Origin of the sequence: Weissella sagaensis (genome assembly GCF_005405285.1) — a bacterium.
Taxonomy (GTDB): Bacteria; Bacillota; Bacilli; order Lactobacillales; family Lactobacillaceae; genus Weissella; species Weissella sagaensis.
On the sequence record NZ_BJDT01000001.1, the window covers coordinates 322,472 to 380,142 of the forward strand.

At 37.5% G+C, this 57,671-nt stretch carries 60 protein-coding genes, 1 pseudogene and 3 other annotated features (2 of these 64 running past the window's edge); of the genes and pseudogenes, 55 read left to right on the top strand and 6 right to left on the bottom strand.

Annotated features, from left to right (window positions below; genetic code table 11):
- From rpsK to FFM55_RS01670, 6 genes are all read left to right on the top strand, one after another.
- A protein-coding gene (rpsK, locus tag FFM55_RS01645; protein WP_042491849.1) for a 30S ribosomal protein S11 crosses the window boundary here: on the top strand, nt 1–114 show its final stretch. 273 nt of this gene lie to the left of the window's left edge; 114 of the gene's 387 nt are visible here — the last part of the coding sequence; the start codon falls outside the window, past its left edge; the stop codon is at nt 112–114.
- A 51-nt stretch (nt 115–165) separates the two neighbouring features.
- On the top strand, nt 166–1,110 hold the full coding sequence (locus tag FFM55_RS01650) for a DNA-directed RNA polymerase subunit alpha (protein WP_042491847.1): 945 nt from the start codon (nt 166–168) through the stop codon (nt 1,108–1,110).
- Nucleotides 1,111–1,148: 38 nt separating this feature from the next.
- Nucleotides 1,149–1,535 (top strand): 50S ribosomal protein L17, encoded by a 387-nt coding sequence (gene rplQ / locus FFM55_RS01655; protein ID WP_042491846.1) that lies wholly within the window; start codon nt 1,149–1,151, stop codon nt 1,533–1,535.
- 306 nt (nt 1,536–1,841) lie between these two features.
- The gene (locus FFM55_RS01660) at nt 1,842–2,057 is read left to right on the top strand and encodes a hypothetical protein (protein ID WP_042491845.1); all 216 of its coding nucleotides are present in this window, start codon (nt 1,842–1,844) and stop codon (nt 2,055–2,057) included.
- On the top strand, nt 2,032–2,256 hold the full coding sequence (locus FFM55_RS01665; protein ID WP_042491844.1) for an NfeD family protein: 225 nt from the start codon (nt 2,032–2,034) through the stop codon (nt 2,254–2,256). The genes FFM55_RS01660 and FFM55_RS01665 overlap by 26 nt, the downstream gene beginning before the upstream one ends.
- The gene (locus FFM55_RS01670) at nt 2,243–3,115 is read left to right on the top strand and encodes an SPFH domain-containing protein (RefSeq protein WP_052348368.1); all 873 of its coding nucleotides are present in this window, start codon (nt 2,243–2,245) and stop codon (nt 3,113–3,115) included. Before FFM55_RS01665 ends, FFM55_RS01670 begins: the two co-directional genes overlap by 14 nt.
- Before the next feature lie 47 nt (nt 3,116–3,162).
- Here FFM55_RS01670 and FFM55_RS01675 read toward each other — a convergent pair whose 3' ends face one another.
- The 4 genes from FFM55_RS01675 to FFM55_RS01690 form a co-directional block, all read right to left on the bottom strand.
- The gene (locus FFM55_RS01675; protein WP_042491843.1) at nt 3,163–3,855 is read right to left on the bottom strand and encodes a methionine ABC transporter permease; all 693 of its coding nucleotides are present in this window, start codon (nt 3,853–3,855) and stop codon (nt 3,163–3,165) included.
- 2 nt (nt 3,856–3,857) lie between these two features.
- Nucleotides 3,858–4,904 carry a methionine ABC transporter ATP-binding protein gene (locus FFM55_RS01680; RefSeq protein ID WP_042491842.1) on the bottom strand — a complete coding sequence of 349 codons (1,047 nt, stop codon included), beginning with the start codon at nt 4,902–4,904 and terminating at the stop codon, nt 3,858–3,860.
- A 65-nt stretch (nt 4,905–4,969) separates the two neighbouring features.
- Nucleotides 4,970–5,803 carry a MetQ/NlpA family ABC transporter substrate-binding protein gene (locus tag FFM55_RS01685; protein ID WP_042491841.1) on the bottom strand — a complete coding sequence of 278 codons (834 nt, stop codon included), beginning with the start codon at nt 5,801–5,803 and terminating at the stop codon, nt 4,970–4,972.
- A gap of 98 nt (nt 5,804–5,901) precedes the next feature.
- Nucleotides 5,902–6,169 (bottom strand) — a binding site (T-box leader).
- Nucleotides 6,170–6,228: 59 nt separating this feature from the next.
- A complete protein-coding gene (locus tag FFM55_RS01690) occupies nt 6,229–6,891 on the bottom strand; it encodes a YoaK family protein (protein ID WP_137600399.1) in 663 nt (220 codons plus the stop codon).
- Between the two features lie 138 nt (nt 6,892–7,029).
- Here FFM55_RS01690 and FFM55_RS01695 point away from each other — a divergent pair, with 138 nt between their 5' ends.
- Together FFM55_RS01695 and nadE are read left to right on the top strand one after the other, a co-directional pair.
- Nucleotides 7,030–8,505 carry a nicotinate phosphoribosyltransferase gene (locus FFM55_RS01695; RefSeq protein WP_042491840.1) on the top strand — a complete coding sequence of 492 codons (1,476 nt, stop codon included), beginning with the start codon at nt 7,030–7,032 and terminating at the stop codon, nt 8,503–8,505.
- 27 nt (nt 8,506–8,532) lie between these two features.
- Nucleotides 8,533–9,357 carry an NAD(+) synthase gene (gene nadE / locus FFM55_RS01700; protein ID WP_042491838.1) on the top strand — a complete coding sequence of 275 codons (825 nt, stop codon included), beginning with the start codon at nt 8,533–8,535 and terminating at the stop codon, nt 9,355–9,357.
- Between the two features lie 84 nt (nt 9,358–9,441).
- Here the strand turns inward: nadE and FFM55_RS01705 are convergent, their stop codons facing one another.
- Nucleotides 9,442–10,458 carry an aldo/keto reductase gene (locus tag FFM55_RS01705; protein ID WP_042491836.1) on the bottom strand — a complete coding sequence of 339 codons (1,017 nt, stop codon included), beginning with the start codon at nt 10,456–10,458 and terminating at the stop codon, nt 9,442–9,444.
- A gap of 204 nt (nt 10,459–10,662) precedes the next feature.
- Here FFM55_RS01705 and cysS point away from each other — a divergent pair, with 204 nt between their 5' ends.
- The 26 genes and pseudogenes from cysS (at nt 10,663) to FFM55_RS01835 (ending at nt 35,483) form a co-directional block, all read left to right on the top strand.
- On the top strand, nt 10,663–12,075 hold the full coding sequence (cysS, locus tag FFM55_RS01710) for a cysteine--tRNA ligase (protein WP_042491834.1): 1,413 nt from the start codon (nt 10,663–10,665) through the stop codon (nt 12,073–12,075).
- 71 nt (nt 12,076–12,146) lie between these two features.
- Nucleotides 12,147–12,361 (top strand) — a binding site (T-box leader).
- A gap of 76 nt (nt 12,362–12,437) precedes the next feature.
- Nucleotides 12,438–12,917: an S-ribosylhomocysteine lyase gene (locus tag FFM55_RS01715; RefSeq protein ID WP_042491831.1), complete on the top strand. Its 480-nt coding sequence runs from the start codon at nt 12,438–12,440 to the stop codon at nt 12,915–12,917.
- Between the two features lie 200 nt (nt 12,918–13,117).
- Nucleotides 13,118–13,972 carry a 3-deoxy-8-phosphooctulonate synthase gene (gene kdsA / locus FFM55_RS01720; RefSeq protein WP_137600400.1) on the top strand — a complete coding sequence of 285 codons (855 nt, stop codon included), beginning with the start codon at nt 13,118–13,120 and terminating at the stop codon, nt 13,970–13,972.
- Entirely contained in the window at nt 13,956–14,909 is a 954-nt protein-coding gene (locus FFM55_RS01725; RefSeq protein WP_042491828.1) for a KpsF/GutQ family sugar-phosphate isomerase, read from the top strand. The genes kdsA and FFM55_RS01725 overlap by 17 nt, the downstream gene beginning before the upstream one ends.
- A 273-nt stretch (nt 14,910–15,182) precedes the next feature.
- On the top strand, nt 15,183–16,106 hold the full coding sequence (locus tag FFM55_RS01730) for an aspartate carbamoyltransferase catalytic subunit (RefSeq protein WP_137600401.1): 924 nt from the start codon (nt 15,183–15,185) through the stop codon (nt 16,104–16,106).
- Nucleotides 16,087–17,364, top strand: coding sequence for a dihydroorotase (gene pyrC / locus FFM55_RS01735; RefSeq protein WP_042491826.1), 1,278 nt, complete (start codon nt 16,087–16,089; stop codon nt 17,362–17,364). Before FFM55_RS01730 ends, pyrC begins: the two co-directional genes overlap by 20 nt.
- Before the next feature lie 9 nt (nt 17,365–17,373).
- Nucleotides 17,374–18,459 (top strand): carbamoyl phosphate synthase small subunit, encoded by a 1,086-nt coding sequence (locus tag FFM55_RS01740; RefSeq protein WP_042491825.1) that lies wholly within the window; start codon nt 17,374–17,376, stop codon nt 18,457–18,459.
- Nucleotides 18,452–21,628 (top strand): carbamoyl-phosphate synthase large subunit, encoded by a 3,177-nt coding sequence (carB, locus tag FFM55_RS01745; protein WP_042491823.1) that lies wholly within the window; start codon nt 18,452–18,454, stop codon nt 21,626–21,628. The genes FFM55_RS01740 and carB overlap by 8 nt, the downstream gene beginning before the upstream one ends.
- Nucleotides 21,629–21,648: 20 nt before the next feature.
- Nucleotides 21,649–22,614 (top strand): dihydroorotate dehydrogenase, encoded by a 966-nt coding sequence (locus FFM55_RS01750; RefSeq protein WP_137600402.1) that lies wholly within the window; start codon nt 21,649–21,651, stop codon nt 22,612–22,614.
- Nucleotides 22,615–22,633: 19 nt separating this feature from the next.
- Entirely contained in the window at nt 22,634–23,341 is a 708-nt protein-coding gene (gene pyrF / locus FFM55_RS01755; protein WP_137600403.1) for an orotidine-5'-phosphate decarboxylase, read from the top strand.
- Nucleotides 23,342–23,343: 2 nt separating this feature from the next.
- Nucleotides 23,344–23,964: an orotate phosphoribosyltransferase gene (gene pyrE, locus FFM55_RS01760; RefSeq protein ID WP_137600404.1), complete on the top strand. Its 621-nt coding sequence runs from the start codon at nt 23,344–23,346 to the stop codon at nt 23,962–23,964.
- Between the two features lie 57 nt (nt 23,965–24,021).
- On the top strand, nt 24,022–24,447 hold the full coding sequence (locus tag FFM55_RS01765) for a Mini-ribonuclease 3 (RefSeq protein WP_042491817.1): 426 nt from the start codon (nt 24,022–24,024) through the stop codon (nt 24,445–24,447).
- Nucleotides 24,431–25,264, top strand: coding sequence for a 23S rRNA (guanosine(2251)-2'-O)-methyltransferase RlmB (gene rlmB, locus FFM55_RS01770; protein WP_081839268.1), 834 nt, complete (start codon nt 24,431–24,433; stop codon nt 25,262–25,264). The genes FFM55_RS01765 and rlmB overlap by 17 nt, the downstream gene beginning before the upstream one ends.
- Nucleotides 25,265–25,380: 116 nt before the next feature.
- A complete protein-coding gene (locus FFM55_RS01775; protein WP_137600405.1) occupies nt 25,381–25,935 on the top strand; it encodes an RNA polymerase sigma factor in 555 nt (184 codons plus the stop codon).
- A 67-nt stretch (nt 25,936–26,002) separates the two neighbouring features.
- Nucleotides 26,003–26,152, top strand: a complete 150-nt coding sequence (rpmG, locus tag FFM55_RS01780; protein WP_074426820.1) for a 50S ribosomal protein L33 — start codon at nt 26,003–26,005, stop codon at nt 26,150–26,152.
- 21 nt (nt 26,153–26,173) lie between these two features.
- Nucleotides 26,174–26,344 carry a preprotein translocase subunit SecE gene (gene secE, locus FFM55_RS01785; protein WP_042491809.1) on the top strand — a complete coding sequence of 57 codons (171 nt, stop codon included), beginning with the start codon at nt 26,174–26,176 and terminating at the stop codon, nt 26,342–26,344.
- 103 nt (nt 26,345–26,447) lie between these two features.
- Nucleotides 26,448–27,005 (top strand): transcription termination/antitermination protein NusG, encoded by a 558-nt coding sequence (gene nusG, locus FFM55_RS01790; RefSeq protein WP_042491807.1) that lies wholly within the window; start codon nt 26,448–26,450, stop codon nt 27,003–27,005.
- 143 nt (nt 27,006–27,148) lie between these two features.
- Nucleotides 27,149–27,574 (top strand): 50S ribosomal protein L11, encoded by a 426-nt coding sequence (rplK, locus tag FFM55_RS01795; RefSeq protein ID WP_042491805.1) that lies wholly within the window; start codon nt 27,149–27,151, stop codon nt 27,572–27,574.
- Between the two features lie 94 nt (nt 27,575–27,668).
- Nucleotides 27,669–28,358 (top strand): 50S ribosomal protein L1, encoded by a 690-nt coding sequence (gene rplA / locus FFM55_RS01800; protein WP_042491803.1) that lies wholly within the window; start codon nt 27,669–27,671, stop codon nt 28,356–28,358.
- 64 nt (nt 28,359–28,422) lie between these two features.
- Nucleotides 28,423–28,549 (top strand) — a sequence feature (ribosomal protein L10 leader region).
- Between the two features lie 28 nt (nt 28,550–28,577).
- Nucleotides 28,578–29,081, top strand: coding sequence for a 50S ribosomal protein L10 (gene rplJ / locus FFM55_RS01805; RefSeq protein ID WP_042491802.1), 504 nt, complete (start codon nt 28,578–28,580; stop codon nt 29,079–29,081).
- Between the two features lie 87 nt (nt 29,082–29,168).
- Nucleotides 29,169–29,534, top strand: a complete 366-nt coding sequence (gene rplL, locus FFM55_RS01810) for a 50S ribosomal protein L7/L12 (protein WP_042491800.1) — start codon at nt 29,169–29,171, stop codon at nt 29,532–29,534.
- Nucleotides 29,535–29,968: 434 nt separating this feature from the next.
- Nucleotides 29,969–30,787: a serine hydrolase gene (locus FFM55_RS01815; RefSeq protein WP_170999640.1), complete on the top strand. Its 819-nt coding sequence runs from the start codon at nt 29,969–29,971 to the stop codon at nt 30,785–30,787.
- Between the two features lie 222 nt (nt 30,788–31,009).
- Nucleotides 31,010–31,743: pseudogene (locus FFM55_RS01820) on the top strand (metal ABC transporter ATP-binding protein).
- A 1-nt stretch (nt 31,744) separates the two neighbouring features.
- Nucleotides 31,745–32,605, top strand: a complete 861-nt coding sequence (locus tag FFM55_RS01825; RefSeq protein ID WP_042491797.1) for a metal ABC transporter permease — start codon at nt 31,745–31,747, stop codon at nt 32,603–32,605.
- Nucleotides 32,589–33,533: a metal ABC transporter solute-binding protein, Zn/Mn family gene (locus tag FFM55_RS01830; protein WP_042491796.1), complete on the top strand. Its 945-nt coding sequence runs from the start codon at nt 32,589–32,591 to the stop codon at nt 33,531–33,533. Before FFM55_RS01825 ends, FFM55_RS01830 begins: the two co-directional genes overlap by 17 nt.
- Nucleotides 33,534–33,803: 270 nt before the next feature.
- Nucleotides 33,804–35,483 (top strand): NAD(P)/FAD-dependent oxidoreductase, encoded by a 1,680-nt coding sequence (locus FFM55_RS01835; protein WP_042491795.1) that lies wholly within the window; start codon nt 33,804–33,806, stop codon nt 35,481–35,483.
- A 232-nt stretch (nt 35,484–35,715) separates the two neighbouring features.
- Here the strand turns inward: FFM55_RS01835 and FFM55_RS01840 are convergent, their stop codons facing one another.
- Nucleotides 35,716–36,318 (bottom strand): TrmH family RNA methyltransferase, encoded by a 603-nt coding sequence (locus FFM55_RS01840; RefSeq protein WP_042491794.1) that lies wholly within the window; start codon nt 36,316–36,318, stop codon nt 35,716–35,718.
- Between the two features lie 193 nt (nt 36,319–36,511).
- Between FFM55_RS01840 and FFM55_RS01845 the strand changes: the two genes are divergently transcribed.
- From FFM55_RS01845 to glpK, 21 genes are all read left to right on the top strand, one after another.
- Complete coding sequence (locus tag FFM55_RS01845; RefSeq protein ID WP_042491792.1) at nt 36,512–37,354, top strand: energy-coupling factor ABC transporter ATP-binding protein; 843 nt, start codon at nt 36,512–36,514, stop codon at nt 37,352–37,354.
- Entirely contained in the window at nt 37,330–38,196 is an 867-nt protein-coding gene (locus FFM55_RS01850) for an energy-coupling factor transporter ATPase (protein ID WP_042491790.1), read from the top strand. Before FFM55_RS01845 ends, FFM55_RS01850 begins: the two co-directional genes overlap by 25 nt.
- The gene (locus FFM55_RS01855) at nt 38,189–38,992 is read left to right on the top strand and encodes an energy-coupling factor transporter transmembrane component T family protein (protein WP_042491788.1); all 804 of its coding nucleotides are present in this window, start codon (nt 38,189–38,191) and stop codon (nt 38,990–38,992) included. The genes FFM55_RS01850 and FFM55_RS01855 overlap by 8 nt, the downstream gene beginning before the upstream one ends.
- Before the next feature lie 12 nt (nt 38,993–39,004).
- Nucleotides 39,005–39,754: a tRNA pseudouridine(38-40) synthase TruA gene (truA, locus tag FFM55_RS01860; RefSeq protein ID WP_042491787.1), complete on the top strand. Its 750-nt coding sequence runs from the start codon at nt 39,005–39,007 to the stop codon at nt 39,752–39,754.
- A 158-nt stretch (nt 39,755–39,912) separates the two neighbouring features.
- Nucleotides 39,913–40,356, top strand: coding sequence for a 50S ribosomal protein L13 (rplM, locus tag FFM55_RS01865; RefSeq protein ID WP_042491786.1), 444 nt, complete (start codon nt 39,913–39,915; stop codon nt 40,354–40,356).
- 26 nt (nt 40,357–40,382) lie between these two features.
- Entirely contained in the window at nt 40,383–40,775 is a 393-nt protein-coding gene (rpsI, locus tag FFM55_RS01870) for a 30S ribosomal protein S9 (RefSeq protein ID WP_042491785.1), read from the top strand.
- A gap of 162 nt (nt 40,776–40,937) precedes the next feature.
- Nucleotides 40,938–41,726, top strand: a complete 789-nt coding sequence (locus tag FFM55_RS01875) for a hypothetical protein (protein WP_042491783.1) — start codon at nt 40,938–40,940, stop codon at nt 41,724–41,726.
- Nucleotides 41,727–41,836: 110 nt separating this feature from the next.
- The gene (locus FFM55_RS01880) at nt 41,837–43,777 is read left to right on the top strand and encodes a DNA/RNA helicase domain-containing protein (RefSeq protein ID WP_137600406.1); all 1,941 of its coding nucleotides are present in this window, start codon (nt 41,837–41,839) and stop codon (nt 43,775–43,777) included.
- 200 nt (nt 43,778–43,977) lie between these two features.
- Nucleotides 43,978–44,802 (top strand): HNH endonuclease, encoded by an 825-nt coding sequence (locus tag FFM55_RS01885; RefSeq protein WP_137600407.1) that lies wholly within the window; start codon nt 43,978–43,980, stop codon nt 44,800–44,802.
- Between the two features lie 422 nt (nt 44,803–45,224).
- A complete protein-coding gene (locus FFM55_RS01890) occupies nt 45,225–46,376 on the top strand; it encodes an ArgE/DapE family deacylase (RefSeq protein ID WP_137600408.1) in 1,152 nt (383 codons plus the stop codon).
- Nucleotides 46,377–46,449: 73 nt separating this feature from the next.
- Complete coding sequence (locus tag FFM55_RS01895) at nt 46,450–47,091, top strand: hypothetical protein (protein ID WP_137600409.1); 642 nt, start codon at nt 46,450–46,452, stop codon at nt 47,089–47,091.
- A 53-nt stretch (nt 47,092–47,144) separates the two neighbouring features.
- The gene (locus FFM55_RS01900; RefSeq protein ID WP_042491776.1) at nt 47,145–47,513 is read left to right on the top strand and encodes a DUF2255 family protein; all 369 of its coding nucleotides are present in this window, start codon (nt 47,145–47,147) and stop codon (nt 47,511–47,513) included.
- 222 nt (nt 47,514–47,735) lie between these two features.
- The gene (locus FFM55_RS01905) at nt 47,736–49,373 is read left to right on the top strand and encodes a peptide ABC transporter substrate-binding protein (protein ID WP_137600410.1); all 1,638 of its coding nucleotides are present in this window, start codon (nt 47,736–47,738) and stop codon (nt 49,371–49,373) included.
- 24 nt (nt 49,374–49,397) lie between these two features.
- Nucleotides 49,398–50,477, top strand: coding sequence for a M42 family metallopeptidase (locus tag FFM55_RS01910; RefSeq protein WP_042491773.1), 1,080 nt, complete (start codon nt 49,398–49,400; stop codon nt 50,475–50,477).
- A 330-nt stretch (nt 50,478–50,807) separates the two neighbouring features.
- Nucleotides 50,808–51,422 carry a hypothetical protein gene (locus tag FFM55_RS01915; RefSeq protein ID WP_042491772.1) on the top strand — a complete coding sequence of 205 codons (615 nt, stop codon included), beginning with the start codon at nt 50,808–50,810 and terminating at the stop codon, nt 51,420–51,422.
- Nucleotides 51,423–51,959: 537 nt separating this feature from the next.
- Nucleotides 51,960–53,108, top strand: a complete 1,149-nt coding sequence (dgoD, locus tag FFM55_RS01920; protein WP_137600411.1) for a galactonate dehydratase — start codon at nt 51,960–51,962, stop codon at nt 53,106–53,108.
- Nucleotides 53,109–53,126: 18 nt separating this feature from the next.
- Entirely contained in the window at nt 53,127–54,116 is a 990-nt protein-coding gene (locus FFM55_RS01925) for a 2-dehydro-3-deoxygalactonokinase (protein WP_052348364.1), read from the top strand.
- A 17-nt stretch (nt 54,117–54,133) separates the two neighbouring features.
- On the top strand, nt 54,134–54,757 hold the full coding sequence (locus FFM55_RS01930; RefSeq protein ID WP_137600412.1) for a bifunctional 4-hydroxy-2-oxoglutarate aldolase/2-dehydro-3-deoxy-phosphogluconate aldolase: 624 nt from the start codon (nt 54,134–54,136) through the stop codon (nt 54,755–54,757).
- A gap of 43 nt (nt 54,758–54,800) precedes the next feature.
- A complete protein-coding gene (locus FFM55_RS01935; protein ID WP_042491766.1) occupies nt 54,801–56,135 on the top strand; it encodes a gluconate:H+ symporter in 1,335 nt (444 codons plus the stop codon).
- Nucleotides 56,136–56,235: 100 nt separating this feature from the next.
- A complete protein-coding gene (locus FFM55_RS01940; RefSeq protein ID WP_042491764.1) occupies nt 56,236–56,907 on the top strand; it encodes a FadR/GntR family transcriptional regulator in 672 nt (223 codons plus the stop codon).
- 513 nt (nt 56,908–57,420) lie between these two features.
- Nucleotides 57,421–57,671, top strand: the beginning of a protein-coding gene (glpK, locus tag FFM55_RS01945; RefSeq protein ID WP_170999646.1) for a glycerol kinase GlpK. The gene runs 1,264 nt beyond the window's last position; the window shows 251 of its 1,515 coding nt (coding positions 1–251); the start codon lies at nt 57,421–57,423; its stop codon lies off the right edge, out of view.

Below are 57,671 nucleotides of genomic sequence, written 5' to 3' on the forward strand. Positions count from 1 at the left end.
CGTGAGTCAGCTATCCGTTCGTTAGCCGCTGCAGGTTTGGATGTTTCATCTATTAAGGATGTTACACCAGTACCTCACAACGGTTCACGTCCACCAAAGCGTCGTCGTGTCTAATTGCCGGTTGCAAATAGTGCACAACAAGCTTTGAAAGGGGTAACAAACAGTATGCTTGAATTCGAAAATCCTAAGATTATGCTGGTTGAAGAGGATAGCAATTACGGTAAGTTTGTGGTTGAGCCGCTTGAACGTGGTTACGGAACTACTTTGGGTAACTCACTACGCCGTGTATTGTTGTCTTCATTGCCTGGTGCGGCAATCAATTCAGTACAGATTGATGGCGTTTTGCATGAATTTTCAACGGTCGAAGGTGTCGTTGAAGATGTCACGCAAATTATTTTGAACCTTAAAAAGGTTTCAATGCGCATCGACAGTGACGATGAAAAAACACTCGAAGTTAACGTAACCGGTCCCGCTGATGTGACGGCCGGTGATATAACTGGTGATAGTGATGTTGAAGTCTTGAATAAAGATCTTCACATTGCTACTGTTGCGGCTGGGGCTACTTTGCACATGACTTTGACTGCTGCTCGTGGTCGTGGTTATGTTTCAGGGGACCAGAATAAGGAATTGCATGATGAAATGCCTATTGGCGTTCTAGCAATTGATTCAATCTTTACCCCAATCGAACGCGTCAACTATCAAGTTGAAAACACTCGTGTTGGTCAACGTGATGACTTTGATAAATTAACTTTGGATGTTTGGACTGACGGTTCATTGACAGCTACTGAAGCTGTTTCTTTGGCCGCTCGTATTATGTCTGATCATTTGAACGCATTTGTTGATATGTCTGAGCGTGCAATTACTGCACAAGTGATGGCAGACAAGGAAGAAGAGCCAACCGCAAAACATGCAGATACGCCAATTGAAGAATTGGACTTGTCTGTTCGCTCTTATAATTGTCTCAAAAGGGCCGGGATTAACTCTGTCCAAGAGTTAACTGAGCGTACGGAGACTCAAATGATGTCTGTTCGTAACCTCGGTCGGAAATCACTTGACGAAATCCAAGACAAACTTACATTGCTAGGTTTGGGATTCCGCAAGGAAGATTAGATTAAACGATAGAATACCAAGTAAAGGAGGACACACTCATGGGATACCGTAAGTTGGGACGTAACAGTGCACAACGTAAGGCTTTGTTGCGTGATTTGACTACTGATCTATTAATCAATGGTCGTATCATTACGACTGAAGCTCGTGCAAAAGAAGTTCGTCGTACTGCTGACAAAATGATTACGTTGGGTAAGCATGGTGATTTATCATCACGCCGCAAGGCAGCTGCCTTTATGCGTAACGTTGTTGCAGACGTAAAAACAACTGATGATAACAAAGTTCAAGTTGAAACAGCTTTGCAACACTTATTTAACGATGTTGCACCTCGCTTTGAGGGTCGTGCCGGTGGTTACACTCGCATTTTGAAGACTACTCAACGTCGTGGTGACGCTGCTCCAATGGCTATCTTGGAATTGGTTGACTAATTTCATTGGTTAATTAATAAACACAATGAGATCTCTCATGTTATATGGTATAAACCGCTAAGATGATGGCTAATAGCCAAGTCTAGGTTGAAAGGCATTTATGTCGCACCTATAACGTGTGAGGTTTTTTTGTGCTTTTTTTTGTATACCCGAAACTCGGGACTGCAGTAATGAAAGACTTTTGTAGTGTTGAGTTTTTGATTTATCGAAAAAAAATAATGATTTTTCTAAAAATCACTTTTAATAATTTACGTGTTAGCAAAGCTAGTATATACTAAAACAAAAGTGTTCTTGGGGGGGTTACAAATGAATAGGAAACGTAATGTAAATACAACGGGTATGACAATACACTTAACACCAAGTAATTTTATGGCAAATCGTATGTTAGTTAATGGTCACTATTTTGATTATCGGGGTATTGATCTAAAGATGGGTGATACAGTTCGAATTCGGCAACAAGTCGGTAATTTTCTAGTTGTTGAAAAAGCATTTAAATATGGTAAAAACTATTATGAACTATAATTTTGATAATCGCCTGTTGGATAAATCGTTTACTTTATCTATGGATAACTATGCGGATGGCTTTGTTAAATTAAATGGTATTTATTATCGTGTTACGACAACCGAAAAATTAATCTGGGGAGATGAGGTTGTAATCGTTGCAGTACAAGGCAATGCGATTAGCTTAGAAAAGGAGACGTCAAAAAATGATATTAGCTAGTATTTTATATGTCATTATCTTTTTATTGATCATTTATTTGTTGGTTTCAAGTATTCGAATCATTCCACAAAATATGGTAGGTATGGTTTCGATTTTAGGTAAGTATAAAAAGCAAATTACACCTGGTATTCATTTTACAATACCGATTATTACGCGAGTGGATCGAGTCGATTTGGCACAGGTACCACTTAGTTTAAGTGAACAAAGTGTTATTTCACAAGATAATGCAGAAGTTATTATTTCACTTTCAATGAATTATCATGTTACGAACCCATATAAATTTACTTTTGAAAATGCGGATTCAATTAAATCTATGGTTCAACAATCGAGAGCGCATTTACGTGGAATTATTGGTACGATGGATTTGAATGATGTTCTTAATGGGACAGAAAGAATTAACGCTGCGTTAAGTCATGAATTAGCGACAATTACGGATGCTTATGGTGTTAATGTTGATCGGATTAATATTGATACAATCCAACCAACACCGGAAATTCAAGAATCAATGAATAAGCAAATTAATGCCACGCGTGAACGTGAGGCAGCTATTGCAAAAGCAGAGGGTGAAGCACGTTCAATTGAATTGACCACAAAAGCTAAAAATGACGCCTTAGTGACGACTGCTGAAGCGAAAGCAAAGGCAGTGCGTTTAGCGGCTGATGCTGAAGCATATCGTATTCAAAAAGCGAATGATGCCCTAGCAGCTGTAGATAGCAAGTATCTAGCTGCGCAAAATATTGATGCTTTCCGTGAAGTTGCAAACGGCCAATCTAATACGGTTGTTGTTCCTAATACAGCCATTGATGCGTTGGGAAATCTAACGGTTGCAAATGAATTATTTCAACAAAAAAATAAATAAAAAATAAGGATGGAACATTTTTGTTCCATCCTTATTTTTATTAACATTTAGTTATGACGAGCATGCTTTGCTAGTAAGTCACCCACAAATTGAATAATGACAATGAACAGTAGGATAATGACCGTTGCAGTCCACATAACGTCGTTTTGGAAACGTTGGTAACCGGTAACGATTGCAGTTGTTCCAAGACCACCAGCACCGATAGCGCCAGCCATTGCAGTCAAACCAACTAAACTGATTAATGTAACAGTTGAAACACGAATTAGTTCGGCACGACCTTCTCGTAAGTAGACGTCTGAGATAATGTCCCAATTAGTTGCGCCAAACGAACGAGCAGCTTCAACTTTACCACCTTCAACACCAAGTAAAGCAACCTGTACCTGACGAGCGTAAAAGGGGAAAACACCAAGGGACAGTGGGACTAGCGCAGCTGTTGTTCCAATAGTTGTACCGACAATTAATTGTGTTAGAGGTGAGAAAGCCACCACCATAATGATGAATGGAATAGCACGCCCAACTGAAACAATTTTATCTAAGATTTGGAAAGCTGTGCGATTAGGTGCAATCCCGTCATCGGCAGTCAAAACTAAGCCAATCCCAAATAACAAACCAATAATACCACCAATAATGGCGGCGCCGAGAGTCATATAAACTGTTTGCCAAATTGCAACACCCCAGCCATAGTCACCTGACCAGCCCAAAGCGTAAGCATTAGGCATATGTTCTTGAATCCATCCCATAATTAGTTGGTACCTCCTTGTAATTCAGTAATGACCACCCCGTGATCACTAAAACTTGCTTTAGCAGCCTTACGATTAGCAACCGTTCCCTTAAATATTGCAACGGCAAGACCAACAGGTGTCTGTGTCAAGATTTCCATGTTTGAATAGAGAATATTTGTTGTGACATCGAAATCTGCATAAATTGTTGATAGTAATGGTTGCGCTGTATCGGCACCAACATAACTGATTTTGATTAGTTCTTCATCGTCTGCTAGTGGTTGGGTGGTTAATAGCTCATTCACCTTAACAAGTGCTTCATCCAAATTAGTAGCTGTATTGATGAAATCTTTTGTTAGTGGCTTTTGAGGATTGGTAAAAATTTCTAATAACGAACCACGTTCAATGATCGTACCGTTTTCCATCACAGCAACTTTGTTAGCAGTTTCTTTGATGGCTTGCATTTCGTGAGTAATCAAAACAATAGTTAAGCCTAATTCACGATTTAATTGCTTTAGTAATGCCAAAATTTGGTTAGTCGTTCGGGGGTCTAGGGCTGAAGTTGCCTCATCAGAAATCAAAATTTCAGGATCATTTGCCAATGCACGTGCAATGGCCACACGTTGCTTTTGACCACCAGAAAGTTGATTAGGATAGTTATCAGCACGGTCATCAAGACCAACAAGTTTTAGTAATTTGTTAACCTTTTTAGCTTTATCAACTTTTGATAAATTAGAATGTTTCAAAGGTTGTGCGACGTTGCCAAAAATTGTTAACTCATTCATTAGATTGAAATGCTGGAAAATCATCCCAATTTTCTTACGTTGATTACGTAATTCTTTTGGTGAAAGTTGTAGCATGTCGATATCGTTTACAATGACTGAACCTTTGGTTGGACGTTGCAATAAATTAATGGTACGAACCAGCGTTGACTTACCAGCACCAGAATAACCAACAATGCCATAAATATCGCCTTTTTCAACTTCGATGGATTCATCTTGAACAGCGACAATTTCACTTTTTTTTTGTTTAAAAGTTACATTTATATTTTTTAATGAAATAACAGCCATATTCTTCTCCTACTATTGATATGTATGTGAACGAGCGAAGGCCCGTCACGGTTGTTGCAAATGGCTTACTTCAACTTGATATCCCATGATGGAATTTCAGCCTTACCCCAAGTATCCTTTAGGTATTGCTTTGTTTGCTTGCTTTGGTAAGTTTTAACGACTTGCTTGTATGCTTTCTTGTTAGCATCACTCTTGCGGGCAACAATAACATTAATCCATTGCTTTGACTTTTTATTAATTGGTTCAACGTAGACAGCTGAATTTAACTTAAGTTTAGCTTCTTGGGCATAGTTAGTATTAATAACAGCACCATCCATTGACTTTAGAGAAGATGGGCCTTGATCAGCAGCAACTTCTTTAAATTTAAGGTTTAACTTGTTCGATTGAATATCTTTAAGGGTTGGCAAATCAACCCCTTTCTTGATTTTAATCAAGCCAGCTGATTGTAGCAAAGTTAAAGCACGGCCTTCATTAGTACTGTCATTTGGTACGGCAATACTATCACCCTTTTTAAAATCTTTAACGTCTTTGTATTTTTCAGAATAAAGACGAATTGGGGTAATGAAAGTTTTACCAATTGCTTTGACCTTATTGTTATTTGATTTATTCCAGTTGTTTAAGAAATAAACGTGTTGGAAAGCATTTAAGTCAAGTGATCCGTCAGCAACGGCTTTGTTTGGTTGGTTGTAGTCAGTAAAGACTTTTGTTTTAACAGTTAAGTTATATTTCTTTTGCGTTGTTTTGTTGATATTATCCCAAAGTTCTTTATCACTAGTACCAACAATTCCAACAGTTACTGTTTTTTTGGCAGCAGCATTAGCCGTAATAGGCGCAATAGTTCCAGCAGCAAAGGCACTAACTGCTAAGATAGTACCAATTTTTAATCCTTTATGTGTCATAACGTTTCTCCTTAGACAATTTTATAAGTATGAGTTAGTGTATTTTAGAAAGGAAGGGGAACAAAAAAGACTCGTCCCATCATGATTAGATATAATCTGATAGAAACGAGTCTCGTGTTACCATTCTACTTTTATTTTAACTATTACTAATTAAAACCTTAGCAACGAGCGAGCAGTGAGCGATATGATGCTATGCTGATTCGTGTGTCTTTTAACGTAGACCATTCCGTCGTTAATTTATAGACTTGCTACTCATTAACGCCAATCACAGGCCATTTTCAACTAGTATGATTTGAACAGCTTACACCAAATACTGTCTCTCTTAACAAATCATAATTAATTTACTTTCCTGATCAACTTGTTTATTCTTCTGAAATACTTAACCGTATTTTAGTTGATATTATCTGTTGTGTCAACTACCACTATCATTTTTCTTCACGATTAACCAAAACAAGGATGCCTAGTATTAAAATGGGGGCGATGAAGAGTGCACCTTGATGTAATAATTGCATCGCAAAAAAAGCCAAAATTGCTGAAGCAAAAAAAGCCAAAATAACGGGAGCCACCCGTCCAGCACGATGCAACGCCGATTTATCATGCCATAATAAACCATTAGTTAAACCACTACTAAGGGTTCGTAAATTACCAGTGCTTAAGATGGTCATATAAGGCATTCCATGAATGAGATTAAATGTATCTGCCTGAATGGCCATAAAAAAGGCTAGTAATGGCAGGATAATATTGGATGAAACAGTGTGATATTCTAATAAAGCGACACCGACTAAACCTATAAATTCAATGAGTAAAGCTATCATAGTATGTGATTGCTGGTGTTTTTTTGCAAATTGTTTCAAAAGCTGGTTAAAACTAGTGCCCATTAAAAAAGCAAATACGGGCCAGAAATAAATTAAGGCATGTAACCATTTACCGTTGGCAATATTTAGACCAATTTGTAATAAATTACCGCTTTGAAAGCTTGCAAAACGCATATCATGAATTTGAAATGTATAGGCATCAATAAAGCCAGCTGTTGCTGCGAGCAACATCCCCGTGCGCATTGATTCTTTAATTGGATAATGATGAATCATGATAATCGTTCCTTAATAAAAAATTATTGCTGTGACAATTTCCTTAGTATACCACTAGTTATATCATCCTAACATGACTTTACACCCTGTGATTTGTGTTAAAATAGTAACAATATAGAAAATGAGGAGAATTTTGTTATGGCTTTAGCATATCCAGATGATAGCTTGGCATTACACACAGATGCGTACCAATTATCAATGATGCAAACGTACTTTATGAAGGGAATTCATGAACGCAAGGCAGTTTACGAAATGTACTTTCGCAAACTACCATTTCAAAATGGTTATGCCGTTTTTGCAGGATTGGAACGGGTTGTAAATTTTTTGAGTGGGTTACATTTTTCTCAGAGTGATCTTGATTATCTACGTTCAACTGGGGAGTTTAATGAAGCATTTTTAGATTACTTAAAAAATTGGCGCTTTAAAGGAACCGTTCGGATGCCAAGCGAAGGAGATGTTGTTTTTAACAATGAGCCTATCGTGCAGGTTGAGGCAACTGTTTTTGATGCGCAATTAATAGAGACCCCGTTACTAAACATTATTAACTATCAAACTTTGATTGCCACAAAGGCTTCAAGAATTCGTTCAGTTGTTGGTGATCAAACTTTGATGGAATTTGGTTCACGTCGTGCACAAGAAATGGACGCAGCCCTTTGGGGAACACGTGCTGCTTACATTGGGGGCTTTAACGCAACTTCAAATGTGCGAGCAGGTAAATTATTTGGTATTCCAATTTCTGGGACACATGCACACAGTTTAGTACAAGTCTATCGTAATGATTATGAAGCTTTTAAAGCCTATGCAGAGACGCATCATGATGTGGTCTTTTTGGTTGATACGTATGATACATTACGCTCTGGTGTGCCAGCTGCAATTCGTGTGGCACAAGAAATGGGTGATAAAATTAACTTTATCGGTGTTCGTATCGATTCAGGTGACTTGGCTTACGTCTCTAAAGGGGTTCGTAAGATGTTGGATGAAGCTGGTTTTCCAGAGGCATCTATTGTGGCATCAAATGATTTGGATGAAACAACGATTAAGAGTTTGAAGTTCCAAGGTGCTAAAATTGATACATGGGGTATTGGAACAAAATTAATCACGGCATACGACCAGGCTGCGCTTGGTGGTGTTTATAAAGTGGTATCAGTCGAGGATGAAAATGGTGAGATGACCGACACAATTAAGATTTCAGGGTCGGCTGAAAAGATTTCAACGCCAGGTCAAAAGCAAGTTTGGCGTATTACACGTAATTCTGATGGTAAGTCACAAGGGGATTATGTTGCCTTATGGCATGAAGACCCAACTAATTTGCCTGAGGGCTTGTATATGTTCCATCCTAGTTATCCATACTTGAATAAGACAGTTGTTGATTATACAGCACGACCAATCTTACAAGATATTTTTGTGGACGGCGAATTGGTTTATAAACTACCAACTTTGGATGAAGTACGGACATTTGCCCAACACCACATCAATTCATTATATTCAGAATATCGCCGTGATATGAATCCACAAGAATATCCTGTTGATTTGTCACAAGATGCATGGGACCATAAGATGAATCTTATTAAGAAAACCCGTGCATATGTTGATGAAATTAATAAAAACAATTAATAGTAATATTTCTTAAGGGAGGCTGTTATGCGAACATTACAAGCAGAGATTATTCAAACATTAGGTGTTCAACCGACAATTGATTCAGAAACTGAAATTAACCGTTCAATATCATTATTGAAAGATTACTTAATTAAGACCGGTCTTAAGACTCTTGTATTAGGTATTTCAGGTGGCCAGGACTCATTGTTGGCTGGTAAGTTAGCGCAGTTGGCTGTTATGCAACTACGTGCAGAAACTGGTGATAAAACTTATCAATTTATTGCGATGCGGTTACCATATAGTCAACAATCTGATGAGTCAGATGCAATGGCTGCTATTGCTTGGCAAGGTGCTGATCAAACAGTAACGGTTAATATTAAAGATTCAGTTGAAGGTGTTGTGACGCAGTTAGAAGCTAATGGTATTGCAGTAACTGATTTTAATAAGGGAAATATTAAAGCTCGTGAGCGTATGATTGCACAGTATGGTGTTGCTGCAGCTAAACAAGGTGTTGTGATTGGAACTGATCATGCAGCCGAAGCGTTAGCAGGCTTTTATACGAAGTTTGGGGATGGTGCAGCAGATGTGACACCATTATATCGTTTAAATAAACGACAAGGTCGTCAGCTATTAGCTTACTTAGATGCACCAAAAAACTTATACGAAAAGGTGCCAACAGCTGATTTGGAAGAAGATCGGCCAGCATTGCCTGACGAAGAGGCTTTAGGCGTAACCTATGATGCAATTGATGACTATTTGGAAGGCAAAGAAGTATCTGATGCGGATGCTAATCAAATTGAGCATTTGTATACAACTTCTGAACATAAACGCCGTCAACCTGTAACTGTCTTTGATGAGTGGTGGCGTTAAAAAATAAAAAGTGTAAAAATTATGGGCCGTTAGTCTAACCATTTTGAGATGGTAGATTAACGGCCCTGTTTTTATGATGTGATTTTAATGTGCTTGCCAATCAATACGAGGTTGTTGGCTTAAAATATTATCGATTTGATCTAATTCAGCTTGGCTAAAGTTTAAGTGGTTTAAAGCTTTAACATTGTCAACTAATTGTTCCGGACGACTAGCGCCGATAATAACACTAGCGACTTCAGAATGTCTAAGATCCCAAGCTAAAGCCATTTCAGCTAATGTTTGGTGGCGGTTTTTAGCAACCTCGTTTAAGTTTTGAACAGTTTGAATAGTAGCTTCGACTTGATTTTCATGCAAGAAGGGACTGTTACTTTTAGCTGCACGTGAGGACTTTGGAATACCATTTAGATATTTATCAGTCAACAAACCTTGTGATAGCGGACTAAAGACAGCGGCTGCTTTGCCATACTGGCGTAAGACGGGCAATAAATCCTGTTCAATTTGACGATTGAACATATTATAGCGTGGTTGATGAATAATGAAAGGTGTCTTTAAATCATTGAAAATTTTAATCATTGCCTGAGTTTGAGCACCAGAATAGTTAGAAATACCAATATATAGTGCTTTGCCAGTGCGAACAAGTTGATCCAAAGCCAGTGCTGTTTCTTCAATTGGTGTGTCTGGGTCAGGGCGATGAGAATAAAAAATATCCACGTAATCTAATTGTAGTCGTGCTAAACTTTGGTCAGCACTGGCGATGATGCTTTTTTTAGAACCCCAATTACCATAAGGACCATCCCACATTTCATAACCTGCTTTACTTGAAATAACAAGTTCATCACGATAGGCATGTAAATCCTGCGCTAAAATATGGCCAAAGTTTTGTTCCGCACTACCAGGTATTGGCCCGTAGTTATTGGCCAAGTCAAAATAGGTAATGCCCAAGTCAAAGGCCTGATGGATAATGGCTTTTTGATTTTCAATAGGATCGACACTGCCAAAATTATGCCAGAGACCTAATCCGATAGCTGATAATTTTAGACCACTTTGACCAACACGATTATAAACCATCTTGTCATAACGTTCTTTATTTGCTTGATACATTAAAATTCCCCCGATGATTTTATGATATACAATAGCTATTCTTAATTGTAAATTATAGCTGTAATTTAGTGGGGTGTCCAAAGCCATTTAGACCACATTCTAAGTCATAGAGAAATATGGTAAAATATTTATATCGATACTGACATTTAGTCAGTTAATAAAAATGAGGGTTACCACATTTTTAAAAGGAGAGAGGGACGTAACATGATGAAAATGTTTAATACCATGACGTTGACTAAGGAAGATTTCCAACCTATGCATGAAGATAAAATCAGTATGTATGTTTGTGGGCCAACTGTCTATAATTATATTCATATTGGAAATGCACGTTCCGCAATTGCCTTTGATACGATTCGTCGTTATTTTGAGTATCGCGGTTATGAGGTGGATTACGTATCTAATTTTACTGATGTGGATGATAAAATGATCAAGGCAGCAGCAGCTCAGGACATTACAGTCCCACAGTTAGCTGAGAAATATATTGCTGCCTTTAATGAGGATACGGCTGCGTTAAATATTAAGCCAGCTACAGTACGACCTCGAGCAACCGAACACATTACAGAAATCATTGATTTTGTGACTGACTTAATTGATAAAGGTTACGCTTATGAATCAGCTGGTGATGTGTATTATCGTGCCAAAAAATTTAAAAATTATGGTGCACTAGCTCATCAAGATTTACAAGAGATGACTTCAAATGCAGCAGGGCGTTTGGACGATGTTGAATTGGCCCGTAAAGAAGATCCAATGGATTTTGCAGTTTGGAAAGGTGAAGATGGTGATGGTGCGATTGCCTGGGATTCACCATGGGGTAAAGGTCGTCCAGGATGGCATATTGAATGTTCAGTGATGTCGACGAAGTATCTGGGTAACCATTTTGATATCCATGGTGGGGGCATTGATTTAGCGTTCCCACATCATACGAATGAAATTGCGCAAAGTGAAGTTCATACGGGCGAGCAATTTGTGAATATGTGGTTACATAATGGCTTTGTGACAGTTGGTGATGAAAATGAAAAGATGTCTAAGTCACTTGGAAATTTTGTGACTGTTCATGACTTATTACAACAGATTGATGATCCAATGGTATTACGCTTTTTCATGGCCACAACACAATATCGTCGTGCGATTGCCTATTCAACAAAAAACATGGCGCAAGCAGGTCAAAACTTGGAACATATTCGTACTGGTTATCGTAATTTACAATTCCGCTTGCAGGATGCGCTTGAGGGGAATGACGAGCACATAACAAAGCAAGTTAATACACATATTGCAGCATTTAATGCAGCAATGGATGATGATTTTAATGCGCCCAATGCGTTAACAGCGATTTATGAGCTAGTGGATTTGGCTAATCAATATGCGAATGCTAAGGCTGTTTATCAACAAGCAGTTCAATTTATTTTGGATAGTCTTGTGACGTTAATGGGTGTTTTTGGGGTTGATGGTTTAGCACAAGAAGAATTATTAGATGCTGATATTGATGCATTGATTAAAGAACGCGACCAAGCTCGAGCAGCAAAAAACTTTGCCCGTTCTGATGAAATTCGGGACACGTTAGCAAAGCAAGCAATCATTTTAGAAGATACACCACAAGGAACACGTTGGCATCGTTAATAATAAATGGCAAAAATGAGCTTTTTTTAATCAAACAGTTGACACAACGTGAGATTAGATTTAGCATAGTCGTATCGACAGCGATAAGATGAGTACGGTCAATGTGTTTTATAGAGAGTCAGTGATGGGTGAAAACTGATAAACACTTGATTGGAAGATGGTCTTGGAGTCATAAATGACATGAACAACACGTGAATGCCGTTCGGAAACGCCCGTTATAGCGATGAGAGGATGAGCCTAATTGGTTTATTAAATTCGGGTGGTACCACGTGATAACGTCCCGTAATCTTAATTGATTACGGGACGTTTTTGTTTAAAAGCATGTCGATAATTTAGGGGAAGTTACTTAGGAGGAATTTAACATGGCAGAAGTTGAAAGTTTTTCATTGGATCACACCAAGGTACAAGCACCATACGTTCGTAAAATCGAGACACAACAAGGACCTGCAGGTGGACAAATTGTAAATTATGATTTACGTTTGACGCAACCAAACGAAACCGCCATCGAAACTGCTGGTGTACACACTTTGGAACACTTATTTGCAAGTTTGGTGCGTGATGAATTAGACGGTATTATTGATATTTCACCATTCGGTTGCCGTACTGGTTTTCATGTGATTAGTTGGCAAGATTATTCATCGACTGAGGTAGCTGTTGCCTTTACGCATGCACTACGTAAGATTCGTGATGATATTCAATGGGATGACGTGCCTGCAACAACAATTCGTGAATGTGGTAATTTTAAAGACCACAGTTTGCACTCTGCTAAAGAATGGGCGCGCATTATTTTGGATCAAGGTTTTTCAGATGATCCATATGTTCGTCATGTTGTGGAAGCTTAATTTTTGAAATGATGATAAGACAAAAAAGTTGGTTAAAATACTTGATTTACAAGTCATTAACCAGCTTTTTTTGCCCACTAAGCAAAATAGAAGAAGACTTTAAAAGTGAAAAATCGCAATAGTTAGCATATAATATTTAAAAATTAATAATTTCTAATAATGTTTAGCAAATGAACTAGTCAAAGAGCGGGGGAAAAGATATGCCAAAAATTAGTGAAGTATTTCAAGAGTATGGCTTTAAGGACGATCGTTTAACTTTACTAGCCGGCCCATGTGCCATTGAATCATATGAAACTTGTGCTGAAGTTGTTGAAGAATTGAAGAAGATTACTGATGAGTTAGGGATTAACTATGTGTTTAAGTCATCCTTTGATAAGGCTAACCGTAGTGCCATCTCATCTGATCGTGGTTCTGGCATGGAGACGGGACTTGAAATTCTACGTCAGATTAAAGAGAAGTATAATGTGCCAATTGTGACTGATGTCCATGAGTCTTACCAATGTGCACCAGTTGCTGAAGTTGCTGATGTGTTGCAGATTCCAGCTTATTTGAGTCGTCAGACTGATTTATTGTTAGCTGCTGCTAAGACAGGTCGCGTTGTTAACATTAAAAAGGCGCAGTTCATGGCACCAGAAGATATTCAGAGTGCAGTGAATAAAGTTGCCTCACAAGATAATGAGCATATTTTAGTCACTGAACGTGGTACCATGTTTGGTTATCATCAGTTGGTGGTGGATATGACGAGTTTGATTCAAATGCGTGAAACTGGCTACCCAATCATTTACGATGCAACCCATTCAGTTCAAATTCCGAGTGGTTATGGTAACCATTCTGGTGGTAATCGTGAATACATCTTCCCATTGATGCGGGCAGCCTTATCAATTGGTATTGATGGTATTTTTGCTGAAGTCCACCCTAACCCACCTAAGGCTATTTCTGATCAAGATAGTCAGCTCTATCTATCAAAGGCACGTCCAATCCTAGAAGAAGCCAACAAGCTATTCCACGAACATCTTAACAGTAAGGTGGTGTATGCAGATGAAGACTTATTATAAAGATGCTAAAGAGACCTTTAATATTGAAATTAAAACTTTAGAAAAGGTCCGTGATGCTTTAGACGAAAGCTTTGACCAATTTGTTGATGATGTTTTACAGATGACAGGTCGTTTAATTTTTATCGCGATTGGTAAATCAGGTATTATTGCTGAAAAAATTTCGGCTTCATTTTCCTCGATTGGGGTACCAAGCTTTTTCATCGATGCTGGAAACGCCTTTCATGGTGACTTAGGTCGAGTATCCGCAGATGATGTGGTTGTATTTGTCTCTAATAGTGGTGAAACAGAAGAAGTATTACAAACGTATTTTGCGTTGCAAGAGATTTTTGGTAAAGATTTAAAAACAATTGCTTTAACAGGTGCATCAGATTCAACATTGGCAAAAAATACACAGGAGGCATTAATTGTTGATGTGGCTTCTGAAGCGGACGTTACCAAATTAGCGCCAACCAACTCAACAACGGCAACGTTGGTCGTTGGGGATGCGTTATTAATTGCGGTTCAAAAAGAAAAGCAATTCACGAAAAAAGATTTCGCTTTGTATCATCCAGGTGGATCAATTGGTAAGCTGTTGTTGCAAACAGTTAAAAATGTCATGCATACCAAGGTACCTTATGTTGATATCGAGACACCGCTTAACGATGTTATCTACCGTATTAGTGATTTTGGTATTGGAATGACGCTAGTAAAGGATCAAGATAAAGTTGTTGGGATTGTGACAGATGGCGATATTCGTAAGAAAATGCTTCATGTTACTAAGGTTAAGGAATCAACAGCTGCTGATTATATGACAGAAGGGTTTATTAGTATCGACGTTAATAAACGAAATCGAGCAGCATGGCGTAAGATGGCTACGCATAACATCTCTAATTTAGTTGTTACTGAAAAAGGTGAAGTTGCGGGAGTTATTACCATCAACGACGTTGTTGATGAATAACAAACTTAATGAAAAATAAAATCTGTTAAACTAATGAGTTAAACGTTTTAATTATATTTTACTAGTTAGTTAACTGTTTACCTAAGTAAATAAACATGATATAGTAATGTCAATCAAGAATAACCTTTAAGTGTAGTCCAGTGAGGCTAACAAAGGATACCCAAGTTGATGGCAGTCATCCAAAATAGGTGAATCATACTATCGAATAACTTAGTAAGCCTTATGAATCACTGGATTCATAGGGCTTTTTTGCGTAAACAATGAGGAGATAGCATGCGAAACTTTGTGAATTTAAATGATTTAACAATACAAGAAATTATGCAATTAATTAAAAAGAGTTTGGCGTATAAAAATGGACAATTAGCGTTGCCTACCCAGTCAAAACATGTTGCCAATTTATTTTTTGAAAATTCAACACGGACAGCTAGTAGTTTTCAAATGGCTGAATCAAAGTTAGGGTGGCAACCAATTCAAGTTAATCCCCAGACGAGTTCAACGCAAAAGGGAGAATCACTCAGTGATACGCTAAAAACTCTTGGTGCAATTGGGGTAGATGTAGTGGTACTCCGGCACAGTATTAATGATTGGTATGAGCCATTAATTGCTGAAAATTCAGCCTTGATGCCACAACTTGTTAATGCAGGTGATGGCAATGGTCAGCATCCATCACAAAGCTTACTTGACTTAATGACAATTTTTGAACAGTTTGGTTACTTTGCAGGTTTAAATATTCGTATTGTAGGCGATTTAGCGCATTCAAGGGTGGCGCGTTCAAATGCTGAAATTTTAAAACGTTTAGGTGCACAAGTGAGTTTTTCAGGACCCAAACAGTGGTATCCGACTGACTTTGATCAATATGGTACTTATCGGGAAATGGATGCGGGTCTAGAAACCTTAGATGTTTTGATGTTATTGCGTGTGCAGCATGAGCGGCTAGCCCAACAAGAAAATGCTGATTTTTTAGAAACAACGTATCATCAACAATTCGGCTTAACCTACAACCGTTATAGTCGATTAAATGACAAAGCCATTATTATGCATCCAGCACCTGTTAATCGGGGGATTGAAATTGCTGATGAATTAGTAGAAGCAGACAAATCACGTATTTTTACGCAAATGGCTAATGGTGTTTATGCCCGTATTGCCATCTTAACTGGCCTGATGGAGGAGACAGTAAATGACATCAATATTGATTAAGAATGCACAAAGTGTTGGGACAGATGGTGCCTTAATTCGCCAAGATATTTTAGTAATTGACGGCATGATCACAAAGGTGGCAACTAATATCAAAGAAACGACTGACCGTGTGATTGATGCCAATGGTGCGTTAGTTACACCAGGATTGGTCGATGTGCATGTACATTTTCGTGAACCGGGATTTGACTATAAAGAAACTGTCACAACTGGGTCAAAAGCAGCGGCACGTGGGGGATTTACGACAGTATTAGCGATGCCTAATCTAGATCCAGTGCCAGACAACTTAGAAAATTTTCAAATGATTCAAGCTAATAATGAGGCTAATAGTTTAATTCATTTAAAGCAATATGCAGCTATTTCAACAGCTTTAACGACTGAAGAGGTCAGTGATATTGATGCACTAGCCAAGGCAGGTGCCGTTGCCTTTACAAATGATGGTAAGGGTGTGCAAACGGCGGCTACGATGCTAATGGCAATGAAAGCTGCTGCCAAAGTACAACGACCATTAGTGGCACATGTGGAAGATAATTCATTAATTAACGGTGGCGTGATGAATTTAGGTGAAAAATCAAAAGCATTACAGTTACCAGGTATGGATCCTTTAGGCGAATCCTCTCAGCTTGCACGTGATTTAGTATTAGCTAAGGCTAGTGGGGTGCATTATCATGTCGCACATCTTTCGACAAAGTCATCAGTGGCGCTCGTTCGATTTGCTAAATCACAAGGAGTCAACGTGACGGCTGAAGTCTCGCCGCACCATTTGTTATTGGATGAAACCCATATTACGGGTGATAATGCTTACTTTAAAATGAATCCGCCGCTTCGAACACCAGCTGATCGGACCGCTGTTATTGCGGGATTATTGGATGGCACCATTGATATGGTAGCAACTGATCATGCACCGCATAGTAAAGCAGAAAAAGAAGGGTCATTTATCGGGGCTGCTTTTGGGATTACGGGGATTGAAACAAGTTTCCAATTGCTTTATACCCACTTAGTTAAACCGGGTATTGCAACGTTGAACCAATTATTGGATTGGATGGTTGTTAAACCACAACAAGCCTTTGGGTTACAAGGAGCACAGAAAATAGCTGCTGGGCAACCAGCAGATTTGGCATTATTTGATATTAATCATGCACACAAAATTACAGCAGACGAATTTGCCTCAAAAGGGGTTAATACACCATTTATTGGGGCAACAATTTACGGGCAGACAGTATTAACCATGGTTGATGGTCAAATCGTTTACGAGGCATAGGGGGAAAACATGCAACGTTATTTAGTTTTAGAAAATGGGTCAATTTATACTGGTGAAGCTTTTGGCGCTACAAAAGATGTTGCAGGAGAGCTCGTTTTTAATACGGGTATGACGGGTTATCAAGAATCATTAACGGATATTTCTTATTCAGGACAAATTCTAACTTTTACGTATCCATTAATCGGCAATTATGGTATTAATCGTGATGATTATGAATCATTAAAGCCAACAGCAAATGCCATTGTGGCACATGAAATTGCACGCCGTCCTTCTAATTGGCGCCAACAAATGTCACTTGCTGAATGGGCAGAAAAAATGGATTTGCCAGGTATTACGGATGTTGATACACGTGCCCTAACAAAAGAAATTAGAGAATACGGTGTGATGCGGGCAGTTATTGTTGATGAAGTTACTGATGACACATTGGCGCAACTACAGGCAGCAAAACCAGCAACAGATGAAGTTAACAAAATGACGACGAAAACGACGTATGTTAACCCGACGGATGGGCCATCAATTGCGTTGATTGATTTTGGCTTGAAAAATTCTATTTTACGTTCATTAGCTAAACGTGGTGTGAATGTGATGGTTTTCCCAGCTAATGTTGATGCAAAGACTATATTAGATATGGATCCGGATGGCGTCTTATTGTCAAATGGACCAGGAAATCCTGAAGATGTGTTGCATATCTTACCAGTTATTCGAGAATTACAAGAAAAGATGCCATTGATGGGGATTTGCTTAGGCCACCAATTGTTTGCTCTAGCTAATGGTGCAACGACGTTTAAGTTGAAATTTGGTCATCGTGGTTTTAATCATGCTGTTCGTAATAAAGTTAAAAATCAAATTGACTTTACATCACAAAACCATGGCTACGCTGTTGACGCTAAGTCGATTGCACAAACGAATTTGGAAATCACCCATGAAGAAATTAATGATCACACAGTTGAAGGACTTAAGTTAAAAAATCACGCTGCATTTTCAGTTCAGTTTCATCCAGATGCAGCGCCTGGTCCCCATGATGCGGAATACTTATTTGATGATTTCCTAGCAATGATTGCACAAAGTAAGAAAGGACAATTACAACATGCCTAGACGTACAGATATCCACAAAATTTTGGTCATTGGTTCAGGTCCCATTATTATTGGTCAAGCTGCTGAATTTGATTATTCAGGAACACAAGCAGCGATGTCTTTAAAAGAAGAAGGGTATGAAGTTGTCTTAGTTAACTCGAATCCAGCAACCATTATGACGGATAGTGAAACGGCTGATGAAGTTTATATCGAACCATTATCATTTGAATTTTTAGCACGAATCTTGCGTAAAGAACGTCCAGACGCAATTTTGCCAACTTTGGGTGGCCAAACAGGCTTGAATATGGCCAAAGAATTGTCAGAAGCAGGTATTTTGGATGAATTAGGGATTATTTTATTGGGAACCAAGTTATCAGCCATCGAAGAAGCTGAGGATCGTGAAGCTTTCAAGAACTTAATGAATCGCTTGCATGAACCGGTACCAGAGTCATTGATAGCCGTAACGGTTACAGAAGCTGTTGACTTTGCAAATCAAAGTGGTTATCCCGTGATTGTACGGCCGGCCTACACATTAGGTGGTACTGGTGGTGGTATTGCTAATAATGAAACGGAACTAAAGGATATTGCCGCAAATGGATTAGAGTTGTCACCGGTGACACAAGTACTTATTGAACAATCGATTGCTGGCTATAAAGAAATTGAATTTGAAGTGATGCGTGATGCTGCTGATAATGCACTAATTGTTGCTTCAATGGAAAACTTTGATCCAGTTGGTATTCATACAGGTGATTCTATCGTCGTTGCCCCCGTACAAACTTTAGCTGATCGTGAATTACAAATGATGCGTGATGCTGCTTTGAAAATTATCCGCGCTCTGAAAATTGAAGGGGGCGTTAATATTCAAATGGCGTTAGATCCAAATTCATTTGAATATGACATTATTGAGGTTAACCCCCGTGTCTCACGTTCATCAGCGTTGGCGTCTAAAGCAACTGGGTATCCAATTGCAAAAATGGCTGCCAAAATTGCGGTGGGATTGACATTAGATGAAATTATCAATCCAGTAACGGGTACTACTAAAGCAGCCTTTGAACCAGCTTTGGATTATGTCGTTGTTAAAATTCCACGTTGGCCATTCGATAAGTTTGCGACAGCCGATCGCCATTTGGGGACGCAAATGAAGGCAACCGGAGAAGTTATGGCCATTGGACGCAACATTGAAGAAGCGTTGAATAAAGCCGTTCGTTCATTAGAAATTGGGGCGACTGGGTTACGTGATATCAACTTTAATGATATTAATAGCCAACAATTATTAGCTGACTTAATGCCCGCACGTGATGACCGATTGTTTATGATTAGTGAATTAATACGTCGAGGTGTTGCAATTGATGTCATTCATGAACGAACAAAAATCGATTATTTCTTCTTAGACAAAATTTTGCATGTTATTGAAATTGAGCAAGCTTTAGCACAGCATGTTGGCAATAATAAAGTATTGTTGGCTGCTAAAAAGAACGGGTTTGCCGATCAAACCATTGCTGATATTTGGGGATGGACAAGCCAGGAAGTATCAGACTATCGTATGGAAGCTGATATTAAGCCCGTTTATAAAATGGTTGATACGGTGGCTGCTGAATTTGAATCACAAACACCTTATTATTATGCAACTTATGAAATGCAAAATGAATCCGTTGTTAGTCAAAAGCCCAGTGTGCTTGTTTTAGGATCAGGACCCATTCGTATTGGTCAGGGTGTTGAGTTTGATTATGCAACTGTACACGCTGTTAAGGCAATTCAAGCAGCTGGCTATGAAGCGATTATTATGAATTCTAATCCAGAAACAGTGTCAACTGATTTTTCGGTTTCATACAAGCTTTATTTTGAACCGCTCACGTTAGAAGATGTCTTAAACGTGACTGAGTTAGAAAAGCCAATTGGTGTTGTAGTCCAATTTGGTGGTCAAACAGCTATTAATTTAGCACAACCGCTAGTTAATGCAGGCGTCAATATTTTAGGGACGAGTGTTACCAACTTAAATCGTGCCGAAGATCGAGAAGAGTTTGATCAAGTGATTAAGCAGCTAGGTTTGGCGCAACCAGTTGGGAAAACTGCTACGACCATCGACGGTGCCTTAGCCGCCGCAAATGAAATTGGGTACCCCGTATTAGTACGACCATCTTATGTTTTGGGTGGACGAGCAATGGAGATTGTTAATAACCAAGCTGAATTAAAGGATTATATGGGACGCGCAGTAAAAGTATCCCATGATCATCCTGTTTTGATTGATTCGTATCTAGTTGGTTCAGAAGCTGAAGTCGACGTATTATCTGATGGCAAAACGGTGGTTATTCCAGGAATTATGGAGCATATTGAACGAGCAGGTGTGCATTCAGGTGATTCAATGTCCGTCTATCCGACACAAACATTGTCTGATAAAGTACGTTCTGAAATTGTTGCTGCGTCAATAGCATTGGCAAAGAGTTTGAAAACAATTGGTTTAATGAATGTGCAATTTGTTATTCATGATAATACGGCTTATGTGATTGAAGTTAACCCAAGAGCATCACGGACAGTCCCCTTTATTTCAAAAGTAACGCAATTAAAGTTAGCGCAATTAGCGACCCGTGTGATGTTAGGTGAAAAATTAGCAGATATGGGATTTGAAACAGGTCTAGTGCCAGAATCAGAAATGGTTCATGTGAAATCACCAATCTTTTCATTTACCAAGTTACCAGCAGTAGACTCATTGCTTGGACCTGAAATGAAGTCAACTGGAGAAGTAATGGGGTCTGATAAGACCTTTGAAAAAGCTTTATATAAGGCCTTTGTGGCATCAAACATTAAAATTCCACATGCTGGTAATGTTTTGTTTACGATTGCTGATGAAGATAAGGCAGAAGCACTAGGATTGGCTCACCGTTTTAATGAATTAGGTTTTCAATTATTTGCTACGGCGGGAACAGGTGAATATTTACAAAAAAACGGTCTGCGGGTACAAATCCTAGATAAGATTAGTGAGACAGCACATAATGCGGTGACTGCTTTGAGCAAGGGGTCATTACAATTGGTTATTAATTCGACCCATCAAGATATTGCGACAGTTAATGATAGTCGTCGCATTCGCAATGCAGCAATTGAAAATGCAGTGCCTTTGTTTACAGCATTCGATACAGTTAAAGCACTACTTAGTGTCCTTGAATCACAATCATTTACAGTTAACCCTGCATAAAATAAAAGGAGAGTCTTCCCATGAATAATAACCGTTATGCTGTGTCATTACCTGGTTTGGAATTAAAAAATCCATTTATGCCATCGTCAGGTTCATTCTATTATGGACTGGATCACATTGATGACTTTGATTTAAACGAATTAGGTGCGCTAGTATTAAAAACAACAACGATGCAGCCACGCAAAGGTAACCCACAACCATGGACTATTCAAACAAAAGCGGGGGTGTTAAATTCAGTTGGTTTGGCGAACCCAGGTATTGCAGCTGTTAAAGCAGATTACTTACCCAAGTTAGCTGAAAAATTACCAAACCTACCAAAAATGCTGTCAATTTCTGGAGAAACAATTACTGAGTTTACTGAATTGGCTATCATCATTGATAAAATACCAATTATTAGTGCCATTGAGTTAAATCTTTCATGTCCAAATGTTGATGAGGGTGGCCGTGCATTTGGTGTTTCTACTGCTGGTATTACAGCAGCTGTTAGTGCTGTACGTGCCGTTACTACCAAAGCCGTGTATGCAAAATTGTCACCAAATGTGACTGATATTAAGCCACTGGCGCTTGCAGCTCAAAAAGCGGGTGCAGATGGGTTAACGATGGTAAATACTTTGGTTGGAATGAGTTTAGACTTAATGGATCGTTCAGTTCGTTTATACCGTGGTAAAGGTGGCTTATCCGGAAAAGCAATTCACCCATTGGCTGTAGAGTTTATCTGGGAAGCAGCGTCGGTTGTGGATATTCCAATTATAGGGGTTGGTGGTGTGACAACAATTGATGACGCCCTTGAATTAATGTTAGCAGGGGCATCAGCAGTTCAAGTTGGCATTATGAATAAAGAGGATCCACTCTTTTTGTCAAAGTTGATTAAACAATTACCAGCAGCCCTTGATAAATACCATTTTGAAACAGCTGCTGATGTAACACATGCACTGCAACCGCTGCCTACTGATGAAGATGCATGGGTTAAGGCGCAAGAAAAGTAATCATCATAAAGGAGCTATTATGAATGAAAACAAGCCAGTGTTTATTGCCTTAGATTTTGCCGATGCTAAAACAACCTGGGCATTTTTGGCACAGTTTCCAGCACAGCAATCATTAGCGGTCAAAGTTGGTATGGAACTATTCTATCGTGAGGGACCGCAATTTGTTGCTGCATTAAAGCAACGCGGATACACGGTCTTTTTAGATTTAAAGTTATACGACATCCCACATACTGTGGGACAAGCGACTAAAAATTTAGCGCGCTTAGGCATCGATTACTTAACACTACATGCAGCTGGTGGTGAGAAAATGTTAACTGCAGCTAAGTCAGCAATTGTTATGGCTAACCAATCAACGAAATTACTAGCAATTACACAATTGACTTCGTTTACGCCAACTGAATTACAGACAACCCAACAGTTGGCTGTGTCATTGGATGAATCAGTGGTTCATTTGGCGCAATTAGCAAAGCAAGCAGGCATGGCCGGTGTTATTTCATCAGCTTTTGAAACACCAATGATTCATCAAGCAACGAGTACTGAATTTTTATCAATTACACCAGGGATTCGTTTACAAGGGGATGCCAAAGGTGATCAAAGCCGGATTATGACGCCGCAACAAGCACGTAAAAACGGCGCTAATGGTATTGTGGTGGGGCGCTCAATTACACAAGCACCTAATCCAGTTGCTGCCTACACACAAATAACAAAAGCGTTTAATGAGGAGTAAACATGACAGACTATCAAAAACAGGTTGCCCAGGCATTATTAGATATTGAAGCAGTGAAATTACAACCACAGGCACCTTTTACATGGGCATCAGGGATTAAAAGTCCCATTTATACAGATAATCGTAAAATTATTTCATTTCCGAAAGAACGTGAGATTGTTATTGCAGGATTAACTGCTTTGATTAAAACACAATATCCAGACGTTCAAGCTATTGGGGGCGTTGCTACAGCCGGTATTCCTCATGCAGCTTGGGTAGCGCAAGCCATGAATCTTCCCTTAATCTATGTGCGTGCAAAACCGAAAGATCATGGTACCGGTAAGCAAATTGAGGGGGCTTTGACGGCGCAACAAAAAGTTGTTCTCATTGATGATTTGATTTCAACTGGCGGTTCAGTCTTAGGGGCAGTTAAAGCAACTCGTGCAGAAGCTGGTAATGTGATTGGTGTGGTATCAATTTTTTCTTATGAATTGCCAGCAGCAGTGAAAAATTTCGCAGCAGCCCAAACCAGTTTTGCATCATTAACTAATTTTTCTAGCTTAATTCAAGTTGCGCAACAGTCAGGGAAGATTACACCCGCTGAGTTGCAGATGATTCAAGAATGGCATCAAACACTCGCCTAAAATGTTTGCCAATACTTACTATCCAAATTTTTGCAATAAAATGGTATGATAATAAGCATGAATGAGAAGATAAATTATGAACAATTAAATGGTTTGGATTTAGCTTATTATGGGGATGCGGTGTATGAAGTATATATTCGTCAACATCTACTAGCAAAGGGCATTACCAAACCAGCAAAGTTACAACGTGAATCGACAAAGTATGTTTCAGCCAAGGCACATGCTGCATTATATGCATTGATAGTAGAAGATGGCATTTATACTGAAACAGAGCAACAATATTTTAAGCGTGGACGTAATGCGAATTCGCATACGAAGGCCAAAAACACTGATGTGGTGACATATCGTATTTCAACTGGCTTTGAGGCAGTGATGGGTTATTTAGGTGCAAGTGGTCAAACAGAACGCTTGGAAGAAATAATTTCATGGATTTATAAACAAGTGGAAAGTGGGCGAACGGCAAATCATGGGACAACAAAATAACAAACGACAAGCTGATCGTAAACCAGCAAAACAACGTCGCCAGCATCCTGCTAAAGAAGTTAGTCAACCAATTGATGATCAAGTTGAATTTGTATTTGGTCATCATGCCTCAGTTGAAGCACTAAAAGGAACAACCGAAATTAATAAAGTCTGGTTGCAAAATGGCTTAGCAGATAAAGCGCGCAATGAAATTAGTGGCTTGGCAAAGAAACGTGGCTTAATTATTCAAGAAGCTCCTAAAGCAAAACTTGATGAATTAACGAATGGTCAAAATCACCAAGGGGTCGTGTTATCAATTGCAGCATATGCATATGCCACAATTGAAGATTTGTTTGCTAAGGCTGCTCAAAAAGATGAAGCACCATTCTTTTTGGTGCTTGATTCAATTGAAGATCCACATAATTTAGGATCAATCATGCGAACGGCAGATGCAGCCGGTGTCCATGGTATTATTATTCCAAAACGTCGCGCAGTACAGTTAACATCAGTTGTTGCCAAGACATCAACTGGAGCAATTGAACACGTTCCAGTTGCACGAGTAACAAACTTAGTGCAAACCGTTGAACAATTAAAAGAACGTGGCGTTTGGGTATTTGGCACTGATATGAATGGTAAAGATTACCGTCGTTGGGATGCTAAAGGGGCAACGGCACTAATTATTGGTAATGAGGGTAAGGGTATCTCACCACTACTTAAAAAGTCCGTTGATGAAACACTAACGATTCCGATGATTGGCCATGTGCAAAGTCTAAATGCTTCAGTAGCGGCTAGCTTATTAATCTATCAAGGTTATAACAGTCGTAATCCATTATCATAAAATAACTGATGCAATGGCATAATGCCCGATAAATCACTTGAAATTTCTAACATAATTTTGGCAATGACGATAAACCACCGTATGATTTTCTTACATTAGTAAGGAATGGGTATAAAATGGTGGATACAAAGCAAGTACAGCTAATTATTAGGGCACAGTCCGGGGATGAACAGGCTTTTGAACAGATTTTCATGCAGTTTGAAGGCCTTGTTTGGAAAATGTATTCGCAACAACGAGTACGACCGCAACCAAATGATTGGCAACAAGAATGTCGGGTTGTGTTGCATAAAACGCTCCGTTTATTACGTAATCAAACATGGGCAGCGTTGACAATCTATTACCAACGATCGTTGCAGACACACGTGGTCCAAATATGGCGTAATGAATATCGTGTCTTTGATGTGCAGGTTCCCATTTTGAAAGAAACTATTGCGCCGTATGATGCTAAACAATCGATTGTAAAATATGAGCCAATGATTAATGAATGGTTAACGACGATTATTGAATGGTATCTAACATTGCCTGGTAAGGAACGCGAATTAGCCTATTTACTGATGCAAGGTTATGGTATAGCAGAGGCTGCGAAAGTAATCAAACGTTCACGCTCATGGTGTTATGGTGTTCGGCGTAAGTGGCAACTGTTTTATCATGATGAGATAAGAAAACACTAGCTGTTTAGGGGTAAAAGTGCTACACTTTTACACATAAAATTAAATTTAGAAAGAGCGGTAACGCCATATGGCAGTGAAGAAAGTCGCTTTAGCATGTAGTGTTTGTGGTTCGCGTAATTATATGGTAACTAAAAAGCCAACCCGTGCAGACCGCTTACAAGTTAAAAAGTATTGCAAGTATTGCGATGCGCACACTTTGCATCGTGAGACAATGTAAGTATTTAGCAGGAGTGATATGATGAAATTTATTTCGGGTGTTATTGATGAAATGCATCAAGTAACTTGGCCAACATTTAGCGAAAATGTTCATAATACAACAATTGTTGTTATAACTGGATTAGCATTTGCATTAATTTTTGGTGCAGCTGATTGGGTATTTGAACAAGGGATTACTTGGTTGTCTAAGTAAACAAAATGCGCTATACTGTCAGTATGAATTAGCAGATAAAACCCTCAATTATGAGGGTTTTTAATTTACGAAAAAATAGGTCAATCAGTCTGAGGAGGCAATCATGGCAACTGAGTCATTTGATAATCAATGGTACGTTTTGCACACATACGCAGGATATGAAAATCGTGTAAAGTCAAATTTGGAATCACGTATTGAAACAATGGGGATGAAGGATTATATTTTCCGTGTCTTGGTACCAGAACAAGAAGTCGAAGTTGAAAAAGACGGTGAAACGAAGATTATTAAAGAAAATGATTTCCCTGGCTATGCTTTGGTAGAAATGATTATGACTGACGAAGCTTGGTATGTTGTTCGTAATACACCAGGAGTTACAGGATTCTTGGGATCTCACGGTGGTGGTTCTAAGCCAGTGCCATTGCTTCCTGAAGAAGTGGATGATATGTTAGCCCGTATGAACATTGTTGAACGTAAAGTTGAACATTTGGATATTGCAGTAGGCGATTTAGTTGATGTTGTTGCTGGTAGCTTTGCTGGTCAAGAAGGTGCAGCCGTTACTGACGTTGATGAAGAGCACCAAGAAGTTACGGTATTGATTAACATCTTTGGTCGTGACACGCCAACACAAATCTCATTTAGCGATATTAAGCCAGTTAAATAAATTTAATAAAATCGAATACTTCTCTTGCCAAGGTGCAAGAGTTTTGTTACTATAATCTAGTATGTGTTGTTACTAGATGCATATGTGGGAGGCGTAAATCGAAACGCGCCATTTACACCACAAACACGAAGGAGGAAACAATCGTGGCTAAGAAAGTTTCAAGTATTGTTAAGTTGCAGATTCCAGCCGGTAAGGCTACACCTGCACCTCCAGTTGGACCTGCTTTGGGTCAAGCTGGTGTTAACATCATGGGATTCACAAAGGAGTTTAATGCTCGCACTGCCGATCAAGGTGGTTTGTTAATCCCTGTAGTTATTACTGTATATGAGGATCGTTCATTCGAGTTCGTTACCAAGACTCCTCCAGCAGCTGTTCTTTTGAAGAAGGCCGCTGGTGTTGAAAAGGGTTCTGGTGAGCCTAACACGAAGAAGGTCGCAACAGTTACTGCAGCACAAGTACGTGAAATTGCAGAAACTAAGATGCAAGATCTAAACGCAGCTGATGTTGATGCAGCTGTTCGCATGATTGAAGGTACTGCTCGTTCAATGGGCTTCACTGTTGAAGGCTAATAACAAGTAACGTACGGATCGCGTAGGAAACTAAGCAAGATCAAGCGGGAGGTCAATGACCGTTTGACCGCATTTGCAAGGAGGAATAGCTACCATGGCTAAGTATGGTAAGAATTATTTAGCAGCCGCTGAAAAAGTTGACAGTGCTAAGTTATACACTGTCGAAGAAGCTGCTGCATTGGTAAAGGAAATTGACTTTGCCAAGTTTGATGCAACTGTTGAAATTGCATTTAACCTAAACGTTGATACGCGTCAAGCTGATCAACAATTGCGTGGTGCCGTTGTTTTGCCTAACGGTACTGGTAAAGACCAAACTGTTGTTGTCTTTGCTCAAGGTGATAAGGCTAAAGAAGCTGAAGCAGCTGGTGCTGACGTTGTTGGTGCTGCTGACTTGGTACAACGTATCCAAGGTGGATGGCTAGACTTTGATGTTGCTGTTGCAACACCAGATATGATGGCACAAGTTGGACGTGTTGGACGTGTCTTGGGACCTAAGGGCTTGATGCCTAACCCTAAGACGGGTACTGTAACATTTGATGTTACAAAGGCTGTTTCAGAAGCTAAGTCAGGTAAGGTTACTTACCGTACTGATCGTGACGGAAACGTTGCTGTACCAGTTGGTAAAGTATCATTTGATGCTGACAAGCTTGCAGGAAACATCCAATCATTGGCTAATGTTATCTTGCGTTCACGTCCAGCCGCTGTTAAGGGAACATACGTACAACACGTATCAATCGCTTCAACATTTGGTCCTGCTGTGAACATTGACATCGCTTCTCTATAATTAGATTTTACTAAAATAGTAAGTGAATGTTGACACTTCCTCGACTACCTGTTAAAGTAGTTGAAGTAATAAATCGATTCTACCTAAGACGCAGGTGTCGTAAGACTTAATATCCCGCCGAGGAAGTGAAAAACGCGAAAGCGACTTTTGACCCCCGGTGCAGCATGTACTGGGGGTTTTTGGTAAGAATCAAAATCTAAACAGGAGGAATAATATACCATGAGTGAAGCAACCATTGCTGTTAAAGCACAACAAGTTGCCGAAGTTGCTGACAAGTTTAAGAACGCAACGTCTGCTGTTGTTGCAGACGTGCGTGGATTGACTGTTGAGCAATCAAACAACTTGCGTGCTGAATTACGTGGAGAAGGTGTTGAACTACGTGTTATCAAGAACAAAGTCTTGACTCGCGCTGCTGAAGCCGCTGATTTTTCTGAAATGAACGACTTGTTTGCTGGTCCTTCAGCTGTTGCATTTTCAAATGATGATGCAATCGCACCTGCCCGCGTATTAAAGAAGTATGCTGATGAAATCGAAGCCTTGGAAATCAAGGGTGGATTCATCGATGGTAATATCGTATCTATTGAAGATATCAATAAGTACGCTTCATTGCCAGATCGCGACGGTTTGCTATCAATGTTGTTGTCAACGTTGCAAGCACCTGTTCGCAACTTTGCCTATGCAGTTAAAGCTGTATCAGATTCAAAGGAAGAGGTAGAAGCCTAAGCATCCGCTTAGTTTCGCATCTTAAACGGGCATTGCCCATAAATTAAACTTGCAATTAACGCAAATATTAAGAGGAGATTATTTATCATGGCATTTGATAAGGATTCAATCATTGCTTCATTGAAGGAAGCTACGATTATGGACTTGGCTGACTTGGTTTCAGCTATCGAAGAAGAGTTTGGTGTTTCAGCTGCTGCCCCTGTTGCAGCTGCTGGTGCAGCTGGTGGAGATGCCGCTGCTAAGACTGAATTTGATGTTGAATTGACTTCAGCTGGTTCAGCTAAGGTTAAGGTTATCAAGGCAGTTCGTGAAGCAACTGGTTTGGGATTGAAGGACGCTAAGGGTCTTGTTGACGATGCACCTTCAGTTATCAAGGAAGGTCTTTCAGAAGACGATGCTAACGACTTGAAGGCAAAGCTTGAAGAAGCTGGTGCCGTTGTTACTGTAAAGTAATTAAAGTCTTATTAAACCGCTATTTATAGGTATTCTGGTCACTTTTGGTCACCGGAACTTATGAATGGCGGTTTTTTGTAGCAATTTTTTAGTTAAATTAGATTGAGATTCTTCTTTTTCTTTAAGCATGTGAGAATATATTTTCAAAGTCATACCAACATTTGAGTGACCAACACGTTTTGAAAAATAGACAATATCGTTATGAAGCAGGTAAGAAACTTGTGAGTGTTGAAGGCCATGAAACCTAATTGACAGAATTACAACTTTGTCAGTTAAACAGTGCATTCATATGAATTGTGCCGATTAAATATAATAAATTTGTTATTTTATTTAAAGGTTAATACCGTATACTATTAGTTATGAAAAATAAAAATCAAAGAGGGTTACGTCAAAATAACCAAAATTCAAAAATTGTTAAATCAAAAAGGTTAGCAATGCTGATTGTCGGTATTGTGACCATTCTTTTAGGTGCGTTGTTGTGGACACAACGTGAGAAAATTGTGGATACAGTTGCACCAAAATTAGGATTTGTTAATCATGAAAAAACTTTAAAACAATCATGGCAAAAAACATTAAAAGGCAAATCAGTAAATGTTGACGTGGCTATCTATAACAATAAAACACAAAAATTAATCACAACCCGCCATAGTCAAACGAATAAGTTTGTAATGGCAAGTGCAGTTAAAGTATCTGTTTTAACTGAGTTGTTATTAGAAAATGAGAAGGCACAAACGGTCTTAACAGATAATCAAAAAGAATTAACGAATAGTATGATTACAGCTAGTGATAATGATGCAACAACGAATTTATTGTACCAAATGGGTGGGTATCAAGCACCAGATAATTTATTTAAAACATTGGGCATGAATAATTCAAAAATGAATCCAACAGCGTGGGGATATTCAACAACGACAGCACCAGATCAGATTAAATTATTACGTCATATTTTTTATAAGAGTGATGTGTTGTCCAAGGATTCACAACACTATGCACAGGGTTTAATGAGTCAAATTGATGATGATCAAGCTTGGGGTGTGAGTGCTGGCGTACCAAAAAATGCTGAAATTTCACTAAAAAATGGGTGGTTACCAGATGACGACGATGGCTGGATGGTTAATAGTTTAGGACATATTAAGACCAAAAAAGTTGATTATGTTATTGCTATATTAACGAATGGTGATACAACAGAACAAAATGGTATTGATTTAATTGAACAATTATCACGACAAAGCTATCAAGAATTAGCTAAATAAGGTCAGGATGAACAACTAATATGATAAATATATTGGTTGTTTTTTTTAATACCTAAATTAACGGTTCGTAAAAATTTCCTTTACAAGGATGACACTTAGTTACAAATATTTTTCATTTAATAAAATATATTGATTAGTTTCATGAAATTTATTATGATGATTAAGTTGCGTTATGAAAAAATATTTTTAACGACAAAAAAAAATAGAATAGGAGACATATTTATGCTGAAAATCAACGACTTAACGGTCGCTTACAGCAATGTGCCTGTATTTAGGAATTTATCGGTCGAATTTGCACCTGGTAGGATTACTGGAATTATCGGTCCAAACGGAGCGGGAAAGTCAACGCTTATCAAGGGTGCTCTCGGTTTAGTTCGTCATTCGGGCCAGACAACATTAGATGGGGTTATGGTTAATCGCGTTCGGCAAAAAATTGCATATGTTGAGCAGCGTGCAGCGCTTGATTTAACCTTTCCAATCAGTGTTTTTGAGGTGGTTTTAACGGGTACGTATGGAAGTTAGGATTATTCAAAAGCCCTGGTCGCAAGGAAAAGGAAGCTGCTCGAAATGCATTGCAACAAGTTAATTTAACTGAATTTGAGCAACGACAAATTGGTGAATTATCAGGTGGTCAATTACAGCGTGTCTTTGTGGCACGGGCAATCGTACAACAAGCGGACGTGGTGATATTAGACGAGCCGTTTGTTGGGATTGATATGAAGTCTGAAGAAGAGATTATGAATGTACTTCGTGGTTGGCGTGATGCTGGTAAGTCAATTATTGTTGTCCATCATGATTTGAATAAGGTTGCGGCATACTTTGATGATTTATTAATTATGAATCATGGTGTTATTGCGCATGGTCCCGTTGCAACGGTCTATACACAGCAGAACATGCAACAAGCGTTCTCAGCTGACTTAAGTGCCGTATTGTTTAATAAGATAGCAGGTGCTTAATATGGCTAGTATCATAGAATTTATGCAGGCATTAGGCCGTTACAATTTTTTACAAAGTGCATTAATTGCTGCCATTATGGTAGGAATTATGTATGGGATTATCGGTAGTTTTATTATTTTACGTGGTATGTCGTTGATGGGAGATGCTATTTCGCATTCTGTTTTACCAGGTGTTGCTGTTGCTTACATGCTGGGCATTAATTTATTAATTGGTGCAACAGTTTTTGGTGTCATTGCCGCCTTACTAATAGGGTTTGTTGCAACTAATAGTAAATTGAAAAATGATACCGCTATTGGAATTGTATTCTCAGCATTTTTTGCATTAGGATTTATTTTAATTTCGATGGCAGAGTCGTCAACCAACTTGCATCATATTTTATTCGGAAACGTTTTGGCAGTATCGGATAAAGACCTAATATCAACGGTTATTGTCTTAGCAATTGTTGTGATATTTGTTGTGCTGTTATTTAAAGAATTACAAATTACATCTTTTGATGAAGTTTTTGCAAAATCATATGGGTTGAATACGAGTATTATCCATTATGGTTTGATGATTATTTTAACGTTGGTTACGGTATCAGCATTACAAACTGTGGGAATTATTTTGATTGTTGCGATGTTAATTACACCGGCTGCAACAGCGTTCCTATGGACTAATCGTTTGGCATTTATGTTGATTTTGTCATCAACGATTGGTGCAGTGGCATCGATTATTGGTTTGTATTTGTCTTATACCATGAACTGGGCGTCAGGACCAGCAATAGTGTTAGTCGCTGCCATTATATTCTTATTGTCGTTTATTATTGCCCCCAAGCAAGGATTTATCACCAAACTAGGAGTAAAACATGTTAAAGAAGATTAGTATCGCCTTATTAATTATTTTGATGGTGTGTGGAAGTGTCGTATGGTTTGTTAAAAGTCGAGATGAACAATCAAGCACACAAAGTGGTCGATTAAGGGTTGTGACAACCAATTCGATTTTAGAAGATATGGTTGAACAAGTTGGTGGTAAAGACGTTAAGGTTTATAGTATCGTGAAACGTGGTACTGACCCACATGAATATGATCCAACGACTAATGATATTGCAGCTGCAACTGAAGCAGATGTTTTATTCCATAACGGTTTAAATCTTGAAACAGGTGGTAGTGGTTGGTTTAATAAATTAACACAGACTGCTAATAAGCGAGATAATAAAGAAGTCTTTGCAGCATCTAAAAATGTTAAGCCAATGTATCTAACTGAATCAGGTAAAGAAGATGAAACAGATCCACATGCTTGGCTAGACTTGAGTAATGGTGTTAAATATGTCAAGTTGATTAGTCGTGTGCTACAAGATAAAGATCCTAAGCATGCTAAGGCATATCAAGAACGTACAGATGCTTATGTGAAGAAATTACAAACTTTGCATAACGAAGCACAAAATAAATTTGCAGATATCCCAGTTGCACAACGTTTACTTGTAACATCAGAAGGTGCTTTTAAATACTTCTCAAAAGCATATGGTATTACACCAGCTTTTATCTGGGAAATTAATACTGAAGCACGAGGAACACCAGAACAAATGAAACAAGTGCTGGCTAAAATTGATGATTCGGATGTAAAGTCATTGTTTGTGGAAAGTTCAGTTTCACCAAAATCAATGAAACAAGTGGCAAAAGAAACTAACTTGCCAATTTATTCAAAGATTTATACTGATTCTTTGGCTAAGAAAGGCACACAAGGTGACACTTATTACGACATGGTAAAGTGGAATATTGATAAAATTCACGATGGTATGTTAGGAAAATAGCCTTTGTATAAGTACATTAATTAGGAATTAACCTCGTTAATGTGCTTTTTTATATGCCTAGTTTCAAAAATATTTAAAAAAAATATGACTAATTTGTGATTGTTTTCCTTAAAGTTGCTATAATGGAATTGGTGAAATATTTAATCTTGGGCAAACCGTATTTAAGGTTAAGTGATAATATTTACAAATAAGCTTTTCAACGATACAATGTATCGTTGGGTTTATAAATTTATTTGTGTTGTAGAAATTTTTATTGAGGAGAATTTTTAAATGTCTAGTAAGAACATTGTTGTACTAGGAGCCGGCTTTTCTGGTGTATTTGCTGCTCGTAAGTTGGCTAAAAAGTTAAAGAATACTGATTATCAAATCGTTTTGATTGATCGTCATTCATTTATGACTTATATGACTGAATTGCATGAAGTTGCTACCAAGCGTGTTGAACCAAAACACGTTCAATTTGATTTAGGTACGCTATTTAAGCACCAATCAAATGTGAAGATTGTCACGGCAAATGTTGAAGATATCGACAAGACTGCAAAGGTCGTTAAGACATCAGAAGGTGAATTTACATATGAGAAGCTAGTTATCGCTACTGGTGGTACAACGAACACATTTGGTACACCAGGTGTTGAAGAATATGGATACACATTGTGGTCATTTGAAGAAGCTGTCAAGCTTCGTGCACATATTGAAAATGTTATTCGCGAAGGTGCCATGGAGTCAGATCCAAAGCTCCGTGCTGCTAAATTAACAATTGCCGTTGTCGGATCAGGATTTACTGGTGTCGAATTAGCCGGTGAATTGATTGAACAACGTCGTGAATTGGCACGTGATAACAACTTGGATGAATCAGAAATCAAGTTGGAAGTTATTGAAGCTGTGCCAACAATTTTGAACATGCTTTCAGACCGTAAGTTGGCTGATAAGGGTGAACAATACATGATTAACCACGGTATCACGTTGCGTAAATCAGCTGGTGTTGTTGAAGTTAAAGAACATGCTGCACTATTGAAGGATGGTACAGAAGTACCTACTGAAACTTTGGTATGGACTGCTGGTGTTAAGGCTAAGCCACAAGGTGCTAAGTGGGGCTTGCAACAAGGCCCTGGTGGCCGTTTCTTGGCTGACGAGTACTCACGTGCTTTGGGTGAAAAAGATATCTATGTTGCTGGTGACGTGGCTGCTTATCAAGAACCTGCTTTGGCTGATCCTGATAACCCACGTGCTGGTTGGACACCACAAACTGTTGAAGGTGGAGAATCAGCTGCCAATACAGTTGTCCCTAACGTTGTTTATGATGTTACTGGTCAAACTGGTGATCGTCATGAATTTAAGGGTCACTACCAAGGTTATGCTGTATCAATTGGTTCACATTACACAGTAGGTGTCGTACAACAACTTGGTAACATGAAGCTTGGTAAGGAAGGTATTCCTGTAACTGGATTCATTGCTAACATGTTCAAGCACATTATTAATTTCTACTTCTTCATGCAAATCACAAGTGGTTACCACATGTTCCAATACTCATTGGATGAATTCTTCCGTACACCAAATGGACGTAATCCATTCTTTGGTTGGACTTCACGTGTTGGTAACGTTTTGTGGGCAGTACCTTTGCGTATTGTTATGGGAATCACTTGGATCTCACTAGGAGCATCTCTTGGTGGTGGTGCTGGTATTCTTGCCACAATTATTGGTTGGTTGCTAGCCTTTGGTTTGTTGACTTCATTATCAGCATTCATCGGTTTCATCTTTGGTTTGGTAATGGTATTTGCTGGATCAGGGGTTAGTGTTGCTGCTTTGTTGATTCCATTTGCATCACTAGCATTGATGAATGGGGCTGGTCGTACGATTGGATTAGACTACTGGGTAACACCAGTTCTAGAACGTACTTTGGCTAACTCATGGTATGGTAAGGCTCGTTCACGTTACAACGATATGCGTAAGTAATTAATTGTAAAAAAATAAGAGGTTGGGACAAAAAATTGTTCCAGCCTCTTTTTAGTTAAAAATACATTAATTATAAGCCTGTAGGTTTTATGGCATAAACGCGTTCAAAAATTCTGAAGCCTCAATATAATGTGATTAACGTAATCCTTGTCCTTCGCGTTGCTACGGCCAAAAATTACGCCAATCATGTTACACACCGGCTTCAAAACGACTCTTGTCTCGCTCTTTTTAGTTAGGCATGTGGTTGATGTTGTGATGCATAGAATGCGGCAATAACGCCATGGGCAACGCCGACGTTTATCGAACGAACACTACCATATTGGGGAATGTAAACCATGGCGTCAGCAGCAGCAATTAAGTCATCAGCAAGGCCAAGCTTTTCTTCGCCAAATAAAAAGGCTGATTTGGCAGGGAATTTTACGTCATATAATGATTGTGGATTGTAGCCTGGTGTGTTATCAATAGCATAAATTGTATAACCTTCTTGATGTAATTGCTTAAAAATAGCAGGATAATCAATAATGCGATGATGTTCAATATGCTCATAGTTTTGAGTACCCAGTGATCCGCGACGATCCCATTTTTTAATACCTTCTTTCGCATCTGGAATGGCCGGGTTTTCAGGGTTCAAGAAAATAAGTTTACGCATACCAAATGCGTTACTATTGCGAACAGCAGATGCTTTATTAAAGTCGTGACTTAGATTTTGCATGATTGAAACCATTTCACCACGTTGCATATCAAGAGCGGTACGAATTTCGTCATCTGTTTTACCTTTATAAAAGTCGGTAACATTACGATAATCTGCTGAACGGCTAAGGTCGATTTCTGACATTATGGTCTCCTTGTGAACTAGGAATAAGCCTAGTTAAAAACGATTGATTGATAATTTTATTTTAGTCGTGGCAATATCACGTGTCAAACGAAATAATGCCTGATAAAATAAGATGAAATGACACATTTCAAAGCATATTGGTTATTAATTTGTTATGATAATAGTTATGAGAAAACAAAAAGGAGGCGCGAACATGACGCCAATTATATCGTTGTCGCATGTAGATTACGCATATCCAAATAGTGATGTACTGGCTTTGCATGATTTGTCACTAACAATTAATCAAGGTGAATGGGTTGCGATTATTGGGCATAATGGGTCTGGTAAATCAACTTTTGCAAAACTACTAAATTATCTATTAGCACCAACTAAAGGTGAAATTAAAATTAATGATGTTGTCGCTAACGAAGAAAATATGTGGACCATTCGTGACATGGTTGGCATGGTCTTTCAAAATCCCGATAATCAGTTTGTTGGGGCAACGGTCGCAGACGACGTGGCTTTTGGGATGGAAAATCGTAGTGTTCCTCGTGAAGAAATGATGAAACGGGTTGACGATGCACTAACTGAGGTACAAATGATGCCTTTTGCTGATCGTGAACCGGCACGACTATCAGGTGGCCAAAAACAACGTGTTGCCATTGCTTCAGTGTTGGCGTTACAGCCCAAAATATTAATTTTAGATGAAGCAACAGCTATGTTAGATCCTAAAGGCCGTCGTGAAATGATTGCATTGGTTCGTGATTTAAAAGCACGAATGGGGGATGACTTAACGGTTATCTCGATTACCCACGACATTGATGAAGCGGCAAGTGCAGAGCGCGTAATGGTCATCAATGATGGTGAATTAATTGAAACGGGTTTGCCATCAGAAATTTTTGCAAATGCAGATCAATTACGTCGTTTTGGTTTAGCCGTGCCATTTGCAGAACAATTGAAAGAAAAATTACGGCAGCGGGGAATTACAGTTCCTGATGAATATTTGACAACGGAAGGATTGGTGACGTGGTTATGGCAATCAATTTCAACCAAGTAGGGTTTACCTATCAGCCTAATACGCCGTTTGCAACACCTGGAATCCATGATGTATCTTTTGATATTCCAGAAGGCCAGTTTACCGCTGTGATTGGACATACCGGATCTGGTAAATCAACCATGGTACAAAATTTAGATGGACTTGTGCTACCAACGACTGGGACTATTACAATTGGGAATCAAGTGATTACTGCAGATACAAAGTTAAAGGCATTAAATGAAGTACGCTCACATATTGGCTTAGTTTTCCAATTTCCTGAAGCACAATTGTTTGAACAAACAGTTTTAAAAGATGTGATGTTTGGCCCTAAAAATTTTGGTGCTTCCGAAGCAGTTGCTAAGGCATCAGCTGAAGTTGCCTTAGCAAAAGTGGGAATTGCACGTGAATTGTATGAACGTTCACCATTTGAACTATCTGGTGGCCAGATGCGTCGTGTTGCGATTGCTGGTGTGATTGCTATGTCACCTGATTTATTGATTTTAGATGAACCAACGGCTGGTTTGGATCCAAAAGGACAACAGGAATTAATGCAGTTGTTTACGGATTTACAAAAAGAAAAGAAAATGACAGTTGTATTGATTACACATCAAATGGAATACGTGGCGCAATATGCTGACCATGTGGTTGTCTTTGAGCATGGGACGGTGGTTAAGTCAGGGTCGCCGGCAATTATTTTTGCTGATGAAGCATGGTTGCGTGAAAAACAATTAGATGTACCAGCGGCTAAACAATTCGCTGATGCATTGTCCCAAAAGGGTGTGCAATTACATGATGTGCTGGATATCGATCAACTAGTTGACCAGTTAGCTACGCAGCTAAAAAGGGAGGCAAATCATGTTTAGTAATATGATTATCGGCCGTTATATGCCGGGTGATTCTTGGATTCACCGTTTAGATGCACGGACCAAGCTCGTTTTGAGTATTGCTTTTATTTTTGTTATCTTTTTTGCGAATAATGTAATTGGCTATGCGTTTGCAACGGTTTTTACTTTATTGGCAATTATGTTAACTGGTTTAGGTGTTGGTGTCTTTATTCGTGGTGTTAAGCCATTGATTTTATTGATGCTCATTACAACACTATTCCAACTGTTCTTCGTGCAAACGGGTGATGTGCTAATTCATTGGTGGTTTATTAAAATTACCACTGATGGGGTAATTAACAGTATTGTTGTCTTTGTTCGGTTTATGCTTATTATCATGTTTTCAACAATCTTAACTTTAACAACACAACCACTAGCTGTTGCTGATGGGATGGAGAGCTTGTTGAAACCATTTAAAAAAATTGGCTTACCTGTTTCAGAGTTGGCTTTGATGCTATCCATTGCGTTGCGTTTTGTGCCAACACTAATGGATGAAGCACAAAGTATTATGAATGCACAACGTGCACGTGGCGTTAGATTTAATGAAGGTAGTTTAATGACACGTATTAAGTCGTTCGTGCCACTTTTGATTCCGTTGTTTGTGAATGCTATTAAACGAGCAATTGAGTTGGGGGATGCAATGGAAGCGCGTGGTTATCGTGGTGGTGATCAACGAACAAAGTATCGTGTACTAACATGGCATCGACAAGATACAGTTGCGATTATTGGTTTTATTATCTTTACAGTTGTTTTAATTGCAACTCGTTGGATGATGTAGAAAGGATTAAACATGCCACGTTATAAAGCAACCATTGCTTATGATGGGACGGATTTTTATGGTTGGCAGGTCCAACCAAATAAGCGGACGGTGCAAGCTGAAATGGAATTAGTCGTTAATAAGATGGCTAAAAACCCAGCTGAGCATATTCGGGTACAAGGATCAGGGCGTACCGACGCTCGTGTGCACGCTAAAGGGCAGGTGGCCCATTTCGATTTACCATTCGATATTCCTGCTGAGGCTGTCCGTAAAGGGCTCTCAACGATGTTACCGTATGATATCGGCATTAAAAAAGTTGAAAAGGTGTCAGAGAACTTCCACGCACAATATAGTGCCCACGATAAAACATATTTTTACCGTTTTTCAACAACTGAATTTATCGACCCCTTTAAGCGGAATTATACGGGCCATTGGCATCGTCGTTTGAAACCAGAACTTATGCAACAAGCAATTGGGGATTATGTTGGTGAGCATGATTGGTTAAGCTTTGTTGCTTCAGGCTTCCAGCAAAAAACGACCGTGCGAACAGTGTATTCTGCAAAAATGTGGCTTAAACCTGAAGAGGATGAAATTTGGTTTGAATTTTCAGGAAATGGCTTTTTATATAACCAAATTCGCATTATGGTTGGTGTCTTATTAGAGATTGGTAATGGTGTTCGACCAGTCGATGATATCCAACGCTTGTTTGCAGTAAAAGACCGTCAACAAGCGCAATTTACTGCACCAGCACAAGGATTATATTTAATGGACGTTAAATATTAAAAAAAGGCAAACTTGTCAAGGCCATTCCATTGACTATTTATCTAAAAGGAGATAATATAGTATTCGGTATTGTTTACCAACCGCAAATGGGAATGTCCTGGTACGACTTTTTTAATTATTGGTAAAGTAAACAAACAGAAAACTGGAGGAAATTTTCCATGCGTACAACTTATATGGCAAAGCCAGGTGAGATCGATCGCAAGTGGTACATCGTTGATGCAACTGATATTGCATTAGGACGTTTGTCAACTGTCGTAGCATCAATCTTGCGTGGTAAGAACAAGCCTACTTATACACCAAACATCGATACTGGTGATAACGTTATCGTTATCAATGCTGGTAAGATTGCTTTGACTGGTAAGAAAGCTACTGATAAGATTTATTACCACCACTCAAATCACCCTGGTGGTTTGAAGATGCGTCAAGCAGGTGACTTGCGCGAGAAGAACCCACAACGTTTGATCGAACTTTCAGTTCAAGGTATGTTGCCAAAGGGTACTCTTGGTCACCAACAAGCTTTGAAGCTACACGTGTTTGCTGGTTCAGAGCACACACACGCAGCTCAAAACCCTGAAGTGTTGGATATCACCAACCTTATTTAATTTAACGAAAGGAGAATAGTTTAATCATGGCTCAAGTACAATACTCTGGAACTGGCCGTCGTAAGAACTCTGTTGCCCGTGTACGTCTAGTACCTGGTAACGGTGCCATTACGATCAATGGTCTTTCATCAGAACAATACATTCCTTTCGCTAACTTGCGTGAGGTTATGGTGCAACCATTTAACGTTACTGAAACTCTAGGAAACTACGACGTTTTGGTTAACGTTAACGGTGGAGGTTTCTCAGGTCAATCTGGTGCAATCCGTCACGGTATCGCCCGTGCCCTATTGACAGTTGATCCTGACTTCCGCGCTTCATTGAAGAAGGCCGGTCTACTTACTCGTGACCCTCGTAAGAAGGAACGTAAGAAGCCAGGTCTTAAGAAAGCTCGTAAGGCTTCACAATTCTCAAAGCGTTAATATTTACTTATTACACTTTATGGGATTGTTCAAGATCCGAATATAAAAATAACTCTCAAGTTGGTTTTACCGACTTGGGAGTTTTTTGTTGTTCTAGAAGTTTTTGTGTATAACAAAATGTTATAATATCGGTTAGTATAAAACGTATGGGAGGATTAGGTCATGGGTAAAGGCGTTTGGGTAGGTATCATTGGTATTGTAGCAGTTATTGGCATTGGTGTAGGTGGCGTTTACGCCCATCAACAAACACAAGATAAAACATTAAAAGCTGAGCAAGCTAAAACAAAATCGATGTCCAAAAAATTAGATGGTATTGATAATAAAGTGTTAAAGGATAAAAAAGATAAGGAAAGTTCATCTAGTAATCAAACAACCAGTGACTTAGATACTAGTAGTAGTCAGTCGTCTGTTAAAGATACACAACTCGTTGAATTAACAGATGCTCAAAAACAAGAAATCAATGAAGCGTTTTTAAACTGGGCTGATAGACGGGCAACTATTGGTAATATGGCCGTGAACGATTACTACTTTGGTCATGGTGCCGCTGGAAGAGGTGATTGGTACGCCAATACGCCAGATGGGCAAATGCAAGTGCAAGATGAAAATAATCCGGGGCCAACGGCATTTCCCATTCACATCATTGGCGGTGCGGTATTTTTAACGATGAAAGATGGTGCAACTGGGCGTCAAAATGATATTGTTGAATCAACAGCGGGTGGTTATTCAGACAAGGCAGATATGAGTAAACCAATTACAAAATATATTCTTGGCGACAACGGTAAAGTTTATGAGCTAAAAACAAATGATGGACAAGTTAGTTTAACAACTGGATTCGGTGAATACAGTGATGATGGTACAGCTAGTGATTACCATCCGGATCAGAGTTTTGTTGTGTCAGGTGATAGTGATGCACAAAAAGAGTTACAAAAATTAATTAGTGTGTATCGGTAAGTTTATAGTAAGTAACTGAAGGGTTGGCAAAATTTAAATACCTATTTGGTTGATATACAAAGCAACATATTGTTTCTTTGTATATTTTTTTGTTTTGCGATAATTAAAATATGGAAATATATAATTTAATAAAATCAAAAAGAATTACATTAGGACTTACTCAAGATGATGTTGCGATTAAATTAAATGTTACACGGCAAGCAGTGCAGAATTGGGAAAATAATAAACGCGCAATACCTAATAATTTAATAGCTAAGTATTTTAAAATATTGGATTTTAATGCTGCAGAAATTTTATCATTATTTGGATTTTTAAGTGATGATAATCTAATGATAGAAGAAATTGATTATTCTAAGAGAGGAATAGATGATTTTCAAAAATATGAAAATACTAAAGTATTAATGAATTTTCCGACACTTTATTTAGGAGTAGGAAAACAGCGCAATAAATACAGTAACATGGTTAAGCAACTAGCATACGTGGGTGAAGCTAGTTCGATCGTGAGAAGAACAAATGAGCACTTAAATGCGACTAATGACAAGTTGAATAAAATTAAAAAAGATGCTGATAATAATAAAGAAATATTGTATATTGTAGGGCATTCAAAATTTAATAAATCAGCAACTTTAGAATTAGAGCAAATGTTTATGGATTCATTATTAGGTGATCCAAAGTTTTCTAAAATTTATAATGGTCGTAATAACGGCTTATCAGCGGATTTTTATGAGCGAAATGCGTATAGAACAGCAATTTTCCCTGAAATTTGGGAACAGTTAAGGCGAAGAAATGTTGTATCTAGTTTGGAAGAAGTACACAATTCAGCGCTATTTGCTAATAGTCCTTTTAAGTCACTAAGTCTAAAACAATTAGAGGCAAAAGAGATAATTACTCAAAAAATTAGTGAGACATTGAATAAAATAAGTGATAATACGGTTATTAAAATAGAAGGACTTGCTGGATCAGGAAAAACAGTATTGATGTCCCAACTATTCTACGGTTTTTGGAAAAATCCGGTAAAAGTTATAGAAAATGAAGGGAAAACAAGTCATGAATCTTCAGTGGCATTGTTAGTAAGGCATGAACAACAGCGTCGGACATATGAGCAAATTGCCAGAAAGCTTAATATGGATAAAAATATGGTAATGGATGTTTCGACATTTGTTAATAAAGGAAATAAAGTAGATATTTTATTGGTGGATGAAGCACATTTGTTGTGGAGTGGAAATTATAGTCGTGCTAAAGCAGAGACGTGGGTCCCAGAACTGATTGCATTACATAAATTAGCTAAAACATTAGTTTTAATTTATGATTCTAATCAACTTGTATCGGCTAGATCAAAAGTAGCAGATAATGATAAGTTAATAGATATTTTGAATGGTGATAAGACTGTTATGGTTAATTTAGATGAGCAATGGCGTATTAATGCAAATCAAAATACCATCGAATGGATTCAAAATTTAGCACATTTTGATAAAAACTCATTAGTTACCATACCTAAGGATAAAAGTTATGAGATTAAATTTTTTGATGATGCAGGTGCATTTAGAAAAGCAATAGAAATAAAAAATCAAAATAACGGTTTAAGTAGAATGGTGGCTACTTATGATTGGAAATATTCACAAGGTTCAAGGCCAAAGAATGGCAATCGCTTTTGGAATGTGACATTTGGGGACGAAGTTGTCCCTTGGAACTTAGAGTTACCGGAAGTAGAAGAAGCACAAAAAAAGCAAATTCCGTGGCAGGAAATTGAGAGTAGTCTTTATGAAATAGGTAGTGATTTTACAGTCCAAGGTATCGATTTAAATTATGTAGGGGTTATTCTTGGACCGTCTGTAGTATGGAATGAAGAAAATAATGCTCTTGATATTGATGCTGATAAATCAATGGACCATCAAAAAATTCGCAAAATAAAGGGCACTTATAATACTGCTGAAAATAAAACATATTTAAAGAACGTTGTTAATGTCTTGTTAACACGTGGCGTGCATGGATTATATATTTATGCAGTGAATGATATATTGCGGGAAAAGTTAATGGGATTAACAAAATAGTTTATACTGTACTTATAATGGATAATAAGATTAGTCAGACAGTATAGGGAAATACAATGCAAAATATTTATAGGTATCTTGAAAATTTAGAAAATGATCAAAAAGATGTTTTGGAATGGTTTTAGCATAGACATGGTACATTAGGAAAACTACCAAAAAGCAAAAAAACTAGTAAAAATAATTCAATTGTAAGTCCGGCAATGGGAATATTTAAAGCTAAGGATAATGATTTTGCAACTTCTATAAAACAGACTCTTAAAGGACCATATCAGGATTCTGAAATCATTACAAATAAAGATAAAATAGGAATATTTTTGTATCATCAACAATCGACTAAAGATAATGGTATCTTTCATGATAAAGCTAATTTAGCAACAAATATTGCATTAACACAAAATATGAATAAAAAAATTCCAATAGGTATTGTCATACAACAAGAAGGAAAAAAAGATGGACAAAATATATATAAATTCTTTATTGGTATGATTTTGTCATGGTATGACGGATTTTTTATTATTCAAATTGCAAATGATGAAAAACTAATCGATATGGATAAGTCGGAATCAGAAATAGAAGATATATTAACTTTTAGCAATGAAGCTACAGTAAAGGAAGAATTTAATTTTAAAAATATTGTAGATGCTAGAAAGAAACAAGAAAGAGCTATTATAATTCGTCAAGGTCAAGTCTCATTTCGTAATAAATTATTGCGCATTTATGATGAAAAATGTGTGATTTCTAAAGTGAATGTTGAGTCAGTGTTAGAAGCAGCACATATTTCCCCGTATATGGGCAAAGAAACTAATGTGAGCAAGAATGGACTGTTATTAAGAAGTGATTTACATTTACTATTTGATAAAAAACTTATTAGAATTAATGATGAATACATTGTTGAGGTATCCCCTGCATTAATAAATTCTGTTTATGGGAAATATAATGGTATTTCGTTACAATTACCCAAAAATAAAAATGATTATCCTGATAAAAAAGCATTGGCTAGTCACTATGATTCTTGTGATTTCTAGATGATAGGAAGTTAATATATTTTTATTATTTATGAATTTATTTTTTAATCAGAAAACTAATCAATGGATATCATTAACTAACATCTTGAAAAAATTTCCGAAAACGCGTAATATTTCATTAAATAATGATTAGAAAAAGCTATGAAGAGAAGAGTAGTTTTTGCTTAGCTTGAACAGAGACGGTTGGTAGTTGAGAAAACCTGAAGCAAGAAAAATGAAGATGAACTCGGAGCATTAATGGTTGTGTAAGCAATTGTTACGGTAGACTCGTTATCGTCTAACTTATTTTTTAATGAGTTAAAGAGGTACTTTTTGTGAGAAAAGTATGGAATTAAGGTGGTACAGTGAAACTTTCACCCTTTTTATAAAGGGGTGGAAGTTTTTTTATGCATAATGGTAAATTTAAAGGGGAGCATTTTACAATGGAAAAAGCAGAAAAAATTAAAATCTTACAGGATTTAGTTAACATCAATACAGTCAATGGTAATGAAATTGAGGTTGCTAAGTATTTGCAACAATTATTAGCTGATCACGGTATTAAAGCAAATATTGATGAGTTTGGCGAGAATCGTGCTAACTTGCAAGCAGAAATAGGCAATCATGGTGTTGATGCTAAAACACTGGTATTTTCCGGACATCAAGATACGGTGTCAATTGATGATGCATCAGCTTGGGAGTATAGTCCATTTGAAGCACATATTGATGGGGATAAATTGTACGGACGTGGTGCTGCTGATATGAAGAGTGGTCTAGCTGCGGAAGTGATTGCATTAATTGAATTGTATGAAAATTCTGATGTGAATTTGAATGGAACGTTGCGTTTGATTGTGACAGCAGGCGAAGAGTATGGTGCACAAGGTGCTTATCGGTTGAACGAGCAACATGCAATTGATGATGCTGATGCTCTAGTAATTGGAGAAGCAACCGATGCCCAAATTATTTATGCCCATTCTGGTAGTTTTAATTATCGTATTAAAAGCTCTGGTAAAGCTGCTCATAGTTCAACACCAGAACGTGGTGTTAATGCGATTCAAGGATTAGTAAACTATATTAACTTGGAAAAGGATTTGTTTGATGATGCACCACAAGACCCTTATTTGGGTAAAGTGCAACATAGTATTACTGTTATTCGTGGGGGTGAGCAAGTCAATACAATTCCTGCGCAAGCAGAGTTACAAGGAAATATTCGACCAACAGAAGCGTTTAATAATGCTAAAGTTATCTTACGAATTCAAGAGACCATTGATCAATTAAATGATTTATATGATGCCAAACTTGAATTGGAAATTATTCATAATTTTGAAGCTGTTGAAACACAACAAGATAATGAATTTATTCAAACGGTGCAACGGGCAGCACAAAAATCATTTGATGATCGCCAAGTTGAATTAACCATTATGAATGGTGCAACGGATGCAAGCGTTTTTGTGAAGAATAATGTTGGTTTACCAACAGTTATTTTTGGCCCTGATGGTGATGCAGTTACTCATCAATTAAATGAGTACACAACGATTAGTAGTTATTTGAAATTAATCAATGCTTATCAAGATATTGCCCGTGATTTTTTGAAGTAAAAATAGTTGATAATGCTTTTATTCACCATTTTTTATATAATGAAATGAATAAGATGAAAATAGGTGAATTCTTTTGATAAAAAGACATATTAGAAAGCCAGTTAGATTCGGCTTTGTTTTAGGGATTATTATTAGTCTCTTGGTAGGGGCAGGTATTGCATTGGCTTCATATAAAATCAGCCATCAGAATAATAAAAGTAATTTAACGCCTAAAACGCAAACCGTATCACAAGATACTTTGACTGTTAAATCATTAACCAAAGAGAAAAAAATTGTTATGGTTAATTTAGGGTTATCTGAAATTTTAAATGAAAAACGGACAACTAAACTATTTGGTCAAGATATTGTTGGTACTAATCGTCAAAAAATTATGCAAGCATCATTTGATGCTGAATTGGGTATTGATGGGAAAGATGTCAAAATAACGGCAACTGGAGATAATACTTATAAAATAACTGTTAAAAAATTTATTTTTATTGGTTACAGCAATCCTAACTTTAAGGTGTTAGATGAGCATAATGGTGTTTTTAGTTCATTTACTGCTGATGTTAGTGAAACTGAAATGATTAATAAAGTGTTAGATACAAAATCAAAACAAAAATATGTTGCTAAATATAATGATTTATTGGAGCAATCAACAACGGATTTTTATCGAAATATTGTTACGGCAACTAATCCGAAAGCTAAGTTGACGTTTATATTTCCTGAAAAGTAATTAATAGGTGAATATTATTTAAATGGTTTATACTGTAGCTATGGAGGGATAATATGACTTGGAATAAAGAACGATTAACATATTTTAACGATCATGATGATTTTCATATTGCGCCATTTCGTGCTAGTGGGGTAGCCGGCACACCTACTTGGATTTGGTCTGTTGTTGTGGATGGACGTTTGTTTGTTCGTGCTTATAATGGTGTACATTCATCATGGTATCAAAGTGCAGTGGCTCAACATGACGGTAATATTGTGTCAAATGGTGAGCGTTTGAATGTGATTTTTAAATCAGAAAAGGATCCAACAATTTTAGATAAAATTGATGAGGCATACCATGTCAAATATGACCCTAGTCCATATGTTGCGCCAATGCTCTCAGAAAAAACAAGAAATGCAACAGTTGAAGTATTGCCAAAATAAAGTAAGCGTTACCTAGTGTTTTAAATTAGAAATAAATTAAAAAGTAGCTATAACTTAAGGGTTATGGCTACTTTTTTTAATGATATTTTTTATAAAACGTGCGCTTCCTTATGATTTATAAGTGATTAATACGCTTGCTTACTCCCGAAATATTAGATATAATTTAGAAAATTAAAAATTTTTAATTTATTGGGCAATTTTTTTGTTAGAGGGGTAAGGTTAATGGGAATTAATAAAATAGGCTGGCAGACGGCCGTACTAGCGACGAGTGTCATCGCTGGAATTGGGGTAGTAACGCATACAGCTGATGCCAAGGCGAAACAGGTTATTAGTACGTATTCTAGTACTGAAATTTCATCGTTGGATACTGCAAAGGCAACAGAATTAAATGCTTTTACACAGTTAGATAATATTACAGAAGGTTTGTATGTTTATGATAGTAAAGGACGACCACAGAAAGCTTTAGCACAAAAGACGAAGATTTCTGAGGATAAAAAAACATACACAATTGATATTCGCAAAGATGCTAAGTGGAGTAATGGTGATCCAGTAACGGCTGCAGACTTTGTTTTCGCATGGCAACGAGCTGTTGATCCAAAGACGGCTAGTGAGTATGCTTATTTATTCGATAACATTGAAAATGCTAAAGCAATTCAAGATGGTGAAAAGACACCGGATACTTTGGGCGTTAAGGCAACTGATAAGCATCAATTACAGATTCAGTTAGTGGCACCGCAAGAGTACTTTAAAATGATTTTGGCGCGTGAAACATTAGCGCCATTGAATGAAAAGTTCGTTGAACAACAGGGTGATAAATATGGAACATCATCTAAAACAACGCTATATAATGGACCGTTTGTAAGTAAGGGCTGGTCTGGTTCGACAACGCAATGGACGTTAAATAAAAACCCCTACTATTGGGATAAAAAGCATGTTAAGTTGAGCAAGATTAATTACTCAGTTATTAAAGATCCTTCAACTGCTTATAATTTATATCAAACTAAGAAGTTAGATCAAATGACGTTAGTTGGCGAGCAAGCACAACAATTATCAAAGCATAAAGATGTTGTGAAACGTAATTTAGCTGCAACATCGTACTTGCAATATAATTTGAAAAAGAATAATGGTCTGGAGAATGCAAAGATTCGCCAAGCCATTTCACTTTCAATTAATCGTAAGCAATTAACTGAAAGAATTTTAAAGAATGGTTCAAAACCAGCTGCTGGCTTTGTCCCACGTCAAGTCGCCACAAAACCAAATGGCAAGGAAGATTTCTATGATGCGACAAAGGTTAAAAATACGGCAGAGTATAAACCAAAGTTAGCAAAGAAGTTATTTGCTGAAGGTCTAAAAGAAGTTGGCAAAGATAAAATTAGTGCAACGGTGATTACTGCTGATGCAAGTGCTTCTGAGCAAGTTGCTGTCTTTATTCAAGATCAACTACAAAAAAACTTACCCAAGCTTGAATTGACATTGCAAAAGGTACCACAGAAGAGCCGCATTGCTTCTGTTAATGCAGGTAACTTTGATATTTCATTCCAGGGTTGGTCAGCTGACTTTGCTGATCCGTATACTTTCTTGCAAATTTTCCCAAGTGATAGTGCGCAAAACCATACTGGTTGGAAAAATGAGGCATATGATCAAGCCATTACAGATTCATTGAATAAGAATGCAGCTAATAAAACAGCGCGTTGGAATGATTTAGTGAAGGCTGAAAAGATTTTGATGAAGGATCAAGTTGTTACACCAATTTATCAAACAAATAATGAGGACTTAGTTAACCCACGTCTAAAAGGCATTGGTTATAACCAAATTAACGGACATTATAGTTACAAGCTAGCTTATGTAACGGGTAAATAATGAGTATATATTAGGGGGTAAATTTTGAAAGAACAAGAACAGATTGAATTAGTAAAAGCATTCTCTGACTTAAATGGGGTACCAGGTTTTGAGACTGAAGTAGCAAAGTATTTTGAAGAGCGTGCTACGCCTTACGGACAAGTTAGCCGTGATGGTATCTTTAATAGTTACGTTGATCGCACGGAAAATACGGGTCAAAAGCCGGTGGTGCAAATTGATGCCCATGCTGATTCTGTTGGCTTTATTGCACAAGCTGTACGTCCCAATGGTTTGATTAAATTCGTCACATTAGGTGGTTGGGCACCAACTAATGTCCCAACAACACGGGTGCGAGTGCGTAATAAAGAGGGTCAATATATTAGAGGTGTTGTTGCTAGTAAGCCACCACACTTTATGACGGATGAGGAGAAGAAGCAGGTGCCAAAGATTGCTGAGATGTCAATTGATGTTGGTTCAACAAGTCGTGATGAAACGATTAAGCATTTTAAGATTGATACAGGCTGTCCAATTTTTCCTGATGTTGATTGTGAGTACTATCCATCAACCCGACTATTCTTTGGCAAGGATTTTGATAATCGGGTTGGATCAGCAGCGTTAGTTGATGTACTAGACCAAGTGCATGGTCAAAGCTTAGATGTTGATGTCGCTGTCGCACTATCAACACAAGAAGAAGTTGGTACACGTGGTGCAAAGGTGACGGCAAATAAAATTTCTCCTGATCTGGCAATTGTATTTGAAGGATGTCCATGTGATGACACATTTGAAGAAGATTGGTTAATTCAGACTGGTTTGAAGCGCGGCCCAATGTTACGTGATATGGATACGTCATTTATTGCAAATCCATTATTTGAGGAATATGCAGCTAAGATTGCAGATGAACACAATATTCCATATACGCGTTCAGTAAGAACTGGTGGTGGTGTAAATGGTGCGCCTATTCAATACTGGAACGGTGCGCCGACCATCGTGATTGGTATTCCAGTGCGTTATGAACATACAGCGTATAACTGGGCATCATTAGATGATTTCCAACATGCAGTTGAGTTGACTGTTGAAATTTTAAAAGACTTAGATGCAGAAAAAATTACTAGCTTCTTTGGATAATGATGTAGATTTGTGAAATAGATTGTGGAATTTAGATAGTATGCTTTAGTCTCCTAGAGATATTGATGGAAGAAGGAAGATGATTCCTTTTACCAATAACCTCTAGGAGTCTTTTTATATGTCACGCAATCAAAGTATCCATATGTTAATTTTACTTAGTGTTTTTTGTAGTTCATTAATACATTTCATTATCACATTTTTTTATAATGTAAAAAAAGGTAATAATTCAATAAATTTAATTTATATTTATGTTATTTTTAATCCAGGTTAGTTTGTTAATGAATTAACCGTCTGTATGCTTATATTTGTATCAAAAAGAAGGAATATATCGTGTTAAAATATATTAAACCAATTGTTATATCTAGTGTTGCCATTTTGGGGATTAGTACAATATCAACTAATTCTTGCATTTCTGTAAATGCAAGTTCAATTGACACTGAACAAAGATCAACTTCTCAATTGTCTAATCGGGTAGTTGATATCTCAGATAGGTACATTAATTTTAACAATCGTACAAATCAGTTTTATGTTGATGATAGTTTGCATCAACAGTTGACGAGTGTAGAATATCAATCAGTTATTGTACAGGTGAAAAACACAAATGAACAAATTTCACTTGCTATTTCGGATGATAAGGATGTTAATACAGATATTTCTGTAGTTGATCCAAATAATGGAGAGATGATATTAATAACGCAATATGGACGTGCAGCTGGTAAAACAGCCATTAAATTTTATTGGAATTACGCGCGCATATGGATTAAAGCAGCAGATTTAAGAAATGCTTTGCAAGTTGGCTTTGCAATTGGTGGCGTATATGCACCGACTAAAGCGATTATTGCTGCTATGAGTATTGCGGGTATAGCAGCAAGCAATATTAAAAATGGTATTTGGTTTGATTATAACTATTATGCGGGTTCAGTACTAAAAGCTGGTCAACAATAATTGCGAAAGGACAAGATGAAATCAATATATTTAAAAGCATTTGAGTATGCATCAAGCGCAATTGGTAGTGTTTTTATATTAATTTTGATTAGCAGTTTGTTCACAGATTTTTTTGTAAAGCCTTTTATAGAAAATAGGCAAATAACAAGTTTAATATTATTAATAATATTTATAGGTGTTTTACTTAGATATTATTTTAAAATTAAAAAAAAAAATAATAATGAATTGAACGTCAAAAATTGTTAGGTAATTTAATCAGATAACTGGTCGGAAAGATTTCGGGATTGAACTGAAATTTTTCCGACCAGTTTTATTTTAATGTGTTTATTAAGTGGTTATTAGATTTTCTTTTTCCAAATAGACTTAGAAAGATAATATCTATTTCATGACGTCAATAATTGTTATAGCCTATTTGGTTTGCTTTTAATGCTTGACACACTATATTGAAAACGGTTACAATGATTCTGTTGATAAAGATACTATCTTAATTAAATAGATAATATCTTTTACTAAAATAAAAATTATTGGAGTTAAATCATGAAAATTACAAACTATGAAACATTTGCTGTACCACCACGCTGGTTATTTTTAAAAGTTGAAACAGATGAAGGCGTTAGTGGTTGGGGAGAACCCGTTATCGAAGGACGTGCTGCAACCGTAGAAGCTGCTGTTCATGAACTAATGGATTCATTGATTGGTTCTGATCCATTCCGTATTGAAGATGCATGGGAAAAAATGTATCGTAGCGGCTTTTATCGTGGTGGTCCCATTCTAATGAGTGCGATTGCGGGTATTGACCAAGCCTTGTGGGATATCAAAGGTAAAGCATTAGGACAACCTGTTTATGAATTAATGGGTGGTGCCGTCCGTGATAGTATCAAAGTTTATTCTTGGGTAGGTGGTGATCGACCAAGTAATGTTGGTGAGGCTGCATTGGAACGTAAAAATGCTGGTTTCACAGCAATAAAGATGAATGCCACTGAAGAACTACAAATGATTGATAGTTATGAAAAAATTCAAGAAGTTGTTGAGCGCGTTAAGGCTATTAGAGAAGCCTGTGGCCCTTATTTCGGTATTGCAGTTGATTTCCATGGACGTGTTCACAAGCCAATGGCAAAAGTTTTGGCAAAAGAATTGGAACCTTATAACTTAATGTTTATTGAGGAACCTGTTTTACCAGAAAATAATGAAGAACTTGGTAAAATTGGTCAATTATCAAAAACCCCAATCGCTACGGGTGAAAGAATGTTTACTCGCTGGGACTTTAAGAAACTATTAGAGTCAGGTGATGCAGATGTTATTCAACCAGATTTATCACATGCTGGTGGAATTACCGAATGTAAAAAAATTGCCTCAATGGCTGAAGCGTATGATGTGGCGGTTGCCTTCCATTGCCCACTTGGACCGATTGCTTTAGCAGCTTGTTTACAGGTTGATGCTACGGTTTATAATGCATTTATCCAAGAGCAAAGTTTAGGTATTCACTACAACGCTTCTAATGATTTGTTGGATTATGTTAAAAATCCAGAAGTATTTGAATATGAAAACGGTATGGTAAAGATTCCAAGCTTACCAGGCTTAGGTGTCGAAGTTAATGAAGAGTTAGTTCGTGAAAAGGCAAAAGAAACCACAAATTGGCATAACCCAGTTTGGCGTCACGAAGACGGCTCTATTGCTGAGTGGTAAGCAGAAAGGTGTTTAAGTATGATGAACCTAGTAACGATTGATACGGGAACCACAAATACAAGAGTGATGCTTTGGCAAGATGGTAAAAAAATTGCCAAAGTTGCACGACCTGTTGGGGTGAAAAGTACATCTATTACAGGTAGTAAGGATACCTTACATCAAACAATTAAATCAGCAATTGATGAATTATTAACAACAGCTCAAGTTGAATTGAATTCAGATGTTAAATTTATAGCGTCAGGGATGATTACATCTAATTTAGGATTAGCTGAGATACCACATCAATCAGCGCCGGTAAGCATGAGTGATTTGGCAGCCAATATGGAAAAGATTATGATTCCAGAAGTTTGTTCGCAACCAATTTGGTTTGTACCAGGTGTCAAAAATGACGTCCAAACAATCACATCTGAAAATATTGATCAAATGGATGTCATGCGTGGTGAAGAGGTTGAGGCATTTGGGGCATTAACGCAATTACAGGCCAAAAAGCCATTTATTCTAGTATTGCCTGGTTCTCATACAAAATTTATTAAAATTGATGAGGACGGTAAAATTGCCGGTTCTATTACATCAATGGCTGGTGAATTAATTTCATTATTAACCAAAGATTCAATTTTATCAGACTCACTAAAGCATAATTTTTCAGATGAACTTGATGTCAAAACACTAGCTCTTGGTGCTGAGAGTTGTGCCAAAAATGGATTGGGACGAGCAGCGTTTACGGTTCGATTATTAGATTTGTATACCAATTACACGCGTAATCAAATGGCTAATTATTTGTTGGGTGTTGTTTTACAAAATGATGTTACAGCGATAAAAACGACACAAGCGTTTGATATTAACGCAGATGATACTTTTGTGGTTATTGGTAAACCTGCTCTTCGTGATGCGCTACAGGTATTGTTAAATAACGATGATTATTTTACTGGTAATATTTTGACAATTGATGTACCTGAATTAGCCAGTGTTGGTATTATGGCAATCGCAAAGATGCGAGACATTATTTAAAATGAGGGACAAATATAATGAATATTGAAAACTATCCAAAGTTAACAGTAATTATGCGTGGTTATAGTTATGAACAAGCCATGCTTATTATAAAGTTATTGAGCCGTTATGAAGGAAAAGTAGGGGTTGAAGTTACGACAAATAATCCAGATCATTTAAAAGTTATTGCAGACGGTAATAAACAGTATGGTGACAGCGTAAACATTGGGGTAGGTACAGTTACAACAGCAAATCAGGCACAAGAAGCAATTGCAGCAGGTGCTAAATTTATGCTTGGACCCCAAGCTTTTTCAGAGGACATTTATCGACTAGCACAACAAAATGATGTGATTACGGTTCCTGGTGCAATGACGCCAACAGAGATACAAACAGAAGTCAATAAAGGTGCGGATATTGTTAAAGTATTTCCAGCGATTACGGTAGGTCCTGTTTTTTTCAAACAAATTTCTGGACCAATGCCTGGATTACGACTTATGGCAGTCGGGGGCGTTGATATTAAAAATAGTCAATCATTCATGTCAGCAGGTGCTGAATATTTGGGTATCGGATCTAGTTTCTTTAATAAACAGGATTTAGAAAATATGGATGAACAAGCTTTAGACAACTCAATACAAGAATTTTTATTAGCCGTTAGTAAGTAATTTTGACAATTGATCATCATCTGTAGAATAAAAGGGGAAAATCATGCCATTACTAATAGTAGTATTAGGGGTTTTATTGTTAATCTTTTTGATTACCAAGCTAAAGCTTAATACTTTTGTATCATTAATTATCACATCCTTTGTTGTAGCCTTTGCCTTGGGAATCCCATTGGATAAAGTCCCTACAACAATTACGGAAGGTTTAGGTAATCAACTAGGTAGTTTGGCTATTGTGTTTGGAATGGGATCAATGATTGGTAAGTTGGTTTCAGACGCTGGTGGTGGCCATCGTATTGCCCACACTTTAATTGAAAAATTTGGGCGTAAGCGAATTCAAATAGCCGTAATTTTAGCATCATTTATCATTGGACTAGCATTGTTCTTTGAGGTTGGTTTAGTAGTGTTGTTGCCAATTATATTCATTATTGCGCGTGAATTGAAAATGCCATTAATGTCATTAGCCATTCCAATGGCAGCGACGTTAAATGTTATGCATGGATTTATTCCGCCACATCCGGCACCAACTGCTATTTCACAAGTCTTTGGGGCAAATATTGGTCACGTTATTTTGTTAGGAATTGTTGTTGCAATTCCCACAGTGATTGTATCTGGACCAGTCTATAATCACTTTTTACGTAAGTTGTATCCACAAGTGTACAAAATACAGACAGAAAATCCCCGTTTAGGTAAAATAGAAGAATTTGATTTAGATAAGACACCTAAGTTTGGTATTAGTGTATTAACTGCTATGATGCCAGTTATTTTAATTGGGATATCAACGATTCTTGAATTTACAGTAGCCAAAGGTAGTTTGGCTCACGATATTTTTGGTTTAGTTGGAAATCCTGATTTTGCAATGATGGTATCATTAGTTTTTGCCATTTATACAATGGGAATTAAGCAGCATATTAGTATGAAACGTATTGGTCAAACAGTGGAAAATGCAATTATTCAAATTGCAGGGATGTTATTTATTATTGGTGGTGGTGGTGCTTTCAAACAAGTACTTGTATCAGGTGGCATCTCAGATTATATCTCACAGATGTTTGCTACTATTAACATGTCACCATTATTGGCTGCTTGGTTAATTACTGCTCTACTACGTGTTAGTTTGGGATCATCAACTGTTGCTGCGTTAACGGGTGCTGGTTTAGTAGCACCGATGATTGCAGCTTCGGGTGTTAGTCCGACCTTAATGGTATTATCAGTTGGAGCTGGTAGTATATTTGGCGGTCACGTTAATGATGCAGGTTTCTGGATGGTTAAAGAATACTTTAATTTATCTTTGAAAGAAACGCTAACTGCTTGGTCACCATTAACTTGTGTGATTGGGGTAGTTGGTTTAGGAGCTGTCATGACGCTATCAGTCTTTATGTAATAAATTATAAAACCACTAATTAGTGTTTAGCTAATTAGTGGTTTTTAACATTTAAATAAAGTACCATTAGTATAAGCGTGATGGTAGGAGAGATTATAAAATGGAAGCTTATAAAGAGACAATTTATGAAAAAGCATTACGAGAACTAAAGGAAAAAATAATAAATGGTGAATGGCAACCAGGCCAAAGACTGCCATCGATGAAACAACTTGCACAAATATTAGGGGTCAGCGTGACGACCATTCGAGAAGTACTACATACTTTGGAAAATAAAAATATTGTGAGTATTGAACATGGGCGCGGAATTTATTTACGTAATGATCCTAATTCGAGTGCAACGCAAATGATTTCAGTCAATCAAGATGTGTCGCTTCTGTCAGTGTTAAAAGCACGCTTGTTAGTAGAGCCAAAGCAAGCATATTATTGTGCACAAAAGGCAGATGAACATTTATGTAACGAATTAGAGGCAGCAGCAAACAAATTAGACTCTGAAATGCACATACATGATGATTTTCTAAAAACAGATTTATTATTTCATCAGTTAATTGCAGAAGGGGCACAAGAGCCTGCACTACAAACGATGTCTAATTCTATTGAACAATATCAAATATCGGGTCGTCGTATGACCAATACATTACCATTAATGCGAACAAAAGCTGCGTTGTATCATCAATTAATCTCAGCAGCGATTGCAACGCATAATGCAGTAGAAGCAGAACAATTAATGACCATGCATATTGAATCTATGATTGCACCGCTTGAACAAAAATAAAATATTATTAAGGTAAATAGTTGAGCAAATTACATATGTTCAGCTATTTTTTTGTGATGAAAAAGATATTGAATTTGTAAAATGATAAATGAGTGGATGACAAATAAATGAGGTAAAGGGATCATAATTAGTTTGTTTGGGACTAAATGACTTTGTGAAAAAAAGTTTTTATAAAAAAAGTTCATATTGATTTGTTAAATACTTACAAGTTAAGAATTATAGGCGTGATAAAAATGTAAAATTATTTCACACGGTAGTATAACTAATGTTTGATGCGTTGCAAGGAGACAACTTTTGGCATAGCTTTAGTTTAATTGGGTGTGATGAATAAAATAAAAAAGACCTTTTTGTGAATTTTTTAATAAGTTAATTTGAATAAAAATTAAACATTGTGAATTTTTTTATTCCGTTGTAAGCTATATGTGTTGAAAGAAAACGCTTACATTTTAAACGTTTTTTAAATGTAGTATTAATATTTAAGTAGAATTTTAGTTTATCCAATGGGGGGATATTATTATGCCAAAGTATGTACTATCAATTGATGAGGGAACAACAAGCACACGTGCCGTGATTTATAACAAAAAGGGTCAAGTTATTGCATCTGCACAACGTGAAATTTCAATGTTTTATCCACAACCAGGTTGGGTTGAACAAGATGCTAATGAAATTTGGATTGCTGTTCAAGCTGTTATTGCAACCGCTTTGATTCAATCTGGTATTCAACCTACTGATATTGAAGGAGTTGGTATTACTAATCAACGTGA

Coding starts and splice junctions, on each gene's coding strand:
- FFM55_RS01930 (WP_137600412.1), top strand. CDS start 54,134: ATGAATATTGAAAACTATCCAAAGTTAACAGTAATTATGCGTGGTTAT.
- rplM (WP_042491786.1), top strand. CDS start 39,913: ATGCGTACAACTTATATGGCAAAGCCAGGTGAGATCGATCGCAAGTGG.
- pyrE (WP_137600404.1), top strand. CDS start 23,344: ATGACAGACTATCAAAAACAGGTTGCCCAGGCATTATTAGATATTGAA.
- FFM55_RS01690 (WP_137600399.1), bottom strand. CDS start 6,891: ATGATTCATCATTATCCAATTAAAGAATCAATGCGCACGGGGATGTTG.
- rplQ (WP_042491846.1), top strand. CDS start 1,149: ATGGGATACCGTAAGTTGGGACGTAACAGTGCACAACGTAAGGCTTTG.
- FFM55_RS01855 (WP_042491788.1), top strand. CDS start 38,189: ATGTTTAGTAATATGATTATCGGCCGTTATATGCCGGGTGATTCTTGG.
- kdsA (WP_137600400.1), top strand. CDS start 13,118: ATGCCAAAAATTAGTGAAGTATTTCAAGAGTATGGCTTTAAGGACGAT.
- FFM55_RS01845 (WP_042491792.1), top strand. CDS start 36,512: ATGACGCCAATTATATCGTTGTCGCATGTAGATTACGCATATCCAAAT.
- dgoD (WP_137600411.1), top strand. CDS start 51,960: ATGAAAATTACAAACTATGAAACATTTGCTGTACCACCACGCTGGTTA.
- pyrC (WP_042491826.1), top strand. CDS start 16,087: ATGACATCAATATTGATTAAGAATGCACAAAGTGTTGGGACAGATGGT.
- FFM55_RS01695 (WP_042491840.1), top strand. CDS start 7,030: ATGGCTTTAGCATATCCAGATGATAGCTTGGCATTACACACAGATGCG.
- rplL (WP_042491800.1), top strand. CDS start 29,169: ATGGCATTTGATAAGGATTCAATCATTGCTTCATTGAAGGAAGCTACG.
- FFM55_RS01815 (WP_170999640.1), top strand. CDS start 29,969: ATGCTGATTGTCGGTATTGTGACCATTCTTTTAGGTGCGTTGTTGTGG.
- cysS (WP_042491834.1), top strand. CDS start 10,663: ATGATGAAAATGTTTAATACCATGACGTTGACTAAGGAAGATTTCCAA.
- FFM55_RS01705 (WP_042491836.1), bottom strand. CDS start 10,458: ATGTATCAAGCAAATAAAGAACGTTATGACAAGATGGTTTATAATCGT.
- FFM55_RS01885 (WP_137600407.1), top strand. CDS start 43,978: ATGGGAATATTTAAAGCTAAGGATAATGATTTTGCAACTTCTATAAAA.
- FFM55_RS01850 (WP_042491790.1), top strand. CDS start 37,330: ATGGCAATCAATTTCAACCAAGTAGGGTTTACCTATCAGCCTAATACG.
- FFM55_RS01830 (WP_042491796.1), top strand. CDS start 32,589: ATGTTAAAGAAGATTAGTATCGCCTTATTAATTATTTTGATGGTGTGT.
- FFM55_RS01765 (WP_042491817.1), top strand. CDS start 24,022: ATGAATGAGAAGATAAATTATGAACAATTAAATGGTTTGGATTTAGCT.
- rlmB (WP_081839268.1), top strand. CDS start 24,431: ATGGGACAACAAAATAACAAACGACAAGCTGATCGTAAACCAGCAAAA.
- rplA (WP_042491803.1), top strand. CDS start 27,669: ATGGCTAAGTATGGTAAGAATTATTTAGCAGCCGCTGAAAAAGTTGAC.
- FFM55_RS01940 (WP_042491764.1), top strand. CDS start 56,236: ATGGAAGCTTATAAAGAGACAATTTATGAAAAAGCATTACGAGAACTA.
- FFM55_RS01730 (WP_137600401.1), top strand. CDS start 15,183: ATGCGAAACTTTGTGAATTTAAATGATTTAACAATACAAGAAATTATG.
- FFM55_RS01905 (WP_137600410.1), top strand. CDS start 47,736: ATGGGAATTAATAAAATAGGCTGGCAGACGGCCGTACTAGCGACGAGT.
- FFM55_RS01715 (WP_042491831.1), top strand. CDS start 12,438: ATGGCAGAAGTTGAAAGTTTTTCATTGGATCACACCAAGGTACAAGCA.
- FFM55_RS01775 (WP_137600405.1), top strand. CDS start 25,381: ATGGTGGATACAAAGCAAGTACAGCTAATTATTAGGGCACAGTCCGGG.
- FFM55_RS01665 (WP_042491844.1), top strand. CDS start 2,032: ATGGTAAAAACTATTATGAACTATAATTTTGATAATCGCCTGTTGGAT.
- nadE (WP_042491838.1), top strand. CDS start 8,533: ATGCGAACATTACAAGCAGAGATTATTCAAACATTAGGTGTTCAACCG.
- nusG (WP_042491807.1), top strand. CDS start 26,448: ATGGCAACTGAGTCATTTGATAATCAATGGTACGTTTTGCACACATAC.
- pyrF (WP_137600403.1), top strand. CDS start 22,634: ATGAATGAAAACAAGCCAGTGTTTATTGCCTTAGATTTTGCCGATGCT.
- FFM55_RS01750 (WP_137600402.1), top strand. CDS start 21,649: ATGAATAATAACCGTTATGCTGTGTCATTACCTGGTTTGGAATTAAAA.
- FFM55_RS01685 (WP_042491841.1), bottom strand. CDS start 5,803: ATGACACATAAAGGATTAAAAATTGGTACTATCTTAGCAGTTAGTGCC.
- FFM55_RS01650 (WP_042491847.1), top strand. CDS start 166: ATGCTTGAATTCGAAAATCCTAAGATTATGCTGGTTGAAGAGGATAGC.
- FFM55_RS01880 (WP_137600406.1), top strand. CDS start 41,837: ATGGAAATATATAATTTAATAAAATCAAAAAGAATTACATTAGGACTT.
- FFM55_RS01675 (WP_042491843.1), bottom strand. CDS start 3,855: ATGGGATGGATTCAAGAACATATGCCTAATGCTTACGCTTTGGGCTGG.
- rpsI (WP_042491785.1), top strand. CDS start 40,383: ATGGCTCAAGTACAATACTCTGGAACTGGCCGTCGTAAGAACTCTGTT.
- carB (WP_042491823.1), top strand. CDS start 18,452: ATGCCTAGACGTACAGATATCCACAAAATTTTGGTCATTGGTTCAGGT.
- FFM55_RS01890 (WP_137600408.1), top strand. CDS start 45,225: ATGGAAAAAGCAGAAAAAATTAAAATCTTACAGGATTTAGTTAACATC.
- FFM55_RS01925 (WP_052348364.1), top strand. CDS start 53,127: ATGATGAACCTAGTAACGATTGATACGGGAACCACAAATACAAGAGTG.
- FFM55_RS01875 (WP_042491783.1), top strand. CDS start 40,938: ATGGGTAAAGGCGTTTGGGTAGGTATCATTGGTATTGTAGCAGTTATT.
- FFM55_RS01825 (WP_042491797.1), top strand. CDS start 31,745: ATGGCTAGTATCATAGAATTTATGCAGGCATTAGGCCGTTACAATTTT.
- FFM55_RS01740 (WP_042491825.1), top strand. CDS start 17,374: ATGCAACGTTATTTAGTTTTAGAAAATGGGTCAATTTATACTGGTGAA.
- FFM55_RS01725 (WP_042491828.1), top strand. CDS start 13,956: ATGAAGACTTATTATAAAGATGCTAAAGAGACCTTTAATATTGAAATT.
- FFM55_RS01660 (WP_042491845.1), top strand. CDS start 1,842: ATGAATAGGAAACGTAATGTAAATACAACGGGTATGACAATACACTTA.
- FFM55_RS01840 (WP_042491794.1), bottom strand. CDS start 36,318: ATGTCAGAAATCGACCTTAGCCGTTCAGCAGATTATCGTAATGTTACC.
- FFM55_RS01680 (WP_042491842.1), bottom strand. CDS start 4,904: ATGGCTGTTATTTCATTAAAAAATATAAATGTAACTTTTAAACAAAAA.
- rplJ (WP_042491802.1), top strand. CDS start 28,578: ATGAGTGAAGCAACCATTGCTGTTAAAGCACAACAAGTTGCCGAAGTT.
- FFM55_RS01900 (WP_042491776.1), top strand. CDS start 47,145: ATGACTTGGAATAAAGAACGATTAACATATTTTAACGATCATGATGAT.
- FFM55_RS01835 (WP_042491795.1), top strand. CDS start 33,804: ATGTCTAGTAAGAACATTGTTGTACTAGGAGCCGGCTTTTCTGGTGTA.
- secE (WP_042491809.1), top strand. CDS start 26,174: ATGAAATTTATTTCGGGTGTTATTGATGAAATGCATCAAGTAACTTGG.
- FFM55_RS01935 (WP_042491766.1), top strand. CDS start 54,801: ATGCCATTACTAATAGTAGTATTAGGGGTTTTATTGTTAATCTTTTTG.
- truA (WP_042491787.1), top strand. CDS start 39,005: ATGCCACGTTATAAAGCAACCATTGCTTATGATGGGACGGATTTTTAT.
- FFM55_RS01670 (WP_052348368.1), top strand. CDS start 2,243: ATGATATTAGCTAGTATTTTATATGTCATTATCTTTTTATTGATCATT.
- rpmG (WP_074426820.1), top strand. CDS start 26,003: ATGGCAGTGAAGAAAGTCGCTTTAGCATGTAGTGTTTGTGGTTCGCGT.